Annotated in this window: 48 protein-coding genes, 5 tRNA genes and 1 other RNA gene; 26 read left to right on the top strand and 28 right to left on the bottom strand. The window is 42.1% G+C overall.

Annotated elements, in window-relative coordinates:
* Positions 1-174: 174 nt before the first annotated feature.
* Positions 175-1,479, bottom strand: a complete 1,305-nt coding sequence (tyrS, locus tag ACMUMQ_RS14780) for a tyrosine--tRNA ligase (protein WP_414682716.1) — start codon at positions 1,477-1,479, stop codon at positions 175-177.
* Positions 1,480-1,585: 106 nt separating this feature from the next.
* Between tyrS and ACMUMQ_RS14775 the strand changes: the two genes are divergently transcribed.
* On the top strand, positions 1,586-3,010 hold the full coding sequence (locus tag ACMUMQ_RS14775; protein ID WP_414682715.1) for a peptidoglycan DD-metalloendopeptidase family protein: 1,425 nt from the start codon (positions 1,586-1,588) through the stop codon (positions 3,008-3,010).
* A 53-nt stretch (positions 3,011-3,063) separates the two neighbouring features.
* Here the strand turns inward: ACMUMQ_RS14775 and trxA are convergent, their stop codons facing one another.
* The 6 genes from trxA to lptM form a co-directional block, all read right to left on the bottom strand.
* Positions 3,064-3,390: a thioredoxin TrxA gene (gene trxA / locus ACMUMQ_RS14770; RefSeq protein WP_414682714.1), complete on the bottom strand. Its 327-nt coding sequence runs from the start codon at positions 3,388-3,390 to the stop codon at positions 3,064-3,066.
* A 106-nt stretch (positions 3,391-3,496) separates the two neighbouring features.
* A complete protein-coding gene (locus ACMUMQ_RS14765) occupies positions 3,497-4,210 on the bottom strand; it encodes an HAD family hydrolase (RefSeq protein ID WP_414682713.1) in 714 nt (237 codons plus the stop codon).
* On the bottom strand, positions 4,207-4,872 hold the full coding sequence (locus tag ACMUMQ_RS14760) for a DUF484 family protein (protein WP_414682712.1): 666 nt from the start codon (positions 4,870-4,872) through the stop codon (positions 4,207-4,209). Before ACMUMQ_RS14760 ends, ACMUMQ_RS14765 begins: the two co-directional genes overlap by 4 nt.
* A 7-nt stretch (positions 4,873-4,879) precedes the next feature.
* The gene (gene dapF, locus ACMUMQ_RS14755; protein ID WP_414682711.1) at positions 4,880-5,710 is read right to left on the bottom strand and encodes a diaminopimelate epimerase; all 831 of its coding nucleotides are present in this window, start codon (positions 5,708-5,710) and stop codon (positions 4,880-4,882) included.
* Between the two features lie 10 nt (positions 5,711-5,720).
* On the bottom strand, positions 5,721-6,974 hold the full coding sequence (gene lysA, locus ACMUMQ_RS14750; protein WP_414682710.1) for a diaminopimelate decarboxylase: 1,254 nt from the start codon (positions 6,972-6,974) through the stop codon (positions 5,721-5,723).
* Positions 6,975-6,988: 14 nt separating this feature from the next.
* A complete protein-coding gene (gene lptM, locus ACMUMQ_RS14745; RefSeq protein WP_414682720.1) occupies positions 6,989-7,105 on the bottom strand; it encodes an LPS translocon maturation chaperone LptM in 117 nt (38 codons plus the stop codon).
* Positions 7,106-7,327: 222 nt separating this feature from the next.
* Here lptM and ACMUMQ_RS14740 point away from each other — a divergent pair, with 222 nt between their 5' ends.
* Positions 7,328-8,107 carry a hypothetical protein gene (locus tag ACMUMQ_RS14740; protein ID WP_414682709.1) on the top strand — a complete coding sequence of 260 codons (780 nt, stop codon included), beginning with the start codon at positions 7,328-7,330 and terminating at the stop codon, positions 8,105-8,107.
* Between the two features lie 77 nt (positions 8,108-8,184).
* Here ACMUMQ_RS14740 and argH read toward each other — a convergent pair whose 3' ends face one another.
* Complete coding sequence (gene argH / locus ACMUMQ_RS14735) at positions 8,185-9,591, bottom strand: argininosuccinate lyase (RefSeq protein WP_414682708.1); 1,407 nt, start codon at positions 9,589-9,591, stop codon at positions 8,185-8,187.
* Between the two features lie 168 nt (positions 9,592-9,759).
* Between argH and hemC the strand changes: the two genes are divergently transcribed.
* From hemC to ACMUMQ_RS14715, 4 genes are read left to right on the top strand one after another with little or no spacing between them, the layout of a single operon-like run.
* Entirely contained in the window at positions 9,760-10,683 is a 924-nt protein-coding gene (gene hemC / locus ACMUMQ_RS14730; RefSeq protein WP_414682707.1) for a hydroxymethylbilane synthase, read from the top strand.
* Positions 10,684-10,707: 24 nt separating this feature from the next.
* Positions 10,708-11,460, top strand: a complete 753-nt coding sequence (locus ACMUMQ_RS14725; protein ID WP_414682706.1) for a uroporphyrinogen-III synthase — start codon at positions 10,708-10,710, stop codon at positions 11,458-11,460.
* Position 11,461: 1 nt separating this feature from the next.
* Entirely contained in the window at positions 11,462-12,724 is a 1,263-nt protein-coding gene (locus ACMUMQ_RS14720) for a uroporphyrinogen-III C-methyltransferase (RefSeq protein WP_414682705.1), read from the top strand.
* On the top strand, positions 12,721-13,950 hold the full coding sequence (locus tag ACMUMQ_RS14715; RefSeq protein WP_414682704.1) for a heme biosynthesis HemY N-terminal domain-containing protein: 1,230 nt from the start codon (positions 12,721-12,723) through the stop codon (positions 13,948-13,950). Before ACMUMQ_RS14720 ends, ACMUMQ_RS14715 begins: the two co-directional genes overlap by 4 nt.
* A 104-nt stretch (positions 13,951-14,054) precedes the next feature.
* Here ACMUMQ_RS14715 and ACMUMQ_RS14710 read toward each other — a convergent pair whose 3' ends face one another.
* The 3 genes from ACMUMQ_RS14710 to ACMUMQ_RS14700 all read right to left on the bottom strand — a co-directional run bounded on the left by ACMUMQ_RS14710 (position 14,055) and on the right by ACMUMQ_RS14700 (position 16,863).
* The gene (locus ACMUMQ_RS14710) at positions 14,055-15,602 is read right to left on the bottom strand and encodes a methyl-accepting chemotaxis protein (protein ID WP_414682703.1); all 1,548 of its coding nucleotides are present in this window, start codon (positions 15,600-15,602) and stop codon (positions 14,055-14,057) included.
* A 114-nt stretch (positions 15,603-15,716) separates the two neighbouring features.
* Positions 15,717-16,625, bottom strand: coding sequence for a bile acid:sodium symporter family protein (locus ACMUMQ_RS14705; protein WP_414682702.1), 909 nt, complete (start codon positions 16,623-16,625; stop codon positions 15,717-15,719).
* Positions 16,626-16,677: 52 nt separating this feature from the next.
* The gene (locus ACMUMQ_RS14700; protein ID WP_414682701.1) at positions 16,678-16,863 is read right to left on the bottom strand and encodes a hypothetical protein; all 186 of its coding nucleotides are present in this window, start codon (positions 16,861-16,863) and stop codon (positions 16,678-16,680) included.
* A 91-nt stretch (positions 16,864-16,954) separates the two neighbouring features.
* Between ACMUMQ_RS14700 and yaaA the strand changes: the two genes are divergently transcribed.
* Entirely contained in the window at positions 16,955-17,737 is a 783-nt protein-coding gene (gene yaaA / locus ACMUMQ_RS14695; protein ID WP_414682700.1) for a peroxide stress protein YaaA, read from the top strand.
* Between the two features lie 78 nt (positions 17,738-17,815).
* On the opposite strand, the gene prmC is transcribed toward yaaA, so the two are convergent.
* From prmC to hemA, 3 genes are read right to left on the bottom strand one after another with little or no spacing between them, the layout of a single operon-like run.
* Positions 17,816-18,658, bottom strand: a complete 843-nt coding sequence (prmC, locus tag ACMUMQ_RS14690; RefSeq protein WP_414682699.1) for a peptide chain release factor N(5)-glutamine methyltransferase — start codon at positions 18,656-18,658, stop codon at positions 17,816-17,818.
* Positions 18,659-18,698: 40 nt separating this feature from the next.
* Positions 18,699-19,787, bottom strand: coding sequence for a peptide chain release factor 1 (gene prfA, locus ACMUMQ_RS14685; protein WP_347984631.1), 1,089 nt, complete (start codon positions 19,785-19,787; stop codon positions 18,699-18,701).
* 1 nt (position 19,788) lies between these two features.
* Positions 19,789-21,057, bottom strand: coding sequence for a glutamyl-tRNA reductase (gene hemA / locus ACMUMQ_RS14680; RefSeq protein ID WP_414682698.1), 1,269 nt, complete (start codon positions 21,055-21,057; stop codon positions 19,789-19,791).
* Positions 21,058-21,278: 221 nt separating this feature from the next.
* On the opposite strand from hemA, the gene ACMUMQ_RS14675 reads away from it, so the two are divergent.
* The 13 genes from ACMUMQ_RS14675 (at position 21,279) to ACMUMQ_RS14615 (ending at position 29,131) form a co-directional block, all read left to right on the top strand.
* Entirely contained in the window at positions 21,279-23,063 is a 1,785-nt protein-coding gene (locus tag ACMUMQ_RS14675) for a tetratricopeptide repeat protein (protein WP_414682697.1), read from the top strand.
* Entirely contained in the window at positions 23,060-23,638 is a 579-nt protein-coding gene (gene lolB, locus ACMUMQ_RS14670) for a lipoprotein insertase outer membrane protein LolB (RefSeq protein ID WP_414682696.1), read from the top strand. Before ACMUMQ_RS14675 ends, lolB begins: the two co-directional genes overlap by 4 nt.
* On the top strand, positions 23,623-24,498 hold the full coding sequence (gene ispE, locus ACMUMQ_RS14665; protein ID WP_414682695.1) for a 4-(cytidine 5'-diphospho)-2-C-methyl-D-erythritol kinase: 876 nt from the start codon (positions 23,623-23,625) through the stop codon (positions 24,496-24,498). The genes lolB and ispE overlap by 16 nt, the downstream gene beginning before the upstream one ends.
* A gap of 68 nt (positions 24,499-24,566) precedes the next feature.
* The gene (locus ACMUMQ_RS14660; RefSeq protein ID WP_414682694.1) at positions 24,567-25,514 is read left to right on the top strand and encodes a ribose-phosphate diphosphokinase; all 948 of its coding nucleotides are present in this window, start codon (positions 24,567-24,569) and stop codon (positions 25,512-25,514) included.
* A 68-nt stretch (positions 25,515-25,582) separates the two neighbouring features.
* Entirely contained in the window at positions 25,583-26,161 is a 579-nt protein-coding gene (locus ACMUMQ_RS14655; protein ID WP_317002912.1) for a 50S ribosomal protein L25/general stress protein Ctc, read from the top strand.
* 23 nt (positions 26,162-26,184) lie between these two features.
* On the top strand, positions 26,185-26,769 hold the full coding sequence (pth, locus tag ACMUMQ_RS14650) for an aminoacyl-tRNA hydrolase (RefSeq protein WP_317002911.1): 585 nt from the start codon (positions 26,185-26,187) through the stop codon (positions 26,767-26,769).
* Positions 26,770-26,797: 28 nt separating this feature from the next.
* Complete coding sequence (ychF, locus tag ACMUMQ_RS14645; RefSeq protein ID WP_347984623.1) at positions 26,798-27,889, top strand: redox-regulated ATPase YchF; 1,092 nt, start codon at positions 26,798-26,800, stop codon at positions 27,887-27,889.
* A gap of 111 nt (positions 27,890-28,000) precedes the next feature.
* Positions 28,001-28,075 (top strand) — tRNA-Gln (locus ACMUMQ_RS14640).
* Positions 28,076-28,083: 8 nt separating this feature from the next.
* Positions 28,084-28,160 (top strand) — tRNA-Met (locus ACMUMQ_RS14635).
* A gap of 17 nt (positions 28,161-28,177) precedes the next feature.
* Positions 28,178-28,252 (top strand) — tRNA-Gln (locus ACMUMQ_RS14630).
* Positions 28,253-28,267: 15 nt separating this feature from the next.
* Positions 28,268-28,344 (top strand) — tRNA-Met (locus tag ACMUMQ_RS14625).
* Positions 28,345-28,360: 16 nt separating this feature from the next.
* Positions 28,361-28,435, top strand: a tRNA-Gln gene (locus ACMUMQ_RS14620).
* 117 nt (positions 28,436-28,552) lie between these two features.
* Positions 28,553-29,131: a porin family protein gene (locus ACMUMQ_RS14615; protein ID WP_414682693.1), complete on the top strand. Its 579-nt coding sequence runs from the start codon at positions 28,553-28,555 to the stop codon at positions 29,129-29,131.
* Positions 29,132-29,209: 78 nt separating this feature from the next.
* Here the strand turns inward: ACMUMQ_RS14615 and clpB are convergent, their stop codons facing one another.
* The 3 genes from clpB to rluD form a co-directional block, all read right to left on the bottom strand.
* The gene (clpB, locus tag ACMUMQ_RS14610; RefSeq protein ID WP_414682692.1) at positions 29,210-31,789 is read right to left on the bottom strand and encodes an ATP-dependent chaperone ClpB; all 2,580 of its coding nucleotides are present in this window, start codon (positions 31,787-31,789) and stop codon (positions 29,210-29,212) included.
* A gap of 112 nt (positions 31,790-31,901) precedes the next feature.
* The gene (gene pgeF / locus ACMUMQ_RS14605) at positions 31,902-32,657 is read right to left on the bottom strand and encodes a peptidoglycan editing factor PgeF (protein ID WP_414682691.1); all 756 of its coding nucleotides are present in this window, start codon (positions 32,655-32,657) and stop codon (positions 31,902-31,904) included.
* Between the two features lie 63 nt (positions 32,658-32,720).
* Positions 32,721-33,704 carry a 23S rRNA pseudouridine(1911/1915/1917) synthase RluD gene (rluD, locus tag ACMUMQ_RS14600; RefSeq protein ID WP_414682690.1) on the bottom strand — a complete coding sequence of 328 codons (984 nt, stop codon included), beginning with the start codon at positions 33,702-33,704 and terminating at the stop codon, positions 32,721-32,723.
* A 159-nt stretch (positions 33,705-33,863) separates the two neighbouring features.
* Between rluD and bamD the strand changes: the two genes are divergently transcribed.
* A complete protein-coding gene (gene bamD / locus ACMUMQ_RS14595) occupies positions 33,864-34,706 on the top strand; it encodes an outer membrane protein assembly factor BamD (protein ID WP_414682689.1) in 843 nt (280 codons plus the stop codon).
* A 61-nt stretch (positions 34,707-34,767) separates the two neighbouring features.
* Here the strand turns inward: bamD and ACMUMQ_RS14590 are convergent, their stop codons facing one another.
* Positions 34,768-35,439 carry a glutathione S-transferase gene (locus ACMUMQ_RS14590; RefSeq protein ID WP_414682688.1) on the bottom strand — a complete coding sequence of 224 codons (672 nt, stop codon included), beginning with the start codon at positions 35,437-35,439 and terminating at the stop codon, positions 34,768-34,770.
* A 126-nt stretch (positions 35,440-35,565) separates the two neighbouring features.
* Here ACMUMQ_RS14590 and ACMUMQ_RS14585 point away from each other — a divergent pair, with 126 nt between their 5' ends.
* Positions 35,566-36,024 (top strand): DTW domain-containing protein, encoded by a 459-nt coding sequence (locus tag ACMUMQ_RS14585; protein ID WP_414682687.1) that lies wholly within the window; start codon positions 35,566-35,568, stop codon positions 36,022-36,024.
* Here the strand turns inward: ACMUMQ_RS14585 and ACMUMQ_RS14580 are convergent.
* The 3 genes from ACMUMQ_RS14580 to ACMUMQ_RS14570 are packed head-to-tail and all read right to left on the bottom strand — an operon-like array spanning position 36,014 to position 37,634.
* Positions 36,014-36,721, bottom strand: coding sequence for a fumarylacetoacetate hydrolase family protein (locus ACMUMQ_RS14580; protein ID WP_414682686.1), 708 nt, complete (start codon positions 36,719-36,721; stop codon positions 36,014-36,016). The genes ACMUMQ_RS14585 and ACMUMQ_RS14580 overlap by 11 nt on opposite strands.
* Before the next feature lie 31 nt (positions 36,722-36,752).
* Positions 36,753-37,169: a hypothetical protein gene (locus ACMUMQ_RS14575; protein WP_414682685.1), complete on the bottom strand. Its 417-nt coding sequence runs from the start codon at positions 37,167-37,169 to the stop codon at positions 36,753-36,755.
* Between the two features lie 12 nt (positions 37,170-37,181).
* Positions 37,182-37,634 carry a DUF302 domain-containing protein gene (locus ACMUMQ_RS14570; RefSeq protein WP_414682684.1) on the bottom strand — a complete coding sequence of 151 codons (453 nt, stop codon included), beginning with the start codon at positions 37,632-37,634 and terminating at the stop codon, positions 37,182-37,184.
* Between the two features lie 273 nt (positions 37,635-37,907).
* Between ACMUMQ_RS14570 and ACMUMQ_RS14565 the strand changes: the two genes are divergently transcribed.
* On the top strand, positions 37,908-39,110 hold the full coding sequence (locus ACMUMQ_RS14565; RefSeq protein WP_414682683.1) for a putative manganese transporter: 1,203 nt from the start codon (positions 37,908-37,910) through the stop codon (positions 39,108-39,110).
* Positions 39,111-39,175: 65 nt separating this feature from the next.
* On the opposite strand, the gene ACMUMQ_RS14560 is transcribed toward ACMUMQ_RS14565, so the two are convergent.
* The 4 genes from ACMUMQ_RS14560 to prfB form a co-directional block, all read right to left on the bottom strand.
* On the bottom strand, positions 39,176-40,798 hold the full coding sequence (locus tag ACMUMQ_RS14560; protein WP_414682682.1) for a methyl-accepting chemotaxis protein: 1,623 nt from the start codon (positions 40,796-40,798) through the stop codon (positions 39,176-39,178).
* Between the two features lie 289 nt (positions 40,799-41,087).
* Complete coding sequence (gene hisC, locus ACMUMQ_RS14555; RefSeq protein ID WP_414682681.1) at positions 41,088-42,146, bottom strand: histidinol-phosphate transaminase; 1,059 nt, start codon at positions 42,144-42,146, stop codon at positions 41,088-41,090.
* Between the two features lie 81 nt (positions 42,147-42,227).
* Positions 42,228-43,727: a lysine--tRNA ligase gene (gene lysS, locus ACMUMQ_RS14550; RefSeq protein ID WP_414682680.1), complete on the bottom strand. Its 1,500-nt coding sequence runs from the start codon at positions 43,725-43,727 to the stop codon at positions 42,228-42,230.
* Positions 43,728-43,777: 50 nt separating this feature from the next.
* A protein-coding gene (prfB, locus tag ACMUMQ_RS14545) for a peptide chain release factor 2 (protein ID WP_414682679.1) occupies positions 43,778-44,873 on the bottom strand; the annotation gives its coding sequence in 2 pieces (ribosomal slippage) (positions 43,778-44,800 and positions 44,802-44,873; 1,095 coding nt in all).
* Between the two features lie 144 nt (positions 44,874-45,017).
* On the opposite strand from prfB, the gene ACMUMQ_RS14540 reads away from it, so the two are divergent.
* From ACMUMQ_RS14540 to ACMUMQ_RS14530, 3 genes are all read left to right on the top strand, one after another.
* Positions 45,018-45,305 (top strand): cell division protein ZapA, encoded by a 288-nt coding sequence (locus ACMUMQ_RS14540; protein ID WP_317002894.1) that lies wholly within the window; start codon positions 45,018-45,020, stop codon positions 45,303-45,305.
* Positions 45,306-45,446: 141 nt separating this feature from the next.
* A non-coding RNA gene (ssrS, locus tag ACMUMQ_RS14535) (6S RNA) lies at positions 45,447-45,624 on the top strand.
* Positions 45,625-45,628: 4 nt separating this feature from the next.
* Complete coding sequence (locus ACMUMQ_RS14530) at positions 45,629-46,222, top strand: 5-formyltetrahydrofolate cyclo-ligase (RefSeq protein WP_414682678.1); 594 nt, start codon at positions 45,629-45,631, stop codon at positions 46,220-46,222.
* Positions 46,223-46,237: 15 nt separating this feature from the next.
* On the opposite strand, the gene traF (ACMUMQ_RS14525) is transcribed toward ACMUMQ_RS14530, so the two are convergent.
* From traF (ACMUMQ_RS14525) to traF (ACMUMQ_RS14515), 3 genes are all read right to left on the bottom strand, one after another.
* Entirely contained in the window at positions 46,238-47,698 is a 1,461-nt protein-coding gene (traF, locus tag ACMUMQ_RS14525; protein WP_414682677.1) for a conjugal transfer protein TraF, read from the bottom strand.
* A gap of 116 nt (positions 47,699-47,814) precedes the next feature.
* The gene (gene traF, locus ACMUMQ_RS14520; protein ID WP_414682676.1) at positions 47,815-49,053 is read right to left on the bottom strand and encodes a conjugal transfer protein TraF; all 1,239 of its coding nucleotides are present in this window, start codon (positions 49,051-49,053) and stop codon (positions 47,815-47,817) included.
* A 241-nt stretch (positions 49,054-49,294) separates the two neighbouring features.
* Positions 49,295-50,560 (bottom strand): conjugal transfer protein TraF, encoded by a 1,266-nt coding sequence (gene traF, locus ACMUMQ_RS14515; RefSeq protein ID WP_414682675.1) that lies wholly within the window; start codon positions 50,558-50,560, stop codon positions 49,295-49,297.
* Positions 50,561-50,668 lie beyond the last annotated feature (108 nt).

Here is a 50,668-nt window from a genome sequence, read left to right as displayed (position 1 = left end):
TGATCAACAACTGCCAATTTAAAGGCGAAGGAATAGTCTCTCTGTGTACGCTTAGGTGTTGTAGTCATTGCACTCTCCAATTGAAGTATTGAAAAGTGACAACCTTATTTAGGACGGGTCAGCAAATCAAAAAGGCGCTTATGCGCCTTTTCATTAGATAGATAAACCACTCATTTAAAGCACAAATAAGTGGTGTTTTTTCTTACCCAGTTTCACTAAGAAATACTTGTTGTAGTAACCCTTTTCTGCAGCAAAAATTGCAGCAGCATCCATGTTGCTATCAATCCCTTGAGCTAGACCATTTACAACAACAGAATTACGTTGCAATGCATCTTTAACTTGTTTGCCACTTGCAGCCAAACCAGCATCAGCCAAAAGAGATGTTAGCGGCGTTGCCGTCAAATCAATTCCTTGTAAAGAGCTACTTGGCAAGCCATCCAATTGAATCTGCTCTAGATCTTGCTCACTCAAGTCATCTGCTTGACCACTAAACAAGGCCTTTGTAATACGCTCCGCTGCTTGCAACCCTTCCTCACCATGCACTAATTTAGTTGCTTCACGGGCAAGGATAGATTGAGCTTCTGGTTTACCAGCACTTTCTTGGTCAGCCTTTTCAATAGCATCAATTTCTTCAAGGCTTAAGAAGGTAAAGAATTTCAGAAACTTATAAACGTCTGCATCTGCTGTATTCATCCAGAACTGGTAAAAAGCATACTGACTTGTTTTAGATGAATCCAACCACACAGCACCAGATTCTGTTTTACCAAACTTCGTACCGTCTGACTTTGTCACCAATGGAACTGTTAGGCCAAATGTTTGAGCTTGATTCTGACGGCGAGACAAGTCGATACCACCAACAATATTCCCCCACTGATCACTGCCGCCCACCTGAATAGTACAATCATAAGTACGGTTAAGTTCAGCAAAATCCATTCCTTGCAACAAAGCGTAAGAGAATTCAGTAAAGGAAATACCAGCCCCTTCACGATTAAGGCGCTGCTGTACAGACTCTTTATTTATCATTGCATTCACTGAGAAATGCTTACCGATTTCCCGCAAGAAATCCAACATACTCATTTCACCAGCCCAATCTAGGTTATTAACAACCTTTGCAGGGTTAGGCACATCATCAAATTTTACAAACTGGCTTACTTGGCCTCGAATTTTTTCAGCCCAACTAGCCACAACATCGGATGTATTTAATTGTCGCTCTGTCGCTTTAAAGCTTGGGTCACCAATCAACCCTGTTGCGCCACCGACTAATGCAATTGGCTTATGCCCTGCATCCTGAAATCGTTTTAACACAAGCAAAGGAACAAGGTGACCAAGGTGTAAACTGTCTGCTGTTGGATCAAAACCGCAATAAAGTGTACGACTTTCATCTTCAAGATGTTTTTTTAGCTCTTCTTCTGCCGTCATTTGGGCAATGAGTCCACGAGCTTGCAAGTCATTTATAAGGTCTTTACTGCTTACCGTCATTATTTTGATCCATTTCCTAGTGAGTTTACATGAGTTAAGCATTCAATTATAAAAGCAATCTTGATAGGATGATAAGGCTTTCTTAAAGATTTTTTGGATACCTATTTTGATTAAGTTAATACCAACAAAACATTTACTCCTTATTGCTGTTGTCTGCACTCTTCTCGCCATAGTTTTGATCGCCATCCCAGAAGAGCAACCCTCTCAGAACAAAGTAATTTCTCTTGAGACCAATCTTGAGCAAGTCCACCAATCAGATCTCGTTTTCAACGACTTACAACAACCGACTTATATAAACATTCAAAAACCAGATCAAAACAGCAAGACTCAACCTTCAACACAAGACAACATCAACACAACATACAACGCACCAACACCTGAAGCATTAACAAAAAAGAACAGCCCGCCAACCTACAAAGAGCAAACAGTGACCGTTTCTTCAGGCGACTCTTTATCAAAGCTTCTGTCACGAGAAGGCATTTCAGCTCAAGATATCTACAAAGTCTCTCTTGCCGATAAAGAACAAAAAACCTTGTTAAGAATGCTACCTGGGCAAGAGCTTAGCTTTACCACTAACGAAAAGACGGGAGAACTAACCGAACTTACTCTTGTGCTTAATCGTTTAGACAAGGTGACGTTTGAGCGCAACGAAAATGCTTTTGATAGAACAGAGGTTTCTCGAGAGCCAGACATCATAAAGACCTACAAAGAAGCTGAGATCAACAACTCCCTTTTTGTTGATGGTCTAGCATCAGGAATAGAACAATCTCTACTCATTGAACTTGCTAACATCTTTGGCTGGGATATCGACTTTGCGCTTGATATTCGTAAGGGTGATAGCCTTAGTGTTCTTTATGAAGAAAAATTTCTAGATGGTGAAAAAATTGGCCACGGCAATATCATAGCAGCCCAATTCATCAATAACGGACGTACTTTTCAAGCAATTCGTTACACAACATCTAGAGGCTCAAGCTATTACACACCAGACGGTTTAGCTATGCGTAAGGCTTTTATTCGGACCCCTGTAGACTTCACACGAATCTCGTCTAAATTCAACCCAAACCGACTACATCCGATTTTCAAAACAAGCCGACCTCATAGAGGCGTTGATTACGCAGCAGCAAGCGGAACACCAGTCAAAGCAGCAGGTGAAGGAAAAATATCCTTTGCAGGAACACAAAATGGCTACGGAAACGTAGTTATTATCGATCATGGCAAAGGCTATCAGACACTTTATGCTCACTTGAGAGGATTCGCGAAAGGCACAAAACGAGGTGCTAGAGTATCTCAGGGAAAAATAATCGCCTATGTAGGACAAACAGGCTGGGCAACTGGGCCTCATTTACACTACGAGTTTCGTATCAATGGCGTCCACAAAAACCCAGTAACAGTAAAACTACCTAATGACGATCCAATGCCAAAAAGCGATCTACAAGCCTTCTTGCCTTACGCCAAACAAGTTGTGGCGACATTAGAAAGCTCTCACTCACCAGCTTTCGCCCAAAAACTTGCATCAATCAAAAACAGATAAAAACAAAAAAGGCAGCTAAATTAGCTGCCTTTTTTAAAAACTCTTAACACTTCTTAGATGGCGTTATTTACGAACTCAACCAACTGAGACTTAGATACAGCGCCAACTTTCGTTGCAACAACTTCACCACCTTTAACAACAAGCAATGTAGGAATGCCACGAACATTGTATTTTGGTGCTGTTTCTTGGTTTTCATCAACGTTAAGTTTAACTACTTTAACTTTACCAGCGTATTCTGCTGCAACGTCTTCCAAAACTGGAGCAATCATTTTACAAGGACCACACCAAGGAGCCCAAAAATCAACAACTACTGGAAGATCTGAATTCAATACTTCTTCCGCAAATTGTGCGTCGGTGATTTGAATTGTGTTTTCACTCATAATTAAGTTTCCCTTAAAATCTGTTTGTACTAATTAATGGGGTTAGTGTACCACTAAATACTTAGGGTAAGAATCTATATCTTTCAATTGAAATGATAGACAAAGCCTATAGTGCCAGAGAGGAAATAGCCGAAGGCAACTCTAATAACGAGTGTACTTCAGCATTGGATCTAGCTCCCCATTCATCCGCCCATCGTCTTGCCCCGTGACGATTAAACCAAATGCTTTTTGCTCCAACATTTGTCGCCCCTAAAACATCATCGATTGGGTGATCCCCAACGTGGATAATTTGAGAGAAGTCCAACCCTGCTTTCTTAGCTGCCATAGAAAAAACATCGGCGCTGGGCTTTGCTGCTCCGACTTGATCCGCACGAATGGCAAAATCAAAATATTGCCCCAACCCAACATAAGGATGGAAAACATCAGCATTTCCGTTTGTGATAACCGCTAAATCATAATCCTGATTTAACTCTTCTAAAACATCCACTACATGAGGAAAAAGATCTACCCTTTGGCGCCACTCACAAAAATGCGCCAATGCCGCTTTCGCCATTAAATCCGCTTCCTCTGTTGGCAAACCGAATTTTCTTAACGACGTTTTATACACTCTCAAGCGTAATTCTGTCAGATTAAAAGCAATTTCTGGATTTTCATCGATAATTCGTTGCTTGATGCTTTCCTGAACAGAAAATGAAAATTGCTGACTATACCCTGGAAAGCGCTCTTCAAACCAAGACTCCATTGCATATTCAGCTCTTGTGATAACTGGCGCCACATCCCACAAGGTATTATCTAAATCAAATGTAATCAAAACACTCATTTCAACAACCTTAGTAGAATGGCACTCAATAAATCAGCAAGATATTGAAGAAACAAACTCCCTTTATCTTTGCTAAAAGCCGTAGGCGTTTTATCACCCAAAACGAGAACACCACATTTTTTCACTTCACCGCCTGAGCGAGAAAGAAGAGGCAATACAGCCACAGAGTGAATTTGGTCTGCATCGTCTGAAAATAAATAGTTCATTTCGTTCGCAGGCAAGATACCGCAGAAGCATTCAGTAAATCCTGAAGTATGAGACAAGTCAGAACCTTCATTAACAAGGTTATGAGTTCTAACGGAACTGTCTGTAACATCGCCAAATAAAATAAGGGAATGGTAAGGCACTTGGAAATCATCTCTAACCATATCCCCCACTACCATAGAAAAGTCGTCTAACGATTCGCAGTTCAAACCAGCTAATATAAGCCGACGACTCTTCTGCATGGTCGATTCATTTTCTCGTGCAACATCGACAAGTCGTTCAAATTGGCTTCGATAGCCAGCTGTCGACTTCTGTAACACACTCACTTGATACTCAAGCAAAGAAACGACATTACCACTAACAGGATGAGGAAGCGTTAAGCTTTCTAATACATCAGAATTTCGAATAAAGAAATCTGGCGTACTCAACAAATACTGAATTACTTCCTCTTCGCTCATACAACCTCTATAGATAAATTTGGCCTTCGAATACTTTCACAGCAGGTCCTGTCATAAAAATTGACTGACCTTCGCCCTGCCACTCGATATGTAGATCTCCACCCAAGGCATGAACAGTAACCTTAGGAGACAACCAGCCCTGTTTGATACCTGCAACTACCGCTGCACATGCACCCGTCCCACAGGCTTGCGTTTCACCAACGCCACGTTCATAGACACGTAAATTAATTTCAGTTGGGCTAACAACCTGCATAAAACCGACATTAACGTTTTGTGGAAAACGCTCATGGCTTTCAAGCAAAGGCCCCGTTGTCGCGACCTCTTCATCCACCAGCGCATCCACTTTAATAACAGCATGAGGATTACCAACCGAAACAGGCGTAATTAGGTAATCTTTCTCTCCAGCTTTTATTTCGTACAGTGACTCAGAAGCGTCTGCCGTAAAAGGTAAGTCTTTTGGCTCAAAACTTGGGCTGCCCATATCAACTGTAACCAAACCGTCATCCATAACTCGTAGCTGAATCGCTCCGCGTTTTGTCTCAACGTCAATGACACGCTTATTTGTTAATCCTCTATCGAGAACGAACTTAACAAAACAACGAGCACCATTGCCACAATGCTCTACTTCACTGCCATCAGAGTTGTAAATACGGTAACGAAAGTCCATGTCAGGATTCGATGGCGGCTCAACAACCAAAAGCTGATCAAAACCAATTCCTAAGTTACGATCACTTAAGCGTTCAATTTGCTGCTTATTAAAAAACACTTTTCGCGAAACCGCATCGACAACAACAAAGTCATTTCCAAGCCCATGCATTTTTGTAAACTTCAATAACACAAAAAGCTCCTCAGTCTGGTAGAACCTGTTCACCAGCTAACTGATGTTCGATTGTTTCACGGGCACGAATCAAGTGAGTAGTATCACCATCTACCATCACTTCTGCCGCACGATTACGACTGTTGTAGTTTGAAGACATGGTAAAACCATAAGCACCGGCAGAACGCACAGCCAACAAATCGCCAGCCTGAATATCCAATTCGCGATCTTTGCCTAAGAAGTCGCCTGTTTCACAAATAGGACCAACCAAATCGTAACTGCGCTTACCTTCAGGCGTTGGCACCAAAGACACAGGCACAATATCCATCCAAGCACTGTATAAAGAAGGGCGAATCAAATCGTTCATCGCACCGTCTATGATCGCGAAGTTTTTATGAGGCGTGCACTTCAAAAATTCAACTTGAGTCAACAAAACGCCAGCATTAGCGGCAATTGAGCGGCCTGGTTCAAACGCCAAAGTAACATCTAAGCCTTTTACTTTTTCTAGCAATAGCTCAGCGTAATCGGCTGGTGATGGTGGTACTTCATCACGATAACGAACGCCCAAACCACCACCTAAATCAAGGTGTTTAATCTTAATACCAACTTCAGCCAACTGATCAACCAAGCCGATCAAACGATCGAATGTATCCAGGAAAGGCTTAAGTTCAGTCAACTGCGAACCGATATGACAATCAACGCCCATTACATCTAAATTTGGCAACTTGTGCGCTATTTGATAAATGCGAACGGCATCTTGAATATCGATACCAAATTTGTTTTCTTTCAAACCGGTAGAAATATAAGGGTGCGTTTTAGCGTCTACGTCTGGATTAACGCGCAATGACACTGGCGCTTTTTTACCCATCTCACCTGCCACTTGATCAAGGCGATACAATTCCGCTTCAGATTCGACGTTAAAGCAATGAATACCCACTTCTAAAGCGCGACGCATTTCACCAGCTTGTTTACCTAAACCTGAAAACATCACTTTGGCAGGATCACCGCCTGCTTTAAGAACACGTTCCAATTCACCAACAGAAACAATATCGAATCCTGAGCCTAATCTTGCTAATACGTTCAAAATAGCAATATTTGAACAAGCTTTTACTGCATAACAAATTAGAGTTGGGTGAGAAGCAAACGCTTCCGCATAGGCGTTATAATGGCGCTCTAATGTCGCGCGCGAGTAAACGTAACAAGGCGTACCGTATTGGTTCGCAATATCAGATAAAGAAACATTCTCTGCTTGCAGAGTCTGATTAGAATAATTAAAAAAATCCAAAGGGGAATCCTCAGCTATAAAGACGATGCTTGCTGTTCACTGACAGTGTCACTCGGCAAATAAAGAGCGCCTTTATTGCCGCACGCTACAAGAAAAAAAGCCAACATACATACAGAAAACAACTTAAACATCATCTTTTCTCTCTATTTTTGATTCACAGAGTATACCTTGCGGCCAGTTCGTTTCCCAACCCTAGCCAATCAATAACATCGATAATCTTTACGAAAAATATAAATAAAGGCGCACTTGGATTTGTTAACCTCAATATAAGGTGTACAGTTCCATTTAAGCGCTTACAGCGAACCCTGTTAACCGTATTCTTTTTCCAAAGCGCAAAGGGTCTATAAAATTTAATGAAAAGAAAAATCCTTCCATGGGCGGTGGCTATTCTCTGTGCGGTCTTTCTGCACCTACTGTTTTTCCTCATATCGCCCCAGTTTAATTGGTTCAAAGCACTAGACGTCACCTCTAACGACTCTCGCTTTGAGCTACAACTACTACCCAATACAACGCAAGAACGTCTTTTGAAAAATGAGGAGACTACGACAGACTCTTTAAGTACAAGTGAAGAATTTAGCGATGAGACGCCATCTCAGATAACAGAAACCACATCAAATGACATAGAAAGCTTTAACGGTACAGAATTATTCAACGAAGCTTTTTTTGACCTTTCAACAGAAAATAACCGTTTAAACAGTGAGATAGAAAGCAGCGAAGTGAGAAGCGATGAAATAGAAAATAATGATGTGATAATTACGAAACCTAGCTTGCTGGATTTATCTTCAATCAACTTCCCTTCAAGTAATAGTCACGATGCTGCGGATAAGGTTTTTTCGCCAGAATTAAGAGAGAAAATAGCCGCATCAGAAGTCGCTCAACAAGAATATTTGAAAGGACAAATCAAAAAAATAGATTACCCAGTCACCACTGGGCCAGATGGCGCACGTTACGTCAATATAGATGGTGTGTGTTGGCGCATTCCCGCTGTAGGAAGTGATGAGCCGTGGGCCGTCGTTTTTGCAGGATGTACAGGGAAGAGTAAAACCTTTCTATTTGAGCTAAACATTGCGCCTAGCGTTTTTTTAGGGACGGACTCACCTTTTTCGATTGAGCAACTAAAAAGCGGTGACTGAAACCTTTTCTACTTGGCTGAAACACCTAAGTAGAAAAAGAGCCATCCACCGCTTTCCATGAGAAAAATGCTTATGTTTTAAGCGAAACGCTCAGACAATTCCGCTTTCGCTCGTTCAACTGCTTTCAAGACTTGCGCTGGCGCGGTTCCACCAACATGATCACGCGCGGCAACAGAACCTTCTAAGGTCAATACGTCAAACACATCCGCTTTAATCATATCGCCAAAAGACTGTAATTCTTCCAATGTCATTTCTGACAAATCCTTGCCTTCTTTAACGCCATAGCCAACTGCTTTACCAACAACTTCATGTGCATCACGGAAAGCCACTCCTTGACGAACCAAGTAATCCGCCAAATCCGTTGCTGTAGAAAAACCACGACGAGCCGCTTCATACATATGTTCTTTACGAGATTCGATAGCAGGAATCATATCGGCAAACGCACGCAACGACCCTTTTAGGGTATCAACCGTATCAAACAAAGGTTCTTTATCTTCTTGGTTGTCCTTGTTGTAAGCCAAGCACTGAGACTTCATCAGTGTTAGCAAGCCCATCAAATGCCCATAAACTCGACCTGTTTTACCACGCACTAATTCAGGCACATCTGGGTTTTTCTTCTGCGGCATAATAGAAGAGCCTGTGCAAAAACGGTCTGGCAAGTAGATAAAGTTAAATTGAGCAGACGCCCACATCACCATTTCTTCTGCCCAACGAGACATGTGCATCATGATGATCGACGCTGTTGAGGTAAATTCAATGGCAAAATCACGATCACTTACGGAATCCAAAGAGTTGTAAGTTGGACGTTCAAAACCAAGCAATTCCGCCGTCATATTACGATCGATTGGGTAAGTGGTTCCGGCAAGCGCAGCGGCACCAAGAGGCAAAATATTAATGCGCTTACGGCAATCCACAAGACGCTCATAATCACGCTGCATCATTTCGTACCAAGCCATCAAATGATGACCAAAGGTCACAGGCTGTGCCGTTTGCAAGTGAGTGAAACCAGGCATAATGGTGTCGGCTTCTTTTTCCGCCAAACTTAAAATACCTTGTTGCAGACGAGTCACTTCTTCAAGAAGGAAATCCACTTCATCACGCATGTACAAGCGAATATCCGTCGCCACTTGGTCATTACGAGAACGTCCGGTGTGAAGTTTTTTCCCTGTAATGCCAATTTTTTGAGTCAGGCGCGCTTCGATATTCATATGCACGTCTTCTAACTCAATCGACCATTCAAATTCCCCATTGGCAATTTCTTGTTCGATTTCTGTCAAACCTTGAATAATCTGATCACGCTCTTCTTCTGTTAACACACCGACGCTCGCTAACATTTTGCCGTGAGCAATCGAGCCTTGAATATCTTGTTTCGCCATACGCTGGTCAAATTCAACAGAAGCAGTAAAACGAGCAACAAAAGCATCAACAGGCTCAGAAAAACGACCACCCCATTGTTGGTTAGTGGTTTTATTTGTATCAGTCATTCAATAGGTTCCTACGCAAGATTCAATCAGCTGCCAAGGTTACCTTAAGCGCCCTGACTTATAAAGCGTGAAGGATGACGACTTTGTGCTTAACGAGTATCATTGAAAGCAATACACACTAGAAGAATGCCAAACTGCCTTCTGAGCATTAATTTTTTGGGAGATACCGTGAAAGACACCATCGTCATTGCCACTCGTGAAAGTCAACTTGCCCTATGGCAAGCAAACAATGTAAAAGCACAATTGGAAGCACTCTATCCTGAACTAAAAGTAGAACTTCTAGGCATGACAACAAAAGGCGATCAGATTTTAGATTCACCCTTATCAAAAATTGGCGGTAAAGGTTTGTTCGTCAAAGAATTGGAAACCGCCCTATTGGATGGCCGAGCAGACATTGCGGTACATTCAATGAAAGACGTGCCAATGGCCTTTCCTGAAGGCTTAGGCTTAGCGGTAATTTGTGAACGAGAAGACCCAACTGACGCCTTTGTATCAAACAACTTTTCTTCGATTGATGAATTGCCTGTAGGCAGCGTGGTTGGCACTTCAAGCTTACGTCGTTCTTGCCAGTTACGAATGAACCGTCCTGACCTTGTCATCAAAGACCTCAGAGGCAATGTGAATACTCGCTTGCGCAAGTTAGATAATGGCGAATACGACGCTATTATTCTTGCCACAGCCGGCCTTCTTCGCTTGGAAATGCAAGACAGAATTCGTCAAAGAATGTCAGCTGAACAGAGTCTTCCCGCTGGCGGCCAAGGCGCTATGGGCATTGAGTGTCGTAGCGATGATATACAAACAATTGAAATGCTAGCCCCTCTGCAACATGAAGAGACAGCAATCAGAGTAACTGCCGAACGTGCGGTTAACGAACGCCTAAACGGTGGCTGCCAAGCTCCTATCGCTTGTTTTGCGACACTCACAGACGACACTATTTGGTTAAGAGGTCTCGTTGGTAGCCCTGACGGAAAAACCATGATTCAAAGTGAAATACATGGTCACAAAGAGGATGCTAAATCTCTTGGAGTCCAGTTAGCTGATGACTTACTGGCTCAGGGAGCAAATGACATTCTCGCTGAAATATACTCTTAAGAGTCATAGACAGGCTGCCTATCAGTGGAAAACTATCGCATTCTAATCACTCGCCCAGAACCTGAGAATTCAGTAACTTGCAACACTCTCAGCAGTATGGGTCTGTCTCCAGTTTCTTTGCCCATGTTAGAAATACAAGCTCTACAGGGTGAAGATGAAGAGGCAAAAATCCGTTCACAAATATTTAATATCGATGAGTTTCATTACGTCATATTTGTCAGCAAAAACGCCGCCCGATATGCCGCCGAATGGCTAGACACATGCTGGCCAATGCTGCCTGAAAAAGTTCATTGGATTGGTATTGGTCAAGGCACCACGCAGACATTGATTAACGAAGGCATTCCTGCGCTATCAAACCCAGGAAACACAAGTGAGGCCTTATTAGACTGGTTGAAACCCGTTAAGATGTCAGGACAAAAAGTACTTATTGTACGTGGCGTTGGCGGACGAACCGAGTTAGGCGATAAACTTGAGGAGAAAGGCGCAAAAATCAGCTATCTTTCTCTTTACGAAAGAAAAAAGCCTGAATATCACGCTCAAACTTTTTTCATGTTGCCAGATATCAATTTAATCTGGGTAACCAGTGGCGAAAATTTAAGTAATCTTTCAGAATACGTTTCTCAATATAAGCCCGAATGGAAAGCACTTCCGATACTGACTCCCAGTCTCAGAGTGAATCAGCAAGCAATAAACATGGGTTGGATTAATGCTTCATGCGCCGATGGCGCCGACGACAACAGCTTACTCAAAGCGACGGAATTTTATATAGGAAAATAGAATGACAGAGAATAACAAACAAGAAACTTCGGTCGCTGAAGACAACAACTCTACACCAATAAAAGACACGTCTGACAAAACTGAAACACAGCCAGTAAAAAAAGATGATGCGCAGCAAGAAACAGCTTCTCAAGGAAAAGTAAAATCCTTGGTTGCGGCATCGCTTTGCTTATCCCTTGTTGCTTTGGCGGCGAGCGGATGGCTCTACTACCAAAGTACGCAAAGCTCACTTCCACAAGACATTACACTCCTGCAAAATCAGCAGAACAATTTAGATAAAAAAATCAGCACAAACACACTGAATCAAGCTCAACTCAAGACACTCATTGAGCAAATACGAAACACAGACAAAACAACTCAAGCAGAAAAGCAACAACTGGCTGACAAACAGAATCAACAAGACGAGCAGATACTTTCTCTTGAGGCCAAACTCAGCCGATTGGATAACACCACAAAAGAAGACTGGAAGTTAGCAGAAGCTGAATACCTTATTCGCCTAGCAAACCAACGCCTGTTATTAGAATCCGACAGCAATGGCGCAATTACATTATTAAATAATGCCGATGACATTTTAAATGAGTTGGAAGACCCGATCGTTTTTGCAACGCGTAAAGCATTAGCAAAAGATATCCAAGCATTAAGCTCTGTCAGCCAATTTGACTTAGAAGGCGCTTATTTAAAATTAAGTGCGTTATACGACAATGTGCCCACTCTTCCACAAAGAGAGCCTTCTAAAAAGTGGCAATCTTCAACAAATGAGACAGCATCAACAGAAAGCAGTAATACTGAAGTAAGTTCGATTGAAGCCGCATTAGCTAGCTTCTGGCAATCTCTGCGCTCTTTGGTGGTGATCAATTACGATCACAAACCCATCAAAGCATTATTACCACCAGCAGAATATCAAGAGCTTGTTACTGGCTTACAGCTGCAACTGGATGTCGCTCAAGTAGCACTTCTAAAAGGCGAATCTGTCATTTATCAGCAATCGCTCAAACGTGTTGGCGATGCAGTTACAGAACATTTTGATACACAATCAAAAGCTGTCACGTCGTTTTTATCGAACTTAACATCCATGCAGCAGCTCAACCCTGCTCCTAGCTTCCCATTGCCTAGAGATTCATTAACAGCAATGAAATCTTTAATGCAAAATTGGACAAGCAGAATAGACAGTACACCATCCTCTACCGATTCGCCTATTGCAACTACACCAGAATCGGTAACACCAAAAGCAGCAACCAAAACAAATTCAGGAGATGAGATATGAAAAAACTCCTCTTCTTATTAGTCATTATGATGGCTGTCGGCGGCTTGTTAGGACTGCTGATGCGCCAAGACAGTGGCTATGTTTTAGTTGCTTACAATGGCGTAACAATTGAAACCAGCTTGTGGGTGTTGCTCGCAGGGATGATTGTCGCCTTATTTGTTATGAGCTGGGTAAAACGCATTCTATTTATTGCATTAAAGCCAAGCAGTTCATTGGCAAAAGTGACAGGAAATTTGGCTCAAAAGAGAGCATCTCGAAATACAATAAGAGGCATGCTGGAGCTTGTTGGAGGGAACTGGCATAAAGCGGAAAAACTCTTAACAAACAGTGCTGAAAAGGTACCTTATCCTCTTATAAACTACATCAGTGCAGCGTATGCAGCGAGTGAGCAAGACGAACACGAGCGCTCTAAAGCCTTGCTCAGGTCCGCCCACAAATCCACTCCAGAAGCCGAATTTGCGATTGGCTTTGCGCAAAGTCAAATACAAATGAAGCAAGGTCATTACGAAAGTGCTCTCGCCTCTTTGCTTCGCCTACAGAAACTCAAGCCAAAGCATAAACAAGTTTTGAAAATGCTCGTCACGGTTTACACCAAGCTAAAAGACTGGGACGCTCTACTGACTTTGACACCAACATTAAAGAAAGACGGCATATTTGATGATGACAACATGCTTGAACTTGAGCGTAATGCTTTTTTGGCCTTGTTAGATAAGATCAAATTCCGTAATAAACTTGGACAAAGCAGCCAAGAGCTAGTGGCTGAACTAGAAACACTTTGGAATAAATTAGACACACTGTCACAAGATACGGAAATGAGTGTCTTATATGCTCGAACGTTAATTCAATTTGGCGACCACACCAAAGCGGAAAACTTCATTCGTCATAAGCTGAATCAAAAATGGTCTGAAGACCTTATTTTCGAATATGGCAACATTGATCAAGGCACTTATAAAAAACTGCTCGCCAACTGTGAAAACTGGCTAAAGAAAGAACCCGCCAGCGCGAATTTATACCTAGTTTGCGGACGCTTGAGTCAATCCATGATGTTGTGGGGCAAGGCAAAAGATTACTATGAACAAGCTTTAGCCTTAGACAGTCAAAATGAAGCATTAGCTGAGTTGAGCAGACTGCTCAAAGCGATGGGCGAAACAAAAGCCAGCCAAGATTTAATGATGATCAATCTTAATCACGCAAGTAAACGGTTAAAAGCTCTACCTTTACCTTAAGTAAACCGTTCAATTTACCGGTAGTTTCTACTAATAAAAAACGCTGCTATTTTCATAGCAGCGTTTTTTATTTCAAAAGCTCGTTATTCTTCTCAAAACACTCTTTACTTGAATCGAACAATTAACTCATGCATGCCATCAGCCACTTGCTCTAAAGATTTAATACTGTCACTTGATTGGTTAGATTTTTCTAAACTCTCTGTTGCAAGGTCAGATATACGCACCACTTGTCGATTAATATCTTCGGATACGTGAGCCTGCTCTTCAACTGCTGTCGACATCTGCATCGTCATATCAGTGATATTGGAAACAGCCTCAACAATATTGTCAAAAGCCTTTTCCATTTCAACAATTTTGTCTAAGCCTTCCCTTGCATCTTGTTTGCCTTTCTCAGCAATAGCAACCGAGCTTGTGGCGCCTTCTCGCAAGGTACTGATAATCTTGTGAATATTTTGTGTCGAGCCTTGAGTCCTTTGAGCAAGCTGACGCACCTCATCTGCAACAACAGCAAAACCACGACCATATTCCCCTGCTCGTGCTGCTTCAATGGCCGCATTAAGCGCTAATAAATTTGTTTGCTCTGCTATTTGCTCAATCATTTGAGCAACTTGGGCGATTTCTTCCGAATGATTCGCTAGGTTCTGAACGGTGACACCAATCTCATCAACCGTTGCACTAAGTTGCTGAATTGAGCCACGTGTATCTTGAACCGTTTTTTGTCCAGACTCTGCTGATTCAGAAGAAGATTTTGCACTGTCTGCGGCAACCTGTACTTGCTGAGCCACATCATTAATCGTAGCCGTCATCTCTTGCATGGCTGTCGCAACATTTTGTGTTTCATGCTGCTGGTTATCCATGGTTTTAGCCATTTCAACCGTCAATGCCAAACCAAGTTTAGATTGACTCGATACCTTCAGAGACTCATCTTCAAAACGCGTCAAAATGGCGTCTATTCTAGATTCCATGCTTTTCGCGCCCGCATCTAAAATAGCGTCATCTAATGAATGATCAGAGTAAGTAATACCGGCTAACGGGTGCAAAAAAGACTTCGACAAACGAGCCGTCAGTATTTTCTGTAAGCGTGAATGGTTTACAACAAAAAGACCGTTCATCAGCAAACTCGTCAGTAACCAAATAGCTAAGCCATAAGAAAGCTCAGCAAAGCCAGCGAACACACCAAGCACACCGCCAACAAGAGGCACCAAGAACCTCCAAGACAAAAACTTCAATGGCAATACACGCTGACCGCTGACGACTTTTTTGTATATTCTTTCTGCTCTAGCAACGTCTTTTTTATCTGGTAATGTCCTTACTGATTCATAGCCAACAACTTTCCCAGACTCCATAACAGGCGTCACATAAGCATCAACCCAATAAAAATCGCCATTCTTACAACGATTCTTCACTAATCCCATCCAAGCCTTACCTTGCTTAAGCGTTTCCCACATCACTTTAAAGGCTTCTTGCGGCATATCAGGGTGGCGAACAATATTATGCGGGCTGCCAATCAACTCTTCTTTCGTAAAACCACTAATATCAATAAAAGCATCATTACAATGAACAATATTGCCATTCAAATCTGTTGTCGTGACCAACTTAACGCTTTTATCAAACGTTTTCTCGTGATTTGTCACTGGTGTATTTTTTCTCATAAAACCAACATCCTTTAAGTTTTCGGGAAAGATAAAAACTCTTATCAGTATAAGCCGACTTTACAAAAAGGCTAACATAAGATTTAACTAAATAAGCACCTGATTATTTAAGTGTTATTTGGTCAATACTTTATTAAGCCAGCGAGTCAAAACAGGTAATAAAGATGTCGGAATTTGCAGGGCACCCACCATTGGTAAAAAAGCCGGCCCTAACAATCCACCAGCAATGGTGTAGGTCAATAAAACATTCCGATTTCCAGAAGTGATCGCAGCGGTTAACGCAACCGTTTTACCCTTCTTCCTGTACACAACAAACGCTAATGCAAAAAACAAAAAGCACAGACCAGTTGCTATCAAAAAGTACTGGAGCGCCATCATAGGATCTTGGTCATAAAGCTGCCTAAAGCTGCCAACTAGACCAAAGGGGAAAGCGAATACCAACAGAATAGTATAAGGCGAGATTTTCACTAAAAATCTACTTAACGATTCTTCGGGAACAAAGCGATGCACCAAGAAAGAAAAAAACATGGGACCAAAAATAAAAATGATTAAACGAAGTGAGTAATTCGCCCAATTTAAATCAAGCTCTTCAGTTTGGTAAAACAGCAATGCAATGCAAATCGCAATAGGCAAACACAGTGTCGTCGCAATGGTCATTGCCATAGCTTGCACACTATCAAACCCTAAAGCACGAACAATCGCTGGCGTTGCAAACAAAGATCCTGTTCCTGCGACTGCAACAACCGCCAATAGAAGATCACCATCGAAAGATAAGATTCGCCCCAAAACACCAACAAATGCCATGAAGGCAATGGAGTGCAACAAGGTGTAACGCCAAACCGCAAAACTTGCCAAACGCTTAATCAATTCATTTTGCTTCATGCCCAATAGAGTCAATGTCATCAAGCCAAAAAGCACAATGGATAAGAAGGGAAACAGCATGAGTGAAAGTGAAGGAAGTAAGAAGCCAAGTATGGCACAGAGAAACATAAAAAGAAGAGAATGACGAACAAGGAACAACATAGGACTAACACCTTAAAGAAGCAGCCCGAAATAGAAATAAAGAGTTATTCCATTACTTTTTAGAGCCGCAGTACATTTTATTATTTTCAGGCAATTCAGCCGCTTCCAATTCCCAGTCATTACGAGCCTGGTCAAACGCCGCACGAAGTGCCTTTAATTTATCGCCCGAATGACGTATTGCCGCTTTGTGTTCAACACGCTGACGAGACGTCGGAAATGGTATCAGATTATTCTTCATAAATTATCTCTATTAAAGCATTGTCTGGATATCTATCGGCACTCCATGGATAATCTTTAACAAGCAAAATCATTATGCAAATGGAAAAATTATGAAATTTTTAATCTCTCCCGCAAAAACTTTGGACTTGACCTCTGAGCTTCCCAACCGTCATTTCAGTCAACCTGAAATGCTTGATAACTCTCAAGAGCTCATTGATACAATCAAGCCATACACTCCTGCAGAAATTGCCACATTAATGAAGCTAAGTGACAACTTAGCAACCTTAAATGTTTCACGCTACCAAGAATGGCAAAAAGAGCACACAACATCCAACAGCCGCCCAGCAGTTTATACCTTCATGGGCGATGTTTACACAGGCTTGGATGCCTATTCTCTAAGCAATGAAAATATGGAGTATGCACAAAAATCGCTTCGTATCCTAAGTGGATTATACGGCCTTCTGAAGCCTTTGGATTTAATGCAAGCCTACCGATTGGAAATGGGGACAAAACTTACAAATAATCGCGGCAGCAACTTGTATCAGTTCTGGGGAGACATCATAGTCGATAAAATAAACGATACGCTTGAAGAGAACGAGTTGCTCGTCAATCTAGCATCAAACGAATATTTCAAAGCGGTGAATAAGAAGAAGCTTAAATCTACCTTAATTACGCCAAACTTCCTTGATGAGAAAAACGGTCAGTTCAAAGTCATCAGCTTTTATGCCAAAAAAGCTCGTGGTTTGATGGCTCGTTACCTCATTGAAAACCGCTGTGAAACGCTTGAAGAATTGAAGGCATTTGATTTGGCGGGATATCGTTACGACCCGGAACAATCAACAGACGCTGCACCTGTGTTTATTCGCCCAGAAGATGCGCAGCCTAAGAAGTAAACAGAGCGCAGTCGCTGAATAAAGTCAGGAATATAACCACAGTTTTGTATTCCTGACTTTCCAATGGACGAAATACACTTAATGCCAGCGACCTATGGTCACTCGGTCATTACCACCCAGATCCTGAAAGCTCTCTACAGAATCAAAACCTGCCTGAGTAAGAAGGTGTCTAACCGCTTCTGCTTGATCGTAACCATGCTCAAACACCAAATAAGCATCTAGCTTCATGAATCGAGGAGATTCCTTGATAATATGTTCTATGTCAGCCAAACCATGATGGTCAGCCACTAAAGCACTTTTAGGCTCAAACCTCACATCACCTTGAGACAAATGCTCGTCATCAGGGTCAATATAAGGCGGATTAGAGACAATCAGATCAAACTGCTCGTTATCTATTAACGCATCAAACCAACTACTTTGCTTAAACGCCACATTATTCACTTGGTTTTTCTTAGCATTACCTTGAGCAAGTAATACCGCATCCTGCACAAGATCAACACCAATAACCTGCGACTCAGGCAACTCCGACGCTAACGCCAAGGCAATTGCGCCGGTTCCTGTACCAAGGTCCAAAATATGCTTGGCTTTTAAACCATCCTCAACAAGAGACAAGACAACTTCGACCAACCGCTCTGTGTCTGCACGAGGAATCAAAGTACAAGGCGCCACATCTAAATCTAAATTCCAGAATGCTTGATGCCCAAGCAAATAAGCAACTGGCTCTCCTTTCTCTCGACGCTCCAATAACTGATTGAATGCAGCAATCTGTTCCTCATCCACCTCCTTTTCTGGCCAAGTATAAAAATAAGACGTAGAAACAGACAGCACATGAGCCAGTAAAAGCTGCGCATCTAATTGCGCCGTATCTGAGACAAAAGTAAGGCGCTCTAAAGCGCCTTTTAGTAACTCATCAATTCGCATGCGAGATGACTACCCTGTAGAAAGAAAAGTACATTATTGATTAATTGTCGCCACTCAAAGTAGCAAGCTGTTCTGCTTGGAACTCGTTAACCAACGGATTAATCAAAACATCCAAATCACCTGTTACGATCTCGTCCAATTTGTACAAGGTTAAATTAATACGGTGATCTGTCACACGGCCTTGTGGGTAATTGTAAGTACGGATACGTTCAGAACGATCACCACTTCCCACCAAGGATTTACGTGTTTCGGATTGCTCACTCGCGGCTTTCTCTTGTTCCGCAGCCTGTAATCGAGAAGCCAGTAAAGACATGGCTTTCGCACGGTTTTTATGTTGAGAACGCTCTTCCTGACATTCAACAACCACGCCAGTCGGAATGTGAGTCAAACGAATCGCGGAATCGGTTTTGTTTACGTGCTGACCACCGGCACCAGAGGCGCGGAAAGTGTCGATTCGTAAATCAGCCTTGTTAATGACAATGTCATCTAACTCATCCATTTCAGGCATAACGGCAACAGTACAAGCAGAAGTATGAATACGGCCTTGCGATTCCGTTGCTGGCACTCGCTGAACACGATGGGCGCCAGACTCAAACTTCAGTTTTGAATACGCGCCATCACCAACAATTCGAGCAATTACTTCTTTATAACCGCCGTGCTCACCTTCGTTCGCACTGACAATTTCAACCTTCCAGCGTTGAGTCTCAGCATAACGAGAATACATACGGAACAAATCGCCTGAGAAAATAGACGCCTCATCACCACCTGTACCCGCTCGCACTTCTAAGAAAACGTTTTTAGAGTCATTTGGGTCTTTTGGTAAAAGCAATTTCTGTAGAACCAATTGAAGCTCTTCTTTTTGAGCCTGACCCGCTTTGTATTCCTCCACACCCATTTCTTTAATATCTGGGTCTGAGTCTGTCATCATAAGTTCTGCTTCAGCAATGTTTTCATCAATTTGCTGGAACTCATTGAAACACTTCACAACAGGTTCAAGTTCTGCATATTCTTTGGAATAAGCACGAAACAAATCCTGATCCATAATAACTTCAGCCACACCTAGTAACGCAGCCAACTCATCATAACGATCAGACAAACTTTCTAACTTTAATTTAATCGATTCTTTCATTTTAATTATCTTTTTCTTCGTGAATGCCCAATACATTCGAGGCAATAGTTAATGCGTCTTGATCTGCATCTGCGCCAGCGGCACGCAAATAGCGAGTCGGTGCATGAATGAGCTTATTCATTAAACCATGGGCAAGTTTGTTCATTACTTGCTCTGGCGCCTGGCCCATTTCAAGACCTTTCAGTGCTTTTTCTAATTCTGTGTTTTTAATTTCTTCAGCAGATTGTCTAAAGGTCACAATCAGATTTGAAACTTTTCTTGATTCAACGATTCGACGATAGGCATCTACGCCTTCATCGATCATCTGCTCAGCTGCTTTCGCAGCATCTTGCCTTGCTCTTACATTTTCTTCAATGACTGAATGCAAATCATCAACTGTATAAAGGTAAGCGTCTTTAACATTTTCAACTTCTGGCTCGATGTCTCGCGGAACGGCAATATCAATCAACAACATAGGAGAATGTCGGCGTTTTGCTGTTGCGCGCTCAACCATGCCTTTACCTATGATAGGCAACTGACTCGCCGTAGATGAAATCACGATATCAGCCTGTGACAAATAATCGCCGATGTCACCTAACATAATGGCTTCTGCGTTGAGCTCAGTCGCTAGATTTTCTGCTCGAGCTAAGGTTCTATTCGCGACAATGATGCGTTTGACGCCATTTTCTTTCAAATGACGCGCGACCAACTCAATCGTTTGGCCAGCACCAATCAATAACGCCGTACTGTTTCTAATATCAGCAAAGATACGTTGCGCCAAACTCACCGCAGCAAAGGCAATTGAAACAGGGTTCTCACCAATGGCTGTATCGGTTCGAACACGTTTTGCGACGGAGAAAGTACGCTGAAATAAAGATTCTAACTCCGGACCAAGGCATTCACCTTCTTGCGAAACCGCATAAGCCGATTTAACTTGTCCGAGTATTTGTGGCTCACCTAAAACCAAAGAATCCAAACCGGAAGCAACGCGCATCACATGGCGTACACTGTCATCTTCACAATGGGTATAACAATACTGCTTGAGGTCAACCGCATCGATGTCATGATACTGCCCAAGCCAAGTAATCACCTCATCCGCTTTTTGGACATCTTCTACCGAGCAGTAAAGTTCGGTTCTATTGCAAGTAGAGACAATGACAGCTTCATTGGCGGTTTTCTCAGACAACAGAGAAGACAACGCATCGACCATCTTTTCAGGCGCAAAAGCCACACGCTCACGTATCGAAACGGGCGCCGTTTTGTGATTTACACCTACAGTAATTAGCGGCATTCAGGACTCTTCTCAAAAATCGAGATTTTAAGACATGACAGGAGGAAGCGCAGCTTCAACATGACTCTTTACACAAAGAAGACACATTATACGAGAAATTCACTTTTTTGCGCACCCTATCTTACCAATAAAAGTAATAGGATTAATTTATAGTTGTAACTGACATAAGACGCCGCTAACGATAATATAAGAGTTATATGAATTCAGCATCGAGAATAAACATGCCATCTTGTTTCGGCACACTACACAACTTTCTGAAAGAAAAGCGCGACAACAAAAAGTGGCTGACGCTTTTTTTCGTGGTAAGCCTTCCTATTCTTACTGCTTGCCAACAGATGGCGAAAACAAATGACTCAAGCCAACAAGAAGCATCCGTAACACAAAACAAAACATCTACCGCTCAACAAATAGAAGCCTTGCTAGAAGCTGAATTTCTTTTGCAACGAGAAGGCCCAGAAAAAGCCTTCGACGCTTTTTATGATCTCGCCAGCAAAACTGCAGACGATAAATTACTCGAAAGATCAATTCAGGTCGCCATTGCATCCCAGAACGATAATTATGTAGAACGAAGCGCGAATCTATGGCTAGCAGCCGATCCTTTTGCTGAGCAAGCATATTCATTAAAGGCTCAAGTTCTGATTAAAAATCAACGCCCAGAAGAAACGGCCACACTCTTAATCAATGCAATAAGGCACAGCGTTTCTCTACAATTCTTGCCCCTGTATTTAGAAGACCATGTACGTGACAGTGAAAAAGTCGCTGTGATTAGCGAAGCCATTTCCGAACTGCCCGCTAAGTACCAAAAAGACCAGTACATTCAACTTAGCCAAGCGCATATTTTCTTATTAGCTGGCCAATATGAAGAAGCCATCACTGAATCTCAACAACTGCTGGAGCGTCCAGACTTAGAAAAGAATGAAATATTGTTTTTGATTCTCGCCTTTAGCCAAAAGAATATTGGCCAACTTGATGAGTCAATCGAAACCTTATTAGAAGCAACAAAGCATCACCCAGAGAACACTCGAATCATGGCCTCTTTGATTGACTTCCTTGTGGAGCGAGGCGATGTCTCTCAAGCCATGTCGATTTATAACGAGAAAACATTAGACGATTCGGAGCAGCTTCAAGTTGGTATTGGCTTTATGCGTACTTTATTGGCAAACAACCAACCAAAGCATGTTTTAGAAGTGTCCGCCACTTTGCCGGAAGAAAGCTTCGGTTTTGGCGATCAAATCCAATTCCTTGAAGCCATCGCGTTAGCAGAATTGAAAGAAACAACCAAAGCCATTGAAATAATGCGCAATGTGGAAGGCAACCTACGAACAAAAGCCACACAACAAATTGCGTTATGGCTTTATGAGGAAAACAAAGAACAAGACATTAACGAGATGGTCTTAACAAGAACCTTGCGAGAAAACATTCCTGAGCAAGTCACACTGATCAGTCAGTTACATCTACAAAACGATAACGAACGTTTAGCCTACGACTTAGTGAGCCAAGCCTCTGACACTTACCCTGAATCAAATGCGCTACGTTACCGAAAAGCATTATTGGCAGAATCATTAGGCGATTGGCAAACTACGGAAACTGAAATCCACATTTTATTATTGAAAGATCCTGAAAACCCTCAGTATCTTAACGCTTTAGGTTACACCTTGCTCACTAGAACCTCTCGCATTGATGAGGCCATGAAATACATAGAATCAGCCTATGAAAAAGCAGAAGATGATCCTGCGGTCATAGACAGCTTAGGCTGGGGACACTTTTTAAAAGGCGAGCTAGAACAAGCATCTTATTATCTCAAGAAAGCATGGAGTCTTTTGCCTGACGCTGAAATAGCAGCGCACTATGGCGAAACCTTATGGAAACAGCGACATTACAAAGAGGCAATAGAGATATGGGAAACTGCCCTAGACAGCGAACCAAACTCACCACTTTTATTAGAAACGATTAAACGACTGTCGCCGTCTTTAATAGAAGAAAGACAACAGGATATTACGCCATGAATTATCGCGCACTTTGTATTATTTCACTGACGGCTTTTTTAGGTGCCTGTAGCACACAGCCTTCTGGCCCTGTCACGCCACCACCGTCTAGTGTCGATGCCATATCAAAATGGGAAACCTCAGGTCGAGTCGGCATTCGTACTCAAGATGATGCGATCTCAGGAAATTTCAGCTGGCAAAAAGCCACAGATACCTTTTCTTTGTCTATCGTTGGCCCTTTTGGTCAAGGTGCAACCAAACTCAATCAAAACGAAAACGGCTTAGTCACATTAGCCTATGAAGACAAAGTCATTACAGGTGATAACCCAGCAACACTTTTGCACGACGAGCTAGGTTGGGCTTTTCCTGTTGAGCAGGTCACTTATTGGATTCGCGGTTTGGCTTCGCCACATTCGCCAGCCCAAATCACTAAAGAAGCAGACTCCGACACGGTGGACAAAATAGAACAAGATGGCTGGGTTGTTACCTATAGTAATTTCACTAAAATAGACGGTTTATCCTTGCCGCAAAAAATGCAAGTTTCAAACTCTCCGTTTCGAGTAAATTTGATTATCAACGAATGGGCCGTTCAGTAACCACAATGCGATTACCTTCTCCAGCAAAGCTAAATCTCTTTTTACACATTACAGGTCGCCGAGAAGATGGTTATCATGAGTTACAAACCGTCTTTCAATTCATTGATTTATGCGACACTTTAGAGTTTTCTCTTACGCAAAATAATCGCATTACTATTTCCCCAGAAATAGAAGGTTTACCAACCGAAGAGAACCTTATCCATAAAGCCGCTGAGTTGCTCACACCTTTCAAAAAAGACAAAACATTTGGCGTCGATATTAGACTCGAAAAACAACTGCCAATGGGTGGCGGTATCGGTGGCGGAAGTTCAAATGCCGCGACAACGTTATTGGCGCTCAACACTCTGTGGGAATGCCACTTAACTCTCGAAAAATTAGCCGAAATGGGTGTCACGCTTGGGGCAGATATTCCAGTATTTGTGATGGGGTTTTCAGCCTTTGCCGAAGGTGTTGGAGAAAGGCTCCAAAAAGTCGAGCCAGATACGCCGTATTTTTTACTCTTAAAGCCCAATTGCCACGTCTCTACTGCTCAAATATTTACCGATAAATATTTGACAAGAGACACCCCTCCCATCAAAATACCGCACGCCTTGAAGCTGGGTGGTCATAACGATTGCCTTGATGTCGTAAAAAAGCACAATCCTGAAGTAAACGAAGCGTATTTATGGCTTAAAAATCATGGAGATGCGAAGTTAACCGGGACAGGTGCTTGCCTATTTCTAGCATTTGATAATTTACTCGAAGCTGAGCGAGTAAAACAGCTAACACCAAAGAAATGGCAAAGTTGGGTATGTCGCAGCACAAATACGTCACCAACTCATGACGCATTAAACCAGTGGATTGAGCAAAATAAAAGTTAGCAAGGCAAGGCTCACTTATACTAAGCCAATCTATTTTCATCGCAGATAATATACAAAGGGTATACACAGTGTCCAAGTTGATGGTTTTTACCGGTAATGCAAACCCGGAACTCGCTCGTAGAGTCGTACGTCGCCTAGGTTTACCTATCGGTAACGCAACAGTCGGTAAGTTCAGCGATGGTGAAATTACAGTTGAGATTAATGAAAACGTTCGTGGTAAAGACGTTTTTATCATCCAGTCAACTTGTGCACCAAGCAATGACAACCTAATGGAACTCATTGTTATGGCAGACGCTTTACGTCGTGCATCTGCTACTCGCGTCACCGCCGTTATCCCTTATTTTGGTTATGCTCGCCAAGATCGTCGCGTACGATCTGCACGCGTACCTATTACAGCAAAAGTGATTGCCGATATGATTTCTGCAGTAGGGATCAACCGCGTATTAACGGTTGACCTTCATGCTGATCAGATCCAGGGATTCTTCGACATTCCTGTTGATAACGTTTATGCAACACCTTTATTACTTGACGATCTACAACGCCAAGGCCATGAGAACATTGCTGTTGTTTCTCCTGACGTAGGCGGCGTTGTACGCGCAAGAGCCTTTGCGAAAATGCTAGATGATGCAGACTTAGCAATCATCGACAAACGCCGCCCTCGTGCAAATGAAGCTCAAATCATGCATTTGATCGGTGATGTTGAAGGCAAAACATGTGTCCTAGTTGATGACATGTGTGACACTGGCGGTACTTTATGTGCGGCCGCTAAAGCATTGAAAGAACATGGCGCTTCAAAAGTACTTGCTTACTGTACTCACCCTGTTCTTTCTGGCAAAGCAATCGAAAACATTAAAAATTCCGTGCTCGATGAATTGGTTGTGACTGATACCATTCCATTGAGACAAGAGGCGCTTAATTGCCCTCAGATACGCCAATTGTCGATGTCTGACATTATGGCGGAGGCTGTTCGTCGCGTATGTAACGAAGAGTCTATCAGTGCCATGTTTGGGGCTTAAACCAAACACTTACGCTCGGAATGGGTCGCAGTTCTGGGCACAAACTTTATTATTATTAGGAAAATATCATGTCATTATCTATTAATGCCGTAGCACGAACTCTAGAAGGTAAAGGTGCGAGCCGCCGCCTTCGCAACGAAGGCTTAGTGCCAGCTGTTATCTACGGTGGCGAAGCTGCTCCACAATCTATCGCATTCAAAGACAACGAGCTTCTAAAAGCTGTTGCTACTCCAGGTTTCTTAACTGGTCTAGTAGAAGTGTCTGTTGAAGGCAAAGCTGAGAAATTGCTTGTTAAAGCTCTACAACGTCATCCAGCAACTGGCGCTGTTATGCACATGGACCTTCAGCGCGTTCAAGAAGACAGAACGATCACTACTCGCGTTCCTTTAAGCTTCATCAACGCTGCGAAAAGTGAAGGTGTTAGCAAGCAAGGTGGTCGTTTGACTATCGAATCTAAATTGGCTGAAGTACGTTGCCTACCAGCAAACCTACCTGAAGCATTGATCGTTGATACTATCAATGGCCAACTAGATCAAATCTTCCACCTATCTGACGTAACTCTTCCTGAAGGCGTTGAGTTGGTTTCTTTGTTGAAAGGCGAAGATCACAACCAACCTATCGGTCGTATCAGTAAGTCAAAACGTTAAGATAACTCATTGAAGGCAGCATTGTGGCAAGTTTCAAATTATTAGTCGGCCTAGGTAACCCTGGCAGCGAATACGAGAACACGCGTCACAATGCAGGCGCTCAATGGATTGAAGCATTGGCTCAACAGAGCCAATGCTCTTTACGTATTGAGAAAAAGTTTTTTGGTCAATTCGGTAAAGTTTCTATAGCTGGTGAAGAATGCTATTTACTCATTCCCACCACCTATATGAATTTAAGCGGAAAAGCGGTACAAGCCGTTTGCCAGTTTTATAAAATCCTTCCTGAAGAAATTCTTGTTGTTCATGACGAATTAGACATTCCACCCGGCACGGTTAAATTAAAGAAAGGCGGTGGACATGGCGGTCATAACGGTTTAAAAGACATTATTGCTAAATTAGCGAACAACAGAGAATTTGCTCGTCTTAGAATAGGCATTGGCCATCCAGGTCATGCAAGCCAAGTTGCAAATTACGTTTTGAAAAAAGCGGCTCCCGACGAGTACGCAAAAATTGAAACAACAATTAACGAATCATTGCGCTATGTAGATGACATTGTACGGGGCGATTTAAACCCTGTAATGAACCAACTACACAGCTTCAAAGCATAATCATTAAATTATATTTAGGAATTTCATTATGGGCTTTAATTGCGGCATCGTTGGTTTACCTAACGTTGGTAAGTCGACTCTTTTCAATGCATTAACAAAAGCAGGTATTGGAGCAGAAAACTTCCCATTCTGTACGATTGAGCCAAATGCCGGTGTCGTTGCTATGCCAGACCCAAGACTCGACGCGCTCGCAGAAATTGTTAAGCCTGAAAAAGTACTGGCAACTACGATGGAATTTGTCGACATTGCCGGTCTTGTAGAAGGCGCATCGAAAGGTGAAGGCCTTGGAAACAAATTCTTAGCAAACATTCGTGAAACAGACGCCATTGCCCATGTTGTTCGTTGCTTTGAAGATGAAAACGTCATTCACGTCGCTAACCATGTAAACCCTAAGGCAGACATTGAAGTCATCAATCTTGAGCTGATTTTTGCAGACATCGAATCCATTGATAAGCAAATCTTCCGTACAGCTAAAAATGCCAAAAGTGGCAATAAAGAAGCCATTGCTCACAAAGCCTTTTTAGAAAGCATTAAAGAGCATCTAGAAAATGGTTTACCTGTACGCTCTATGGAAATGTCTGACGACCAGAAAAAAGAAGTCCGAGCACTTCACCTATTAACAACCAAACCAACCATGTACATTGCCAATGTATCTGAAGATGGTTTCGAAAATAACCCTTATCTAGACCAAGTTAAAGAAATTGCAGACGCTGAAGGCGCAATGGTTGTACCTATCTGCAACCAGCTTGAAGCTGAAATCTCAGAACTGGATGCTGATGAGATGAAAGAGTTCCTAGATGAAATGGGTATGGAAGAACCAGGACTGGATCGTGTGATTCGTGCCGGATACGAACTCCTAGGCCTTCAGACCTACTTTACAGCAGGTGTAAAGGAAGTTCGTGCATGGACGGTTAAACAAGGCGCAACAGGCCCACAAGCCGCTGGTGTTATCCATACGGACTTTGAGAAGGGCTTTATCCGTGCAGAAGTTGTCAGCTATGATGATTTCATTCAATACCGTGGCGAAAGCGGCGCTAAAGAAGCCGGAAAGTGGCGTCTAGAAGGGAAAGAATACATAGTAAAAGATGGTGATGTGATGCATTTCCGCTTTAATGTTTAATCAATCACAAACATTTTTAGAAAAACACTTGACCCATTAACGGGTTATATGAATAATATCGCGCCACAGAGGCAGTGGTTCAAATTGAATTAACTGCTTTGTGTTGTCTGTTGGGGTATAGCCAAGCGGTAAGGCAACGGGTTTTGATCCCGTCATGCGTTGGTTCGAATCCAGCTACCCCAGCCACAGACAAAGGCTATGTAGCTCAGTTGGTTAGAGCACATCACTCATAATGATGGGGTCACTAGTTCGAATCTAGTCATAGCCACCAATAATTATCGATAGTATTGGGGTATAGCCAAGCGGTAAGGCAACGGGTTTTGATCCCGTCATGCGTTGGTTCGAATCCAGCTACCCCAGCCATCGATATCTGCACTAGGCTATGTAGCTCAGTTGGTTAGAGCACATCACTCATAATGATGGGGTCACTAGTTCGAATCTAGTCATAGCCACCAGAAAGTTCAGAATTATTGGGGTATAGCCAAGCGGTAAGGCAACGGGTTTTGATCCCGTCATGCGTTGGTTCGAATCCAGCTACCCCAGCCAATTCTAATTCTTCCTACTAAACACTTTTCTATAATTTCTCATTTCTTTGGATTTTACTCACTGATCATCTATAATTGCCAAATAATTTACGTTAATTAACAATTGTGAGTGCCAATTATGAAATCAATAAAATCCGCTTTTGCTTTATCAGCAGTGTTGCTAGCAAGTGCCGCCCATGCCGATTTTATCGGTGCTAATGCAGAGGCAGGTATTTTTGATGGTAGCGACGGTTCTGCAACTTACGCAAGCCTTGCAATTCAACACCCTATTCCACTCATTCCAAACCTTCGCGTAGACACTTGGGACTACGAGTCTGACCCTTCTGGAACAAAAATCAGCCACTTAGATTTCACGGGGTATTACGGTGTAGGGTTATTATGGGCAAGCCTTGAAGGTGGTCTAACATTCCGTAATTTAGACATGACAGTCGGTTCTTCTGAAGACAGCGAATCTGTCCCTATGCTTTTCTTAGCCGCTTCTCTTGCCATTCCAGGCACTGGCATTACATTAGCAGCTGAGTCTAAAAGTATTTCTTCTTTTGATGATGTCACAATCTCTGACCAATCTTTCAAACTTCAATACCAACCTATCCCAATCCTTGGTCTAGAAGCAGGTTACCGCTCTATCGATCAAGAAACTAACTTCCTTGACACTGATTACGATGGTTACTTCATCGGTTTAACAATCGATATCTAATCATTAAAGAGAATTTACTTATAAAAAAACTCTAGCTCTTTTTAAGAGACTAGAGTTTTTTTTGCTCTGCATAATCAATTAGCCTTTGTTAAAAACTAATTGCTCATCCGCTACTTCCACTTTGATTAAGTCACCCGATATAAAGTTGCCAGCCAACAATTCATTCGCCAATGGATTCTCGATCCATTTTTGAATCGCTCGCTTCAAAGGACGCGCGCCATAAATCGGATCATAACCCACTTCGACTAGTTGCTCTGAAGCTTCTTCTGTTAACTCTAAAGACATTCCCATCTCAGCCAACCTCTCATTCAAATGTGCTAACTGAATGCTCGCTATGCCTTTAATCTGATTCTTCATCAGAGGATGGAAAACCACCGTTTCATCAATACGGTTAATAAACTCTGGACGGAAATGCATAGCGACCACATCCATCACTTTTGATTTAATTTCCTCGTACTGATCATCAGACTGATATTCTTGAATAAGATCCGAACCTAAGTTCGACGTCATCACAATCACAGTATTACTGAAGTCTACAGTGCGTCCTTGACCATCTGTTAATCGACCATCATCCAACACCTGTAAAAGTATATTAAAGACATCAGAATGCGCCTTTTCGATCTCATCAAGCAACAAGACCGAATAAGGACGCCTTCTTACCGCTTCCGTCAAAAAACCGCCTTCCTCATAACCAACATAACCTGGAGGCGCACCAATCAAACGAGCGACAGAGTGCTTCTCCATAAATTCAGACATATCGACCCGAACCATGGCTTGCTCTGTGTCAAACAAGAACTTGGCTAACGACTTACATAACTCTGTCTTACCAACGCCTGTAGGGCCCAAGAAAAGGAAAGAGCCATTTGGTCGATTAGGATCAGCTAAACCAGAACGGGAGCGTCTAACCGCGTTAGAAACAGCTGAAACGGCTTCATTCTGTCCCATTACAGATTCATGCAGAGCATCTTCCATACGCAGAAGTTTATCGCGCTCTCCTTCCAGCATTTTGTCTACTGGAATACCGGTCCAACGCGAAACAACCGTTGCAACCTCTTCTTCTGTAACTCGTCTTTTAAGTAGCTTGGTTTCTGTTTGCTCTTCTTCCTGGCCAGCTTTTTCGATTTCCGCTTCCAGCATTGGAATTACGCCATATTGAAGCTCAGACATTTTCGCCAAATCACCATTACGACGAGCTTCTTCCATTTCATGACGAACCGAATCTAGGTCTTCTTTAAGCTTTTGAGCACCTTGAACAGCAGCCTTTTCAGCACTCCATATTTCGTCTAAATCAGAAAACTGCTTTTGCAAATTATTGATTTCTGCATCAAGGTCGTCGAGACGTAACTTAGACGCTTTGTCTTTTTCTTTTTTCAGAGCCTCTTTTTCAATTTTTAGCTGAATTAAGCGACGTTCTAACCGGTCCATATCTTCTGGTTTAGAATCCATCTCCATACGAATACGACTGGCAGCTTCGTCAATCAGGTCAATCGCCTTATCTGGCAATTGTCGATCTGTAATATAACGCTGAGACAACTTAGCCGCTGAAATAATCGCAGAATCGGTAATGTCTACACCGTGGTGAATTTCATAACGCTCTTTTAAACCACGTAAAATAGCGATCGAATCCAACACACTTGGCTCTTCTACCAAGACTTTCTGGAAGCGTCTTTCTAGCGCCGCATCTTTCTCAATAAACTGACGGTATTCGTCTAGCGTTGTAGCACCAACACAATGAAGCTCACCTCGGGCAAGCGCAGGCTTCAACATATTCCCCGCATCCATAGAACCTTCTGATTTGCCAGCACCGACCATGGTATGAATTTCATCGATAAACAGGATAATTTGTCCTTCCTGTTTCGATAATTCATTTAGCAAAGCTTTTAAGCGCTCTTCAAACTCGCCACGATATTTGGCTCCAGCAATCAAAGCGCCCATATCAAGAGACAAGACACGTTTGTTCTTCAGCCCTTCCGGCACTTCACCATTAATGATTCGCTGCGCCAAACCTTCTACAATCGCAGTTTTACCAACACCAGGTTCACCAATTAACACTGGGTTATTTTTACGACGACGCTGTAATACCTGAATTGTGCGACGAATCTCATCATCTCGCCCAATAACTGGATCCAATTTACCGTCTGCTGCTCTCGCTGTTAGATCAATGGTGTATTTATCTAAAGCTTGGCGATTTTCTTCTGAATCTGGGTCGTTAATAGACTCGCCACCACGAATAGTGTCTATCACAGCAGCGATGTCATTCTTTGTGACGCCACTCGCTTTGAGGCTTTTAGCCAATTCATCTTTACCATCAAATATGGCCATCACAACCAGTTCAGATGAAATAAATTGATCTTTGCGCTTTTGAGCTTCTTTATCTGCCAAGTTTAATAAACGTCCCAATTCAGGGGACATTTGAACATTGCCGTCATGGTCTTTCACCTTAGGCAAGTGATCCAATAAACCATTCAAACTTTCACGAAACTTGGCAACTGGGATTCCAGCTTGTTGTAAAATCGGACGAGTGCTACCGCCTTGTTGATCAAGCAGCGCAATCATTAGATGAAGAGATTCTATGTAGGAGTGGTCCTGACCAAGAGCAACAGATTGAGCATCTGAAAGGGCCAACTGCAATTTGCTAGTAAGACGATCTATACGCATAACGAACATCCTGGGTAAAAATTAAAGGAATAAGTAATTACAGACTTAATAGTTCCCAAAAATGGCTTTTCAAGATCCGGGTGTCATTTTTTTGACACCCATCAATAAATACTTAGCAATTTGTCCCATCAGTCCATATAACAGACGCCATTCGGCCAGTTTTTCCTTCACGTCGATAGGAATAAAAAAGAGCTTCATCAGTAAAAGTACAAAAGTCGCCGCCATACACTTCCGTTACACCTGCGGCAGCCAACCTTTGCTTTGCCAACAAATAAAGATCGCCTAACCATTTCCCTTCGTTCTGAGTCGCTTTAAATGCCGCCTCAGCCTCTGGAAGCTGTTTCATAAAGGCTTCTTTCACTTCACCGCCCACTTCAAAGGCCGCAGGTCCAATAGCAGGGCCAAGCCACGCCATAATTTTGTCCTGCTCATCAAAGCATGCCAAAGTTGACTCTAAAATACCGTCACAAAGCCCTCGCCAACCAGCATGTGCTACAGCTACTTTGGATCCAGATTCATTACAGAAAAAGACAGGCAAGCAATCTGCCGTCAAAACTGCACAAACTTGATCTTTTGTATCCGTAAACGCAGCATCAGCACTTTCTGGTAATTTGTCACAAGGTAAAGAAACAGTACGCGTGCCGTGAACTTGATTTAACCAAGTCACTGTCTCTGGCATATCAATATAAGATGCGAAGATCTCACGATTTTTTTGCACTGAGCTGGCTTCATCTTGAACATGAGCACCAAGATTTAAACTATCAAAAGGTGAATGACTCACCCCGCCCAATCGTGTAGAAACATAGGCCTGAACCGACGCTGGTGCTGGCCAATCAGCACAAATAACTGATTTATTATGAGAAGGCATGTGTCCTCCTATAAATGAAATTGAAGGCAAATAAAAAGGCAGCTTAAAGCTGCCTTCCGTTTATCAGAAGTATTCCGAGTCGTTACTTCCAGACTCTACCATATCTTTTTTCAGCGCTCCTAATAAGTGCTGCATATCTTCCGGCAAGTCTACTTCCCATTCCATCCATTCACCCGTAATAGGATGAGCCAGCTCTAATCTTTTCGCATGCAGAGCTTGGCGACGGAAATTACGCAATCCTTCCTGTAACTCTTCAGAACAGGCTTTTGGCATTTTCAGGCGGCCGCCATATTGCGGATCACCGACCAATGGATATTGAATAAATGCCATGTGTACACGAATTTGGTGAGTACGGCCAGTTTCCAGTTTCAAGCGAATATGTGTGTGGTTCTTAAAGCGCTCAACCAGACGATAATGTGTCACAGCATCTTTGCCATGCACTGGCTCGACTGCTTGCTTCTGACGATTATGAGGATGACGTCCAATTGGTTCATCTACCACGCCACCACCAGTCATCACGCCGATAGTAATCGCTTCGTATTCACGCCCCATGCTTCGCTCTTGTAATTGAGACACCAAATCAGTTTGTGCCGCCAATGTTTTCGCAACAACCATCAAGCCAGTTGTTTCTTTATCGAGGCGATGCACAATACCTGCGCGTGGAATATGCGCTGTTTCTGGAGCATGATGCAAAATAGCATTCATCAAGGTGCCATCACGGTTACCGACCGCAGGATGTACAACCAAACCAGCTGGTTTATTTACTATGATGATGTCGTCATCTTCATAAACGATATCCAGCGGCATCTCTTGCGCTTCATGGGCTTCTTGATCTTCGATCAGGATATCAAGCGTAATGGTCTCTCCACCGAAAAGCTTTTCCTTCGGTTTGGTCTCTTTCCCATCTACTTTTAAAACGCCTTCTTTGATCCAACTTTGAATTCGCGCACGAGAATAATCGCTAAACAATTCTGTCGCGACTTGATCAAATCGGTTACCACCCAAATCAAACGGGACTTGGGCTTCTTTTACTATTCGCTCTGCCATACAATGTACTTATGTCTGTTGTTTTCAGCTCATTAATTTTATCATTGAGTCTGAAAGTGAAAAAACGTGTAGCGCTTGCACTTCATCATCTTTCGCAATATAACGCTACAAAATGCCGATTTAGGCTTATCTACCACCATATCAAGGTTTTGATTATACATGGGATTTCATCACTCGTTGCTCCGATTCTCTGGAATAGTTAGTTTTTCTTTATTGATTGTGGCTTGTTCAAGCAAACAGGTACAAGAACCCGACCTACCTGAGCGTGTTTACTATGAAAAAGCACAACAAGCTTTAGAAGACAACTTACCTTCAACCGCTATAAAACACCTCAAGGATTTGGATTCACGCTATCCATTTGGTGAGTTCAGTGTACGCGCTGAATTAGACCTGATATACGCGCAAATAGAAGCGAATGAAAATATCGCGGCTCATGCGACAGCGGATCGTTTCATAAAGAACCACCCTGACCATGACTCTATTGACTACGCCTACTACATGCGTGCGTTATCAACATACAATGGAGCGGAAAGTTTACTGTCTCGTTTTCTGGATTTAGACCCAAGTGAGCGGGATTCAAAAGAGCTTTCTAAAGCCTTCAGTGAATTAGCTGATTTTACTGCACGTTTCCCTAACAGCAGCTATGCGCCAGACGCCAAAGCTCGTATGTATTACTTGCGAGAAATGGTTTCTCGTCATGAGTTAACCGTTGCGCATTATTACCTGAAAAGAAAAGCGCCTCTTTCAGCGCTTCGCCGCAGCCAAGAAGTGGTACAGAACTACCCAAGCACTCGCTCTGTCGAAGGCGCATTGGCAGTGAGCGTGCAAGCGTATAATGATTTAGGGAAAACTGAACTGGCTGAAACCAATTTAGCAGTATTAAAGCAAAGTTTCCCTGCATCTTCTTATGTTGATGAAGAAGGAAACTTCATACCATTAAAATTACCTAGCGATGCCGATCCGAGCTTCTTGTACTGGATCAGCTTTGGGTTATTTGATTAATCCCTCCTAAAAGTAAAGCATCCATAAAGCCAAGTATTTTCAATGAAAGTACTTGGCTTTTTTATGATAATGACGACTTCATGGGAAATAGTGGACTTTCCTCACCTTCTTCCCATTTGGGAAACTTCGTCATAACCATTTGAAACAGCTCAGAATCCAAAAAACCGGTTAGCCATTCTCTTACCTTTTTATATTCGGAAGCCTCAAACCACGTAGAATTCACGCCAGCAAACTGACGAATAAACGGAAAAATAGCAATATCTGCCAACGTCATCGTTTCCCCAAATAAATAGGTATTCTTAGCCAAACGCTTTTCCAGTCGCTTTAGAAAAACTTCACCTCTTTGCCGATAATATTCTTCCGTGTGCTCAAGGTGTCGGTCAGCATATTTGTAGCGATCTAGCCAATGCTTAAAAAAACGATCATTGTAAGTAATCCAAGCTCGCATTTTATTTTGCTGAATGGCAGAAGAAGGCCAAAGAGAATCCGCTCTAGGTTGATCACTTATCTGAGACAATGCCCAATAAATAATATCCAGACTTTCTGGGTATCGAGTGCCATCTGTGTCGATTAACTGAGGCACACTTGATCGCCCACCCAATGCTAATAAAGACTCTGGTTTGGCTTTTAAGACAACCTCTCGCAGAGAAACAGGAACACCCAAAGTGGCAATCGTGTATCGCGCTCTTATTGCATAAGGGCATCGTCTGAATGAATAAAGAATAGGTAACAAAAAAGCTCCTCAGTGAAATACGCAGGGACTAGCTAAACAGTCATTATAAAGAATCGTCGATTTCCCTTAAACAAGGAAAGCCATTAACATGGCTCGCTACAGTAGTGCTCGTAAGGTAAAAATCACATGAAGTTCTGGCTATTAACGCATACAGAAGAGCTGAAGAAAACCACAGGAACAGGAAAGCTAATCAAAGAAACATTAGGTGAATATTGTGAGATTATCCCTTGGTCAAGAGTCACACCAAGTGAGTCGATTTTAACGCTACCACCAAACAATACGGTACTCATTTACCCTAATGAAAATGATCAAGCAACGAGCTTTGATGGTGAAGCATCGAAAATAGAAAACATCATTATCATTGATGGAACTTGGCAACAGGCAAGAAAGATCTACAACAGATCTCCCTATTTACACGCTTTTCCACATAAAGAAATACAAGACGTGAAATCTATCTACATTAAGCGACGTAATCAAAAAAGCATCGGCTTATGTACGGCAGAAGTGGCGATCTATTTATTAGACGAAAGAGATCACCCTTCTGCAGAAGCACTGAGAGACAGATTTATTGAGTTTAATCAGTAACGCCTACTTTAATTTCGCCAAGGTGCTCCACCCAAGCAAGCATTTCGTCACCGGAAACAACAGCGCCGACGTTTTCTGGGGTTCCAGTCATGATCAAGTCACCAGCTCGTAGTTCAAACACTTCTGACAATTTGCAAATAACTTCTTCAATCGACCAAGTTAAGTTAGAAACATGGCTAATTTGCTTCAATTCGCCATTCACCTTTAAACCGATTTCCGCTCGTTCAACCTGAGCAATCAGTGAGTCACTTTTTAGCACAATCGGACTGATAGGCGCTGATTCATCGAAAGACTTACCAACTTCCCATGGGCGGCCTTTCTTCTTCGCTTGCCCTTGAAGGTCACGACGAGTCATGTCCAAGCCTACCGCATAACCTAAAATAGACTCACGAGCTTCTTCTATGGACAAACAGCGTCCGCCCTTTCCGATGGCCACAACAAGCTCAACTTCATAGTCAAATTGCGATGTCGCCATAGGGTAAGAAATCGAAGCTTTTTCTGAGAAACCAACAGGTACAACACAAGAAGCGTCTTTCGCAAAAAAGAATGGCGGATCTCTATCTGGATCGTCGCCCATTTCTCTGGAATGCTCCGCATAATTACGGCCAACACAATACACTCTTCCTACTGGAAAAACGTCTTGAGAGCCCTCTACAGGTAAAGAGGCACCTTCCTGCTTCGGTACAATAAATCCCATGCAATACTCCAAAACACAAATCAAAAAGTTACTATCGAACTACCGAGTAGTTTTTACCTTCAGAGCGAGCCAAATCAATCGTCACAGTTTGGCCGCCAAAGCCATGCAGATTGCATTTTGCTCTGACGGTAACCAAGTTATTATCACTTGGAATGTTTACGCCACAAACACTGCGAGTAAATGGCTGCTCGTTATCATGAGGATGAAACAATACTCTCTCAGCTAACACATCGCCTTTTGAGTCAACAACTTGCCAAGCGTCCGCATAATGCTCCCAACCTTCATCGTTATGGCGTACTTGAGTATTAAAACACCAAGTGCCGTTCGCGCTTTGTGTTGCTTTAACATATTGAACTTGTGCGTAATCTAATGAGTTATGCACAGTGTCAGAAGCAAAGGCAAAGGTCGTCATGAAAAACAACAAACAAGATAGGCCAAATATTTTCATTTTGAGCACTTTCTATTTAGAGTCAGAAGCGGAAGATAACACCGATAAAACACCCGACACTTTCTCAATCACTTTGCCACAGCCTTCCATATTATGGACATCTTTAAGGTACATAGGATCATAATAAGACAACCATACTTGTTGCTTCTCATCTTCCGTTACTAAGACTTTTAAAGGCAAATCCAAGCCCATAGATTGCTCACACTGCATTAACAACGTGCCGACTTTCGGGTTACCAAAGATGATTAATTGAGTCGGTCTAAGATCTAGATCAACAGCTTCTGCATTTTTCTGATGATCGATACGGGCAAAAATATTCAGGCCTTTAGATTCAGCAATCTCAGCAAATCGATCGGCTGTTTCTTGAACGGAGTGGGCACTTTGCATTTTCACCATACTGTCAGCAGCACTTAAAGAGAAAGACGCCGACAAAATCAAAGCACCGAGTGATGTTAACTTGATCATAAAATATATCCTTTTAAACAGTTCATATTATTTTTTTAGTTTTCCTGTTACCAGATAACATTAAAGCTTCTTATTTTGAAAGCATCACTGTTGTGCATGCACATTAATTCCTTTTTCAAAGAAACTTCTGACGCTTTCACATAGACAACCCATCTTATATTTCTTCAATTGAGTCCTACATTGATAAAACTACACAACGATTACATATCAATTCTTGCACAAACGAAAGGATATAAACGATAATCATTATTATATAAAATATTGGTTTATCGTATGCAAACATCACCCGAGCCCACTGACTCGCTAAAAACAGTCACAACTAGCAAAGCGCTTTTTAACAAACGTATGTTTATTCCTATTGCGCTAGCCGCTCTTTGGCTTATCCCTGAGTTTAAAGACATTATTTACACTCTATTAGCGGAGGCATTCTTACAAGTCTCCGCTTTTGTCGCACTGACATTAGCCTTGTATTACGGCGTGAGTCATAACCTAAACACATCCAAGCTACAAAGCTGGATGCAGGAAAAGAGTCATCGTGAAATCATTTTTGCAGGCTTGATGGGCGTTTTACCCGGTTGTGGTGGCGCGATCGTTGTAATCACTCAATACACCCAAGGAAAAATTCGCTTCGGCGCGGTGGTTGCTGTGCTCACCAGCACAATGGGTGACGCCGCATTTTTGTTAATTAGTCAGCGGCCTGAAGACGCTATTATTGTGCTTTCGATCAGCATAGTAATCGGCATTATATCTGGCCTTATTGTCGATGCTTTTCTGCCTTCACCTAAGCCAGAATCCATAAAGAAGGCCGCTCAAGCGCCAACCTGTTCACCACAAAATCCAAGTCACTTTGAAATTTGGATAAGCCGTATAAGTGTGGCGTTCTGGTGTTTACTCATCATACCCGCCGGCATCATTGCTTTATTGGTTGCAGCACAATACGACGTAAATGCTTTATTAATGTTACCAGAAGAATCAATCGAGTCTTTTGGTGCTCTTGCTGGTTTTATCTGCCTTTTACTTTGGGCTTTATCTGCTAAAAATGACAGCTACTCAGAACTGGCAAAAGAAAACGATAACTTATTACCAAAACACTGGATCCGCAAAGTGGCGCAAGACACCCAATTTGTCACAAGCTGGGTTGTGGTGGCGTTTGTTTTCTTTGAATTGATTCTGCATTTCGCTGGGGACGATTTATTTAGCTCGCTAGAATATTGGGGGAGTACAACTATATTCTTCGCGACCGTCATTGGATTACTGCCTGGATGCGGCCCACAAATCATGGTGACAGGTTTATATTTGCAGAATGCCATTCCCTTATCTGCACAAATTGCCAATGCAATAAGCAATGATGGTGACGCGCTGTTTCCTGCCATTGCGTTAGCTCCGAAAGCGGCTTTATTTGCCACTGTTTATTCAACCATTCCTGCATTAATCGCAGGTTATGGATATTACTGGTTAGTAGAACAAGGGCTATAAAAAAAGCGTATCTAAGTTTTCATTAGATACGCTTTATTTTTTTGTTGCTGCTTTGCTTTAACCAGTTACTTTACAACGAAATAGTTAATGTCTCGCTTCAACTTATCAGACAACTGTTCGAGCGACACAGCCTCTTCCGAGTTACTCTTCAATGAAAGGCTGCTTTCTCTCGCCATATTGGCAACTTCTTCAACACCTTTTGTAATTTCTTCAACAGTGGCGACTTGCTCTGAAGTGGCTTGCACAACTTCTAACACTTTTTCTAACGAGTCATTTGCCTGAGTTTGAATGTCACTCAATAACTGGTTTGCGTCACTCATTAATTGTAAGCCGTGTTCAACTTGTGGCACGGTTGCTTCCATCGCGACGACAGAAGCCTGAGTATCTTCTTGAACCTGCTGGATCATCTTCTCAATATCACCTGTTGCTTCGCCTGTTCGTTTAGCCAGCTGTCTTACTTCATCAGCAACAACAGCAAAACCACGACCATATTCTCCCGCTCGCGCCGCCTCAATAGCAGCGTTCAAAGCCAGCAGGTTTGTTTGATCTGAAATACTATAAATAACATTAACAATGTCACCTATTTCACTCGTGCGTTCTTGTAAAACATTCACTTGGTTCACGGTTGCTTTCACGGTTGTAGAGATTTTCTCGATCTCTCTAGCAACATCTTGCACTGCCGCTCGCCCTTTCAAAGAAAGCTCTGCTGTTAGCTTAGAGTTACTTTCTGTTTGCAATACGGTGTCTGCAACCGAATTAATACTGTTGCTCATTGCAGCCAAACTGCTAACCGCTGAACTGGTGTAAGAAACCTGAGTTTCCGCTGCAACCAAAGCTTGTTGAGAACCAGAAGCAACAATAGAAGAACGATGAGACAACTCATCTGAAGAACTCATAATGCTATTCACGGTTTTCTCTAGCTGGGTTTGCATGATTTGCACAGAAGACATCATGCTGCCATCACAGCAAGAATCAATTTTCCCTGTTAAATCACCTTTCGCTATTTTTGCAATGACACCAGCGGCTTCTTGTGGTTCACCACCAACAGAGTTGCGGATTCTCACGCTAATAAAGTAAGCAAGAGAAGAGCCAATGAGAAAAGCAACGGCGGTTAAAGCAATCATCCAACCAGAAAAACTACTCGCTACTTCGCGAACTTCCACCGTCGTGGCTTGGTTACTTGCTTCTTCTAAATCAATAAACTGGTTAATCGTCGCAAGCCATTCAATAAAAGCTGGCTTGGCCTCAGTCAATAATAAATGTGCTGCTGCTTCTGTGTTGTTATCCGCTCGATATTTAATAATCTGCTCAATCAAAGGCACTGTCTTTTGTTCAATGCTCTTAATTTTGTTATAGATAGCGACTTCTTGGGAAGACATGGCTATTTTGGCAGGCGTAAGCAACTTAGCAGACATTTGATAGAACTTATCAAGTTCCTTAATCTCGCTTACCGTTTCATTTAGCTCTGTTTGATTGCGGGAGAAAACAACATCTCGAATGGCGATCGCTCGATCATGTACACTGCCACGGAAGTTAATGGCATAGCGTTGTTTAACCGAATTGACGTCGTTTATTTGTGTAATCGATTCATTAATGAAGTTAACTCGATGAATCCCAATACTTGTCAGAATCAGCATCATCAGTAACACACTAGCGAAGCCTATTGTTAGTCTTTGATTAATTGTCAAAATCTATAACCTGTAAATACTTTTAGTTTGAAAAATCATTTTGAACACTACTTACCGAAATAGCGAATTCCAAAGTGCTTTTAAGTAGTCTTATTTTATCCGTTATTCAAAAACCCGCAGAGCAAATTATAGTAGCCTTTCAAGCTTTTTTAATACTAGTTGAAAATATCCTAAGTGCCTAATTTATCGAAGCTATCTTCTCCATTAGAAAGCAAAACTTCATCACCTACATACAATAAAACCGCCCAACTAAGCGGTTTTATATCGAACCTAGCAATAGCGCATTAGATTACAAGCTTTTCAATGCCACAATCAGCGCATCCATTTCTTCATTCGTACCGATTGTTATTCGAAGGTGATTGCCAATTCTTGGCTTTTTACCAAAGTAACGAACCAAGATGCCCTGCTCTTTTAATGCCAAATAAATGGCTTCTGCGTCTTTTTCTGGGTGCGTCGCAAAGACAAAATTCGTCGCTGACGGAACGATATTAAAACCAAGCGCTTCAAGCTCTTTTATTGAGCGTTCACGGGTTGCAATCGTTTTCTGACAAATATCCTGTAAATAGGCATCATCTTCTACCGCCGCGGTGGCACCAGCCAAGGCAATACGATCAATTGGATAAGAGTTGAACGAGTTCTTCAAACGCTCCAACCCTTCAATCAGCTCAGGATGACCTAGCGCGTAACCCACTCGAATACCGGCCAAAGCACGGGATTTAGATAAGGTTTGTACCACCAATAAATTTGGGTATTGGTTCACTAAAGCCGCTGCACTTTGTGCACCAAAATCCACATACGCTTCATCCACCAAAACCACCACATCAGGGTTAGCTTTCAAAATGTATTCGATGTCTGCTAACGGTAAGGCTTTGCCCGTCGGGGCATTTGGATTCGTCACCACAACGCCAGACACATTCAGATTTTGATAATCTGCTGGCACGATGTCGAAATCCTCATTAAGAGGAATAAGCTGCGGCTCAATACCATACAAGCCTGCGTACACTTTATAAAAACTGTAGGTAATATCCGCAAAGGCTAATGGCTTGCCACCAGCAAAATAGCCCATAAACGCCAAGGCAAGCACTTCGTCTGAGCCATTGCCCACAAACACTTGATTGCTATTCAGCTGATAGCTTTTCGCCAAGGCATTTTTGAGCGTCATGCAATTTGGGTCAGGGTAAAGACGCAGACTTTCACTCACTTGTGCCGCCATAGCCGACAAGGCTTTTGGCGATGGCGAGTAAGGACTTTCGTTGGTATTTAACTTTATGTATTTTTTATCTTGTGGCTGCTCACCTGGCACATAAGGGTCAAGTGACGAAATTTTATCTGTCCAAAAACGACTCATGGAATGCTCCGTACTTTTCATAAAATAAGGCCTCAAATGAGGCCTTATAAATTCATTAACACACTATGAACTGGCCTCAAATTAATCTTGTGGCTTCATATGTGGGAACAACAAAACATCACGGATCGAAGGCGCATCAGTGAATAGCATGACCAAACGATCAATACCGATACCTTCACCCGCTGTTGGTGGCAAACCGTATTCTAAGGCATTAATGTAATCCGCATCGTAATGCATAGCTTCATCATCACCTGCGTCTTTTTCCGCGACTTGGCGCTTAAAGCGTTCAGCTTGGTCTTCTGGGTCATTTAACTCCGAGAAGCCATTGGCGATTTCACGTCCACCTACGAAAAATTCAAAACGGTCAGTAATGAATTCATTATCGTCGTTACGACGCGCTAAAGGCGACACTTCTGCTGGGTATTCTGTGATGAAAGTCGGCTGATCCAATTTGTGCTCAGCGGTTTCTTCAAAGATTTCTGTCCAAAGTTTGCCTAAGCCCCAAATCGGTTTTACGTCGATTTTGAGTTTTTTCGCCACAGCTGTCGCACTTTCAACGGTTCCCAAATCTTTCGCGGTTAATTCTGGATTGTAATGCAAGATAGACTCAAGCATGGTCATACGAACGAATGGCGCGCCAAAATCGTATTCAGAACCTTGATAAGTAACGGTCGTTTTCCCTAGCACTTTCTCAGCGACAGTGCGTAGCATGTCTTCTGTTAAGTCCATCAAGTCTTTGTAATCTGCGTACGCTTGGTAGAATTCGATCATGGTGAATTCTGGGTTATGACGCGTTGACGTTCCTTCGTTACGGAAGTTACGGTTAATCTCAAACACACGCTCAAAACCGCCCACAACCAAACGCTTCAAATAAAGCTCTGGCGCGATACGCAAGTACATGCTCATGTCCATCGCATTGTGATGTGTAATAAAAGGACGCGCCGTTGCACCGCCAGGAATGGTTTGCAACATTGGTGTTTCCACTTCCATGAAGCGACGATCTTCTAAGAAACGGCGAATCGTAGAAATGATTTTAGAACGCACTTGGAAGGTATCGCGAGACTCTTCATTTACAATCAGGTCAACATAGCGCTGACGGTAGCGCATTTCCATATCAGACAAACCATGGTGCTTATCTGGTAACGGGCGCAAAGATTTAGTCAGTAGTTGCGCTTCTTGCATATCAATGTACAAATCGCCTTTGCCAGATTTATGCACAGGGCCTGATACACCAATGATATCGCCTAAATCCCATGTTTTCTGATCGGCAAGCAATTCAGGAGATAAGGCTTTACGGTTTACATAGGCCTGAATTTGTCCCGTCATGTCTTGTAGCAACATAAAAGCACCGCGGTTACGTACAATACGACCAGCAATGCTAACAATGTGGTTTTTTTCTTCTAAATCTGGTTTTTCAATGTCACCAAATTCCGCTTGCAGATCCGCTGCATAAGCATTTGGGCGAAAGTCATTCGGATACGCATTACGCTCTTCACGAATAGAAGCCAATTTAGCGCGACGTTCCGCAACTAAACGGTTGTCATCAGATTGTGTGGATTCTGTGTTGTTTTCATTAGCCATGATTTGCTATTACTCTTTAATATTCAATAATGTTAAAAATGGGGCGGCGCTTATAGGCCCTGCTTTAAACTTGCCACGATAAACTGGTCCAAGTTGCCATCCAGCACAGCACCAGTGTTGGAGCTTTCCACTCCTGTACGCAAATCTTTAATTCGTGATGCATCCAATACATAAGAACGAATCTGACTTCCCCAACCGATATCCGATTTACTGTCTTCTACAGCTTGCGCGGCTTCCGTACGTTTCATCATTTCAAATTCGTACAACTTGGCACGAAGTTGTTTCATCGCAAAGTCACGGTTAGCGTGTTGAGAGCGCTGGTTTTGACATTGCACAACAATGTTCGTTGGTATGTGAGTAATACGCACCGCGGAATCTGTCGTGTTTACGTGCTGACCACCAGCACCGGACGAACGATAAGTATCGGTACGAATGTCCGCTGGATTGATTTCAATTTCAACATTGTCGTCAATTTCAGGAGAAACAAACACGGACGCAAAAGAAGTATGTCGACGGTTACCAGAATCAAACGGTGATTTACGCACCAAGCGATGAACACCCGTTTCTGTACGTAGCCAACCAAATGCGTATTCACCTTCGAAACGAATCGTCGCAGATTTAATACCTGCCACATCGCCTGCAGACACTTCCATCAACTCAACTTTAAAGCCCTTGTCTTCACCCCAACGCAAATACATACGCAATAGAATGTTGGCCCAATCTTGTGCTTCTGTACCGCCAGAACCAGATTGAATATCCAAAAAGGCGCTGCTTTCATCCATTTCTTTGGAAAACATACGACGGAATTCTAACTTAGCTAACAGGGCATCTAACTCTTCAAGTTCAAGCTGAACGGCTTCAACAGAATCTTCATCGCCATCTTCCACAGCGATTTCCAACAGTTCTTTGGAATCGTTTACACCGGATTCCAAACTATCAAGTGTTTCAACAACGGCTTCAAGTGACGCTCGTTCTTTACCTAGCTTTTGAGCGTATTCTGCATCATTCCAAACGTCTGGATCTTCAAGTTCTCGGTTTACTTCTTCTAAGCGTTCTTTCTTTGAATCGTAGTCAAAGATACCCCCGAAGGGTTAGAGCACGAGCAGAAAGGTCTTTTATCTTTGAAAGTATCGGGTTTATTTCCATATTGGCGTCAATTTGCTATAAACAGTGTGAATAAAATTAATTCGGAATTGTAACGAATTTACTCGCAGCATAAAATGCCATTCGCTACTCAATGATGGAAAAACAGACCATTTTTTGTGGGCCTTGCTATCAAATGGAGTCTATATGGATAAGCCAACCGTTTCAGTGGTCATACTGGGACAAACTTATAAGATAAATTGTCCTAAAGGGCATGAAGCAGATTTGAAAGAATCAGCTGAATATTTAAATGATCAAATGAGTGATATGCAATCAAGTGGGAAAAACATCCCTCTTGAAAAGCTTGCCGTACTCGCTGCGTTGAATATTACTCACGATATGCTTTCAAGCAAAAAATACGCTCGAGCGAATGAACAGCTATTGCGAGAACTGACATCACAACTTGATAACGCTTTGACGCACCAACAAAATTGATCAAGGAGTAATCATCAATCGTTTACTCCTTAATCTACTTTTTTGATTGCAAGTTAAATAACACGAATTTTCTTCATACACCCTAGAAACCAAATAGGAGCGCTAAGTGATTTCCAGTACAAATTGCTCTATACTCCAATCTGTTTCCTGGGTTGTTCGAAGCGGCTTAACGCCCTTGAGCCTATGAGTAATACCCCGGAAAGAACCTGTTGGTTTGGTGTGCATGTCCGTGCGTCGGAAAGCCTAAAGAGTCACAGTTCTTTCCACCTTGAACCACTGGGTTCAAGGCCAATAGCCGAAACGGCAACTTGGGAAACTCCTTTATGCCTTCACATCTAGACCACAGACAAACACTTCGTCGTCAATTACGCCAGACTAGAAGAAACCTATCTTCAGTTGAGCAACTGCTTGCCGCCGAAAACTTACTCGAAAGCTTTAAACAATATTTATCTGATATCGACGCTCCAGAAAGTAAAGCCATCAAAAATGTGGCCTTATACTTAGCAAATGATGGAGAAATCTCCCCTCATGTGTTGTGCCAATACTTCTGGCAACAAGGCATTAATACCTATCTTCCTGTTATTCAAAATAAGCAGTTAGCGTTTGCCCTGTATTCTGAAAAAAGCATTTGGCAAGAGAATATCTACGGTATAAAAGAGCCCATGACGGAACATTATCTAGCCAAAGAAGAGTTAGATATTGTCCTTTTGCCCTTGGTCGGATTTGATGCTGACGGTGGCCGTTTAGGAATGGGAGGTGGTTTTTACGATAGAACCTTTGAAGGTAAACAATCTACAGAAAAACCTTTGCTGATTGGTTTGGCCCACGACTGCCAACAAGTGAAGTCTCTACCAATAGAAGGTTGGGATGTTCCACTGCAAGCTTTTGTCACACCAACACAAGTCATTAAGGTATAAATCTAAAACGCACAATTAAAAAACGAAGCTGTACCCCATAGAGAAAAAGAGCCCAGAATTCCCAGAGTCATTCTCTGGGGCATAGGCAAGATCTACATCTAAACGTCTCGACAAAGTCATTCCAGCTGTGTAATAGGTCAATTCATTTCCTACTAAGTTTTGTCTGATTCCTGCTCGAATACCTGGAATCAACAGGTAATCACTAAAAAATGAAAGCGATACAACACTCCACTGATATTCATCTCCCAGTGGGTCTTTAATCGGGTTTACATCGTAAGAGCCGCCTAAAGAAAGATGCTGATCTTTACTTTTTATCGCTGCATCGATGGTCATTTGTGCTTCCATCTTGTAGGTTTCATTAAGATCGATATCTCCACTCGAAGCAAAATTTACCGCTGCATTGCAATTCGTTAAGTCTGCACCAGTTAAGCCAGAACAATTCCCTATTTCCTCGTACTTAAATGTTGGCTCATTAACATTAGAAAGCGTCATCCCTAGTTGGAAATTACGCCTTACTAACAAAGCCCCTAAGTCCAAAGAGATACCGGTAGAAATTTTATCGCGACTAATGAAAAAGTCACCATAAGACACTGAAGGATCATCCTCTTCTGTCAACACAGTGAGTTTCTGCCCTAATGCCAAACGATGAAAGTTCAAACGCCCGCCTAAAATTACAGTATCAGTGGTACTTCTCGAAAACATAGTACTATAACCCAAGCTTAAACGGTAATCTGATGCTCTTTTTATATAAGCAGACGTGTCTGTTTCCAAGTCAGCCTCAACACCAGCATCCACAACATTTTGAAAGTCGTTTGTTGTTGACGCATTATAAAAGTCATCCAACCCAGTTAAAGTCAGATTGTCTGACAAAATACTGGCTCGGCCAACAATAGATGCACTTGCTTCTAAGGTAAATACATTACGTCGTCGTGTTTTATAAATAATAGGAGTAAAAGGGGCTTGTAGCGTCATAGCAGATTTCGCATAAACAGTTTCACTAATATCTGATACGACGCCATCAGCACTATTCAAAATGACATTAATATCTGCTTCAATGATATCAACTTCTGCAACAATATAATCATTTGCCGCATCTTCGGCGTCAGCACTCGTTCCTCCATTATCTATTTCAGCTTGAGCAGCAGCTTGAGCTCCAGCTTGTATAGCGTCAAGATCTATATTTTCAGTAAAATCCGTATCAAATATCGCTGTAAGCTCATCAACCTTGTCATTAATTGTGTTAACGCCACCACCTTCAACACTAATACCCAGCGGCCCCAAAAAACCGACTCGAAAGCCTTCTAGGTTTGCCATCAAATAACTGGATGCAGGATTCCCAGAAGCCGTAGATAAAGCATGTCGATTACCATAACCACCTAAAGTTATGCTGGACCCAATCGGTTGATATAAATACATGGATGCAAAGCTTGTTGTACAAAAAAAACCGAAAAAAACAAAGAATAAGTACTTATTCATACAGCTAAAACATCCATAGATTTTATTTCTCATATAGGTAAGAAAAAGCATTTTTCTCCACATATTCAATCCGAAGATAAAAACCAACAAACCTAATAATTAGGTCTTAACCGTAATTAAAAAGAAGCATTATAACCAAGTGCAACATAATAACTGCGTGGTGTTTCATCACCGTTGTCATCGTCAATTTTGTCTAGAGCAACAGCAACATCTAAGTTTAAATGTTGTGAAAAGGTCAAACCTACCGAGGAGTAACTTAACTCAGAACCTGCTAAGTTTTTTCTAAAACCGATACGAATACCTGGAAAAACTTGGGAACTACCATAGTAAGATAATGACGCAGTGGCCCATTGATAACGATCTTCAACAGCATCTTCAACCGAATTAAGATCATATGAGACACCTAACATCCACCTCTTACTTAACGTTGAAATGGCAGCATCAATTGTTGCTTGCATTTCCATTGTATAAGAGGAACTTTCAGTTATACCATAAGTGTATGATGAGCCATTTTGAATAATAGAGGGCTTTTTGAACACAGGCTCATTCAAGTTAGCAAGAGTCAAACCTGACTGAAAATGATGTGACATCCAAATAATTCCAAGGTCAACACCAACACCTGTACTACTGACTGAATCATCTGAAATGGTATTAGAAATAGCATCCGCAGCATCATTATCCTTGTCATCTAACTCTACTAGAGCACGCCCTAAAGACATTTGATGTAAATTAGCCTTTATGCCCCCTACCCACATACCACGAGAGTTTTCCCATATAGATTGGCTATAACCTACTCCTACACTAAAATCAGTCGCTGTTTGGGCATAAAAAGAAGTATCCGTAATTAGCTCATTTCCTATCCTTAGAAAAGTTCCCGCTAATAAGCTACCCTTACCAATAACGGACAAATTTGCATCTAACATGAAAGCGCCACTGTTCCGAGTTTTATAAATAATTGGCATAAAAGGAAGCTGCATATTTAGTGACGTTTTCACATATGCGTCATCACCTATTTCGGCAAGTAATGCATTCGCTTCACTTACTCCATTTTTAGCATCTGCAAAATCTACATAATTTGCATCTACGATTTTCTCCAAATTTTCAACCTGATCCTCTAAGTCACTCACAGCTCCTATTTCAATGCCAATACTTAAAGGACCAAGAGTACCAGAGCGAAAACTGCCATCACTAACCATAAAATAAGGAGCAGCGGGATTAGAAAGTGATGTTACAAGTGCCCATTGATTTGGCATGTTACCTAATGTAAAACTTGCCCCTATCGGCTGATTCACTGACATTGCCAAAATTGTGGCTGAACTTAGCAAGCCAATAGGAATCAATAAAAGCTTTTTCATGATCTAATTCTTCCTTAAGAAATATAAAAAAATAAGCTAGCGGTTTCATTCCATATAAATATTTGGCCGCTAAGCAATAAACTTCAGCTAATCTAAGGCATACTTTATAGAGTTACTCGACCATGACCTAGCGTCCATAAGCTTTATTTTTCAGTACCATCGACCCACACTTTTTAAACATTCTATAAGGTAAGCAAATAGTTTAAAAATTATCGATTACCTTATAGAGCTTTTTCTTTAATTAGAATGCAGTATTATAACCTAGAGCGATGTAGAAACTACGTGGGACTGCCTCTCCATCTTCGCTTTCAACTGTATCCAAAGCAACAGCAAGGTCTAAATTAAAACGCTTAAGTAAAGTCAGACCTGCAGACGCATAGCTTAATTCAGAGCCGGCCATATTTTGACGGAAACCAACACGAAGCCCAGGCAAGAAGTGTGAATCACCATAGTAAGACAAAGAGGCAGCAGCCCACTGATATTCATCACCAAATGCATCTTCTACAGGGTTCACATCATATGAAAAGCCTAAAGTCACTTGCTTACCTGGAGTCGTAATGGCAGCATCAACCGTCGTTTGCATCTCCATAATGTAAGTATCATTAGCACTTATACCATACTCATCCGAAGCATCATTGGTTGTAATCAATACACCATCAAACTCAGGTTCATTAATATTAGCAAACGTCACACCAGCTTGATAATAGTCAGATAACCAAATAAGCCCAAAATCCAATCCAATCCCCGTACTACTTACAGAGTCATCTGAAAGCCCATCGGAAATTTCATCTCCTGCATCATAATCATCATCACCATTATCGTCTAATGACGCCAAAGCACGACCTAAGGAGATTTGATGCAAATTGGCTTTTACACCACCGACCAACATTCCGTGAGAGTTTTGCCACATTGACTGGCTATAGCCTAAGCCAATATTTAAATCCGTTACTGTTTGTGCGTATAAAGAGGTATCAGTATTGAAATCTTCTTCTGTACTATCGTATTCAACTTCACTAGCTAACAAACTTGCTTTAAGTGAGCCGGAGATACTAGCATCCAGCATAAATGCACCATTATTTTTTGTTTTATAAATAACTGGCATTAGAGGCACTTGCATACTAACTGAAGTTTTTACATAAGCAGAATCACCAATCTCAGCTAAAACTTCGTTAGCCTCATCCGCAGCAGCAGCACCAGCTGTAGTGTCGCTACCATAATCGGTATCAAGAATATCCTCTAAGCTTTCAACTTGATCTTCAAGGTCACTTACATCACCGAACTCTACACCTACGCCAAGCGGCCCTAGAATACCAAAACGGAAACTGTCATTATCTTGTTCATTAACCATCAAGAAAGGTGCGGCAGGGTTGCCTAAAGCAGTTGAAAGTGCTCGTTGGTTTGGGGCGCTGCTCAGTGTAAAGCTAGACCCTACAGGGTGGTTAACTGGCATAGCTGCCATAACCGCCGAGTTCAATAAAGTCATGGACATTAATATAAGCTTTTTCATGATTTAATCCTTCCTATTCCTTAGCCAATCAAAACGTTTGATGATAAAAACAAATCATTACACTCTAATGATTATAGACTTACTCTTTACATAATCTCTACACAAAGA

It is taken from the genome of Marinomonas algae, from assembly GCF_047525555.1.
In the GTDB taxonomy this organism is placed as follows: Bacteria; Pseudomonadota; Gammaproteobacteria; order Pseudomonadales; family Marinomonadaceae; genus Marinomonas.
The sequence above is the reverse complement of the archived record's forward strand: the minus strand, read 5'-3'. Positions and strand labels throughout refer to the sequence as shown.

Excerpts from the sequence above, each read along its gene's own strand:
- ACMUMQ_RS14675 (WP_414682697.1), top strand. The coding sequence starts at position 21,279 with ATGCCATCTTGTTTCGGCACACTACACAACTTTCTGAAAGAAAAGCGC.
- traF (WP_414682676.1), bottom strand. The coding sequence starts at position 49,053 with ATGAAAAAGCTTTTATTGATTCCTATTGGCTTGCTAAGTTCAGCCACA.
- argH (WP_414682708.1), bottom strand. The coding sequence starts at position 9,591 with ATGACTGATACAAATAAAACCACTAACCAACAATGGGGTGGTCGTTTT.
- ACMUMQ_RS14570 (WP_414682684.1), bottom strand. The coding sequence starts at position 37,634 with ATGATCAAGTTAACATCACTCGGTGCTTTGATTTTGTCGGCGTCTTTC.
- ACMUMQ_RS14530 (WP_414682678.1), top strand. The coding sequence starts at position 45,629 with ATGCCTTCACATCTAGACCACAGACAAACACTTCGTCGTCAATTACGC.
- ACMUMQ_RS14585 (WP_414682687.1), top strand. The coding sequence starts at position 35,566 with ATGAAGTTCTGGCTATTAACGCATACAGAAGAGCTGAAGAAAACCACA.
- lysS (WP_414682680.1), bottom strand. The coding sequence starts at position 43,727 with ATGGCTAATGAAAACAACACAGAATCCACACAATCTGATGACAACCGT.
- ACMUMQ_RS14540 (WP_317002894.1), top strand. The coding sequence starts at position 45,018 with ATGGATAAGCCAACCGTTTCAGTGGTCATACTGGGACAAACTTATAAG.
- prfA (WP_347984631.1), bottom strand. The coding sequence starts at position 19,787 with ATGAAAGAATCGATTAAATTAAAGTTAGAAAGTTTGTCTGATCGTTAT.
- hisC (WP_414682681.1), bottom strand. The coding sequence starts at position 42,146 with ATGAGTCGTTTTTGGACAGATAAAATTTCGTCACTTGACCCTTATGTG.
- bamD (WP_414682689.1), top strand. The coding sequence starts at position 33,864 with ATGGGATTTCATCACTCGTTGCTCCGATTCTCTGGAATAGTTAGTTTT.
- tyrS (WP_414682716.1), bottom strand. The coding sequence starts at position 1,479 with ATGACGGTAAGCAGTAAAGACCTTATAAATGACTTGCAAGCTCGTGGA.
- ACMUMQ_RS14580 (WP_414682686.1), bottom strand. The coding sequence starts at position 36,721 with ATGGGATTTATTGTACCGAAGCAGGAAGGTGCCTCTTTACCTGTAGAG.
- clpB (WP_414682692.1), bottom strand. The coding sequence starts at position 31,789 with ATGCGTATAGATCGTCTTACTAGCAAATTGCAGTTGGCCCTTTCAGAT.
- ACMUMQ_RS14765 (WP_414682713.1), bottom strand. The coding sequence starts at position 4,210 with ATGAGTGTTTTGATTACATTTGATTTAGATAATACCTTGTGGGATGTG.
- ACMUMQ_RS14720 (WP_414682705.1), top strand. The coding sequence starts at position 11,462 with ATGACAGAGAATAACAAACAAGAAACTTCGGTCGCTGAAGACAACAAC.
- lolB (WP_414682696.1), top strand. The coding sequence starts at position 23,060 with ATGAATTATCGCGCACTTTGTATTATTTCACTGACGGCTTTTTTAGGT.
- pgeF (WP_414682691.1), bottom strand. The coding sequence starts at position 32,657 with ATGCCTTCTCATAATAAATCAGTTATTTGTGCTGATTGGCCAGCACCA.
- ACMUMQ_RS14760 (WP_414682712.1), bottom strand. The coding sequence starts at position 4,872 with ATGAGCGAAGAGGAAGTAATTCAGTATTTGTTGAGTACGCCAGATTTC.
- ACMUMQ_RS14705 (WP_414682702.1), bottom strand. The coding sequence starts at position 16,625 with ATGTTGTTCCTTGTTCGTCATTCTCTTCTTTTTATGTTTCTCTGTGCC.
- ychF (WP_347984623.1), top strand. The coding sequence starts at position 26,798 with ATGGGCTTTAATTGCGGCATCGTTGGTTTACCTAACGTTGGTAAGTCG.
- ACMUMQ_RS14655 (WP_317002912.1), top strand. The coding sequence starts at position 25,583 with ATGTCATTATCTATTAATGCCGTAGCACGAACTCTAGAAGGTAAAGGT.
- ACMUMQ_RS14710 (WP_414682703.1), bottom strand. The coding sequence starts at position 15,602 with ATGAGAAAAAATACACCAGTGACAAATCACGAGAAAACGTTTGATAAA.
- traF (WP_414682675.1), bottom strand. The coding sequence starts at position 50,560 with ATGAAAAAGCTTATATTAATGTCCATGACTTTATTGAACTCGGCGGTT.
- ispE (WP_414682695.1), top strand. The coding sequence starts at position 23,623 with ATGGGCCGTTCAGTAACCACAATGCGATTACCTTCTCCAGCAAAGCTA.
- trxA (WP_414682714.1), bottom strand. The coding sequence starts at position 3,390 with ATGAGTGAAAACACAATTCAAATCACCGACGCACAATTTGCGGAAGAA.
- ACMUMQ_RS14615 (WP_414682693.1), top strand. The coding sequence starts at position 28,553 with ATGAAATCAATAAAATCCGCTTTTGCTTTATCAGCAGTGTTGCTAGCA.
- yaaA (WP_414682700.1), top strand. The coding sequence starts at position 16,955 with ATGAAATTTTTAATCTCTCCCGCAAAAACTTTGGACTTGACCTCTGAG.
- traF (WP_414682677.1), bottom strand. The coding sequence starts at position 47,698 with ATGAATAAGTACTTATTCTTTGTTTTTTTCGGTTTTTTTTGTACAACA.
- ACMUMQ_RS14700 (WP_414682701.1), bottom strand. The coding sequence starts at position 16,863 with ATGAAGAATAATCTGATACCATTTCCGACGTCTCGTCAGCGTGTTGAA.
- lptM (WP_414682720.1), bottom strand. The coding sequence starts at position 7,105 with ATGTTTAAGTTGTTTTCTGTATGTATGTTGGCTTTTTTTCTTGTAGCG.
- ACMUMQ_RS14715 (WP_414682704.1), top strand. The coding sequence starts at position 12,721 with ATGAAAAAACTCCTCTTCTTATTAGTCATTATGATGGCTGTCGGCGGC.
- ACMUMQ_RS14575 (WP_414682685.1), bottom strand. The coding sequence starts at position 37,169 with ATGAAAATATTTGGCCTATCTTGTTTGTTGTTTTTCATGACGACCTTT.
- ACMUMQ_RS14740 (WP_414682709.1), top strand. The coding sequence starts at position 7,328 with ATGAAAAGAAAAATCCTTCCATGGGCGGTGGCTATTCTCTGTGCGGTC.
- rluD (WP_414682690.1), bottom strand. The coding sequence starts at position 33,704 with ATGGCAGAGCGAATAGTAAAAGAAGCCCAAGTCCCGTTTGATTTGGGT.
- hemA (WP_414682698.1), bottom strand. The coding sequence starts at position 21,057 with ATGCCGCTAATTACTGTAGGTGTAAATCACAAAACGGCGCCCGTTTCG.
- prmC (WP_414682699.1), bottom strand. The coding sequence starts at position 18,658 with ATGCGAATTGATGAGTTACTAAAAGGCGCTTTAGAGCGCCTTACTTTT.
- ACMUMQ_RS14565 (WP_414682683.1), top strand. The coding sequence starts at position 37,908 with ATGCAAACATCACCCGAGCCCACTGACTCGCTAAAAACAGTCACAACT.